Here is a 57671-nt window from a genome sequence, read left to right as displayed (position 1 = left end):
CCAACGCCTCAGGGCCGGCACCTGCGTAAGCGGCCGCCATCTCACGGCGCCGAGCGGCCGGCAGCGTCGCAGACAGCACCACCACCGGCACGCCGTACGCCCCCAGCCACTCCAGAACCCGGTCCAGATAGACGCTCATATACGTGTCGTAAGCGTGCGCCTCATCAATCACCACGACCTTGCCCGCCACCGCGAGATGACGCAGCGCCAGATGACGGCTCTTGAGCCCCGCGAACAGCAACTGGTCCACCGTGCCCGTGACGAACGAGGACAGCAACGCCTTCTTCCGCCCCCGCAGCCACGCGTGCGCCACCAGCACAGCCGGCGCCACCCGACCCGCATCCGCAGGGCGCCACGGGGAAACATCCTCATCGACATCGACCGCGACGATCGGCTGCCGACTGTCCCGCAGCAACTCGGCGAAGTCATCGTTCAGCGCAGCCTTCGAGTGCGCCAGCAACACAGACAGCCGCGCCCCACCCTCGGCCGGCAGCCTCTCCAGCCAGTCCAGCAGCCGCGGAAACATGGCATTGCCCGTCGCCATCGTCGGCAGCGCGAAAAGCATTCCACCCGCCCCGGAACGCGCCGCGAAAACCTCCGCCACCGCCAGCGCCGCCTCGGTCTTCCCCTCCCCCATCGGAGCCTCGATCAGCATCAGCCCCGGCGCCGGCATGGAATGCGCCAACCGGACCGCGGCCTCCTGCACCGGTCGCACCACCGCCCCACCAGGAAGATCGAACCGGGCTGCGAACAACTCCCCCGCATCCACCGGCGGCAGCGACGGCTCCCAGCGCGGCGGCAGACTCAGCCCACGCCACGCTGCCGCCACCCGCTCCTCACCAGAACGCGGCACCTCCTGCGGAAAATACGGAAACAGCTCCGGATTACTCGCGATCCAGTCCGCCACGATCACCACAGCGCTCAACAGCACCTGCACCGGCTGCGGCAACCGCACCGAACGCCACACACCCAGCCGCTCCCCCACGCCGAACTCCTCCGCACACCCGTCGAGAAGCTCCTCCTGGACCCGCCGCCACACCCCCTGGCTCGGCCCCGGCGTACGCAGCAGATGCGGACGGTCATACAACGCCTTGATCTGCCCATGCTCCGGCGGCACACCATGATGACCACCCACCACCACCGCAAACTGACCCGACTGCCTCCCCGACCAGCCGTGCCGCTCCTCCAGCCACTCCCCCAGCAGCAACTGCCCCGCCAGACCGTGCGGAGCGAGCTTCCGATCCGGGCCGAACTGCTTCTGCGTCCGCATCTCCAAGCCCACATCCCGCATGCGGTCAGCCAGCTGATCAACCTGACACGCGAACGCCGGCGTCGCCTTCCCGATGTCATGCACACCAGCCAGCCACACCACCAGCCGCCGCCCGTCCTCCAGCCCACCGGGCAGCGACGCCCCGATCACACCCCGAACCCGCCCCGGCAGCCACTCATCCCACAGCAGCCCCGCCACAGCAGCGCTGTCCTCCAGATGCCGCCACAACGGCAGCCAGCCCTCGGCATCCCGGTCATGCTTCGCCCACACCCGCCGAACAGCACCCCGCAGCCGCCCCCCGAGACCTAACCGGCCCCCACCCTCATCAGCCATGTCAGATAAATACAGGCAAACAACCGAACAACACGCCCTGATCAGAAAATCTGATGCCATTCCGCCGACCACCACGTGTCGGCCGATGTCCGACCGTAAGATGCGCCACCACCATCTGCGACTTGACACAGCAAGCAGCCAGAAAGGCGCAATGGGCGATATGCCGGAATCAATGAAAGTGCTCGAGAATCGCACCCTCCCTCTGTAACGCTGCAGGTCAGGAAGACTGCTCCCCGCGCACGCGGGGATGGTCCCTAGTTCTGCGGTTCGCTGAGACGATTAAGACACTGCTCCCCGCGCACGCGGGGATGGTCCCGGCCGAGACCTCGAACAGCTCCCACCCTTCAGGGGTGCCCTGCTCCCCGCGCACGCGGGGATGGTCCCACCGCGGGGGACCTGAGCCCGCGCGACCCGTCCTGCTCCCCGCGCACGCGGGGATGGTCCCTCGGCGGAGCCCTCAGCCTCATCGGCGGCGGGCTGCTCCCCGCGCACGCGGGGATGGTCCCTCCAACACCGGCGGCGCCGGATGGATCGTCGACTGCTCCCCGCGCACGCGGGGATGGTCCCCCACGCTGGCCGTGGTGGGCGACACTCTGTGCCTGCTCCCCGCGCACGCGGGGATGGTCCCTCGTCCAGGCTCGCGATGTCGGTGTACGTGCTCTGCTCCCCGCGCACGCGGGGATGGTCCCCTCCCGATCCAGGCGACCCTCACCAAGGGCGGCTGCTCCCCGCGCACGCGGGGATGGTCCCAACGCGCCGGGCGGGGGAGGGCGGCCGCCGACCTGCTCCCCGCGCACGCGGGGATGGTCCCATCCTGCTCACGGCCGGTGCACAGGAGTGGGCCTGCTCCCCGCGCACGCGGGGATGGTCCCGCCCTGACCAGCGGACGCCCCCTGTTTCCCCGCTGCTCCCCGCGCACGCGGGGATGGTCCCCGTCCGGCAGCTCGGCGCAGCGCCCGCTTGCGCTGCTCCCCGCGCACGCGGGGATGGTCCCCAGAAACCGGCACGAACATTGCCGATTCCCTACTGCTCCCCGCGCACGCGGGGATGGTCCCGCGCTGGTGTGGCTCATGTCGGGTCCCTTCGTCTGCTCCCCGCGCACGCGGGGATGGTCCCCCCCACGGCGGCGGCGGTCAGTCCGGACAGGACCTGCTCCCCGTGCACGCGGGGATGGTCCCGAAGACGGACCGGTAAGCGCATCAATTTCCTGCTGCTCCCCGTGCACGCGGGGATGGTCCCCGGGCCATCGGCCGGGAGATCGGCCGCAATGACTGCTCCCCGTGCAGGCGGGGATGGTCCCGCGGCTGCGAGCCGTCCTTTTTCCCGGTGACTCTGCTCCCCGTGCACGCGGGGATGGTCCCCTGATCGCCCAGGGCATCCTCACCTCGGCCTCCTGCTCCCCGTGCACGCGGGGATGGTCCCTGGGCCGCCAGTTCCAGATCGAGGTGCAGGCCCTGCTCCCCGTGCACGCGGGGATGGTCCCTTGAAGGGGTTCGTGGGCGCCCCGAACGGGCCCTGCTCCCCGTGCACGCGGGGATGGTCCCACCGGACACGTCCAGGTCCTCGCGCCCGTTCTCTGCTCCCCGTGCACGCGGGGATGGTCCCTCGGAGAGCGATCCCGAAGTCCGCTCCGTGCACTGCTCCCCGTGCACGCGGGGATGGTCCCAAGGCCGAGGTCGACGGCAACGCCCACTTCTACTGCTCCCCGTGCACGCGGGGATGGTCCCACGTCCGACCCGTACACCCGCGTTCGTGAGGTCTGCTCCCCGTGCACGCGGGGATGGTCCCGAGATCGAGGCGATCCCCCCGGGCCTGAACCTCTGCTCCCCGCGCACGCGGGGATGGTCCCCTGGCGGTCAGCGCCCTCGTATTCCTGTGCTCCTGCTCCCCGCGCACGCGGGGATGGTCCCCCCGGGGGTCCGTCGTGTTCGTCCCGTCGCATCTGCTCCCCGCGCACGCGGGGATGGTCCCTATGAGGGTGTGCCACCCATGCTGCTCCCCGCGCACGCGGGGATGATCGCCGGCCCAGGGACGACGTCATCTTGTCGACGTCCTGCTCCCCGCGCGTGCGGGGATGGTCCCGTCTGCTCGCTGCTCGCCGCCACGCTGGCGGCCTGCTCCCCGCGCATGCGGGGATGGTCTCTCCGTAAGCTCCATCGTGGTCGTACTCATCCCTGCTCCCCGCGCGTGCGGGGATGGTCCCCTCGACGTAGCAGTCGTCGACACCGACGACAACTGCTCCCCGCGCGTGCGGGGATGGTCCCACCGGATGGCGGCATTACATCGACCCGGCCGGCTGCTCCCCGCGCGTGCGGGGATGGTCCCTATCCAATCCACAACGTTGGATCTCCCAATCTCTGCTCCCCGCGCGTGCGGGGATGGTCCCGCCGGAGCCTGATCGCGCTGCGCCCCTTGTGGCTGCTCCCCGCGCGTGCGGGGATGGTCCCAGCAGCGACGGGACAAACGTGAGGATCTCCCCCTGCTCCCCGCGCGTGCGGGGATGGTCCCGGGCAGGGCCGAGGGGAGCCGGACAGCCCGTACTGCTCCCCGCGCGTGCGGGGATGGTCCCTACCGCATCGAGACGAAGGGCGAGGACGAGCACTGCTCCCCGCGCTCGCGGGGAGGGTCCTCCCCCAGTCCTTCATCTTCACGTTGAGGATGTCTGCTCCCCGCGCCTGCGGGGATGGTCCCCTGACGGTGATCGTCGAGACGAAGAAGGCAGACTGCTCCCCGCGCCCGCGGGGATGGTCCCTGGTTCTTCGACACTGCACGGGCGGCCGTCCGCTGCTCACTGCCGCGCGCGGGGGTGGTTCTTGACAGCGGCTTACCTCGCGTGGAGAACACCCGGGGTCGGCTGAGCTGGGCGTTCGTATTCGGGTGCTCTCCGGGCGGGTGGAGGCGATCCGGTGATGCCGTGGAGTCAATGACCCCATAGCGGTGTTCTCCGCGCGGGGCGGAGCCGAGCCGACACCTTGCTGGCCCCGGGCGCCGCGTCAGCGACTTGGGCCGGGTTCGTTGTCTACCGGGACGCGGTGCCAACTGCTGCCTCATCATGGGGGCATGCAGCAGCTCGAGGCGCAGGAAGTTTCCCTGCACAAGGTGTTCAGCAGCGACTACGACTTCAGGATTCCGGACTACCAGCGGCCTTACGCGTGGGATGTCGAGCAGGCGGTCCAGTTGCTCACGGATCTGGAGGAGTCGCTTGAACGGGGCACGGGCGAGCCGTACTTCCTTGGCTCGGTCGTCCTGGTCAAGGCGAAAGGCGATGCACCGGCAGAGGTTATTGACGGGCAGCAGCGCCTCACTACGCTGACCATCCTGTTTGCCCTCCTGCGTGACCTGACGGAGGACGTTGATCTACGCAGCGATCTCGACAGGCTTGTCACGGAGCCCGGCAACAAGGTCCGGCGGCTCGCTCCCAAGCCCAGGCTCACCCTGCGTATGCGCGACGCGGGCTTCTTCCAGCAGTACATCCAGACGAGGGAAGGCACCGAGGCACTGCGGAGCCTGAAGGAGGGGTCCCTGCCTACGGACGCGCAGAAGGCCGTGCTGCGCAATGCGGCCGCACTGCACGCGATACTCGTGGAATGGTCCGAGGCTCGCCGCCTGGACCTTGTGCAGATGCTGGGGGAGCGTACCTTCCTGGTCGTGGTTAGCACCCCTGACCTTGACAGCGCCCACCGGATTTTTAGCGTGATGAACTCTCGGGGCATGGACCTGTCACCGACGGACATTTTCAAGTCGCACATCATCGGGGCTCTGGACGAGGTCGCTTCGGAGCAGTGTGCCCGCAAGTGGGAGGACGCCGAGGAGGCTCTGGGCCGGGATGACTTCGCTGATCTTTTCCTCCACCTGCGCATGGTGTTCGCCATGAAGCGGGCGGAGCGGGAACTGCTCAAGGAGTTTCCCGAGCAGGTCCTCAGTCGCTATTTGCCGGGCAAGGCCGAGGCATTCGTCACCGAGGTCGTGGTGCCGTATGCGGATGCCTACGTGCAGATTCGTGATGCCCGCTACACGGCGGCCTCAGGAGCCGAGCAGGTCAACGCCTGGTTCAAACGACTCCAGCAGATCGACAACAACGACTGGCGGCCTGCGGCTCTGTGGGCACTGCGCACCCATGGCCACGATCCCGCCTGGCTCGACAGGTTCTTCGGCGCGCTGGAGCGACTCGCGGCCAGTATGTTCATTCGCCGGGTCTACACCACTCCTCGCGTCACACGCTACGCGGACCTGCTGCGGGAGCTCGACGCCGGCAAGGGCCTGGATGCTCCGTCCTTCGCTTTGACGGATGAGGAGAGGACCGAGACTCTTGCCCGTCTGGAAGGTGACATCTACCTCGTCACCAGGACTCGTAAGTACATTCTGCTTCGCCTGGACGAGATGCTTGCCGGAAAGCCCGGAGTCTCGTACGACCACGCGTTGATCACCGTCGAGCACGTATTGCCGCAGAACCCGAAGGCCGGGGCGCGGTGGCTACGTGATTTCACCGAGAAGCAACGCGGACAGTGGACGCACCGGTTGGGCAACCTCGTTCTGCTGAACCGAACGAAGAACGCCTATGCCCAGAACTACGACTTCACGGAGAAGAAGACCAAGTACTTCACCGGCAGGCACGGCGTCTCAACGTTCGCGCTGACCAGTCAGGTCCTTCAGCATGAGACGTGGGTGCCGGAGCTGCTACAGAAGCGACAATTGCGACTCGTGGGCCTGCTGGCCGATGAATGGGATCTGTAAGAACCGGCGAGACCATGGAAAGCGTTCTTCCTCTGTAGCGAGAGTGTGACTGGCAGCTTGACCGATATGCCGGATTCGGTGAAAGTGCTTGAGAATCGCGCTCTCCCTCTGTAACGCTGCAGGTCAGGAAGTCTGCTCCCCGCGCGTGCGGGGATGGTCCCAACGCCAACAGGGGGGTTGAGAGGGGCGGGGGCTGCTCCCCGCGCGTGCGGGGATGGTCCCTTGTTCCGGGGGAAGTGCCTCAGCGTGTTGGTCTGCTCCCCGCGCGTGCGGGGATGGTCCCGAATCGACCTCGACGACGAAGAGATGCCGGAGCTGCTCCCCGCGCGTGCGGGGATGGTCCCGACCAGCCGACGATCTGGAACCCGGCCGACTACTGCTCCCCGCGCGTGCGGGGATGGTCCCCAGCCGCCCGGCCTCTGCGAAGCGATGGACACCTGCTCCCCGCGCGTGCGGGGATGGTCCCGCCCGGCTGCGCCGACACCTCCCGGCCCGGCCCTGCTCCCCGCGCGTGCGGGGATGGTCCCCGGCGCGCGGAACGGGCCTGCCCCTGGACTGCCTGCTCCCCGCGCGTGCGGGGATGGTCCGGGACCATGGAGTTGCGGCCCCGGCCGCGCTTCTGCTCCCCGCGCGTGCGGGGATGGTCCCGCGCACAGAACCACGTGCGGACCGGGCCTTTTCTGCTCCCCGCGCGTGCGGGGATGGTCCCGGTCTTCCAGGTGAGCGTGATCTCCGTGGCGCCTGCTCCCCGCGCGTGCGGGGATGGTCCCCCGGGACAGGCGGGGGGATCAGCGACGGTGGCCTGCTCCCCGCGCGTGCGGGGATGGTCCCCGGCTAACCAGCGCGGAACACACGAACGTCCACTGCTCCCCGCGCGTGCGGGGATGGTCCCGAACGTGACGACCGTGAACACCGTCCTTGCCTCTGCTCCCCGCGCGTGCGGGGATGGTCCCGATGACCGCACTCCCCGACGGGTACTACGCCCCTGCTCCCCGCGCGTGCGGGGATGGTCCCGAGGAGCTGAAGAAGGTGAAGCCCACGGCTCCCTGCTCCCCGCGCGTGCGGGGATGGCCCTCCGTTCGAGTCATCCGCCGGCTCAAGAAGCTGCTGCTCCCCGCGCGTGCGGGGATGGTCCCGGGATGCCCCAGCCGGTCGAGCTGGTCGGCTTCTGCTCCCCGCCCGTGCGGGGATGGTCCCCAGCCGCTCGCGGTCGGGGACCTCGGCGGCATCTGCTCCCCGCGCGTGCGGGGATGGTCCCGACACCGAGGTCGCGGTCCTGTGCGACCAGGTCTGCTCCCCGCGCGTGCGGGGATGATCCCGCGACCCCGTCCGTCGCGGACATCCGATCCGTCTGCTCCCCCTGCACGCGGGGATGATCCCGAGTACGCGGTACTGGGGGCCATGGCTGACCACTGCTCCCCGTGCACGCGGGGATGATCCCACCACCCGCGCCGCTGGCCTGGCGCTCGTCGGCTGCTCCCCGTGCACGCGGGGATGGTCCCGCGAATGCAGCGTCCACGATGGTGCTGACCGTCTGCTCCCCGCGCGTGCGGGATGCCCGACATCGCCGGCGAGTTCGGCCGCCAAGCCCTCGATTCCTGTGGGCCCATCGTTGGTATTGACGGGACTACAGACGGAACAGCGGAAGGGTGTGACTGACAGCTTGACCGCTATGCCGGATTCGGTGAAAGTGCTTGAGAATCGCACCCTCCCTCCATAACGCTGCAGGTCAGGAAGCTGCTCCCCGCGCGTGCGGGGATGGTCCCTCCTTGAGGCGTGGCTCGGCTCGAAGAAGACCCTGCTCCCCGCGCGTGCGGGGATGGTCCCGTCGGCTCGGGCACGGCCACCTCCCACAGGCCGTGCTTCCCGTGCACGGCACGCGGGCATGGTCCCGAACTCCGACCCGGCGAGCCCGTGGTTGGCGAGTGCTCCCCGCGCGTGCGGGGATAGTCCCTGCATGTTCGGCACACCACTTCTGACCTGCGGACTGCTCCCCGTGCACGCTGGGATGGTCCCAGGCGCAGCTGGCGGCCGCCGACCATGTCCTCCTGCTCTCCGTGCACGCGGGGATAGTCCGGGTGAGCAGTCCGGCAGGCCCGCAGCGTCAACTGCTCCCAACGGACGCGGGCATGGTCCCCGCCTGCTGCCCGCCCCCATCTCACCGATGGACTGCGTCGGGCCCGTGGGGACGGTCTCAGCGACGTCGCGTCCTTCAGTCGGCGACCTCGCTGCCCTGAGGGCCCCCGGGGATAGTCTCGACGGGACGTACAGCTGCGAAGAGCGGAGAACGGTGCTGAAAGTATGGCCGGTATGTCGCATTCGGTGAAAGTGCTCGAGAATCGCGCTTTCCTCTGTAACGCTGCAGGTCAGGAAGTCTGCTCCCCGCACACGCGGGGATGGTCCCAAGGCCTGGTCGTGGGGCAGCTGGACGAGGCTCTGCTCCCCGCACACGCGGGGATGGTCCCACTGGGATGGGTCCGGCCTTGCCGAGCCCCGCCTGCTCCCCGCACACGCGGGGATGGTCCCACCCGAAAGCTGGACCGCGAGATCGCGGCGGCCTGCTCCCCGCACACGCGGGGATGGTCCCTCGGCTGACGAGGCGTCTCCGATGCGCGTCCGCTGCTCCCCGCACACGCGGGGATGGTCCGGCCCTGATCCGGACTCCACTCCGGGTCGGGGCCTGCTCCCCGCACACGCGGGGATGGTCCCTGCCGCCGCGATCACGGCGATCCGCCCCTAGGCTGCTCCCCGCACACGCGGGGATGGTCCCATGACGGCCCCCTGCCCACTCTGTGAGCTGATCTGCTCCCCGCACACGCGGGGATGGTCCCGTGGGCCACTCCTGGGAGAAGGGCGACTGGACCTGCTCCCCGCACACGCGGGGATGGTCCCGTGGGCCACTCCTGGGAGAAGGGCGACTGGACCTGCTCCCCGTGCACGCGGGGATGGTCCGGAAAAGCCCCCATGCTTCACAAACATGGCGAGCTGCTCCCCGTGCACGCGGGGATGGTCCCATCTTCAGGTCCAGGCCGGAGAACGGGCCGATCTGCTCCCCGTGCACGCGGGGATGGTCCCCCGATCCTGACGCAGCCCTACGTCTACCTCGGCTGCTCCCCGTGCACGCGGGGATGGTCCCGAGCGGGACATGGGCGCCATGTACGGGGTGGCCTGCTCCCCGTGCACGCGGGGATGGTCCCGCCGAGTTCGCCCTGGTTCCTGGCCGGCGTCACTGCTCCCCGCGCGTGCGGGGATAGTCCCGGTGCGCCGCAGCTCGCGAAGTCGCTCGCGAACTGCTCCCCGCGCGTGCGGGGATGGTCCCGTCGGCTCGGGCACGGCCACCTCCCACAGGCCGTGCTTCCCGTGCACGCGGGGATGGTCCCCAGCTCGTGCTGGTGCTCACCGGCTGATCGTCCTGCTCCCCGCACACGCGGGGATGGCCCCGGCTCCAGGTCCTCAGCGCGGGTGCGGATGTTCTGCTCCCCGCACACGCGAGGATGGTCCCGACGGCCGGCCCGGCACCCCATCTCGCGGGTGCTGCTCCCCGCGCACGCGGGGATGGTCCCGACTTCGCCCGGCTGTGTGATGCCTTCGACCTCTGCTCCCCGTGCACGGCACGCTCCCGGGCGGCGCGCTCACGGTCCTGCTCGGCGCGCTCTGCGCGTTCGGCGGCCTCTCGGAAAGCGGCTTCCTCATCAAGTTTGACCTCGAGCGTTGCAGCCTCGTGCGCCTTGGCCTCTTCCTGCGGCTTGTACTCCTCGGGCTTCCGCTCCGCGGGCTGCTCCTGCTCGCCCGTGTGCCCCTCATGGTCCGCGATCGCGGCGACGGCGGCGGCGGCGCGGGTCGCGTTGAACTCCTTCTCCGATGCGGTCGCAGTCGGCCTGCGAGGCCATGCGACACCGGGGGTACAGCCCCATCATCACCACGCCCCGGCCGCAGGGCTCGTTGTAGCCGGGGCAGGTGCCGTCCTCGGTCTCGATGACGGGCCTTCCGATCGGTCCAGTCCGGCGTCGTCCTCGTCCGCCTCGCGCCCACCTACTGCAGTGACTGCGGCTGGTGTCCCAAACCGGACTGCGGGCATTGAGCAGTCGAGAGAATCACTCTCGGGAAATCGGCCGATCCAGGAGGATCTGCCACGTGGAAACCGAAATATTGGTCGGCCTGATCGGTCTTGGGGGCGCCCTCGTGGGGGCTGGCGCGACGTTCGCCGGGGTCGTATTCCAGCAGCGTCAGCAGGACCTGAGCGCCAAGAGGCTGCAGCGGCAAGCGCAGACCGCAGGTGCGGCTGACACGATCCTGTTTGACCTGTATGAGCTTCAGCGCGTGGCGCGCCAGGGGAACGACGGCCTCACTGAGTCCGAGCGCGCCGAACGGTATCGGGGTCAGCACGACGCAGTGGCGCGGATCGTGCTGAACGTGCAGCGCATCCCAGACGCTGAACTGCGGTCGCGCCTGCAACAGAACGCCTTCTTCGTGCTCCTGAACCCTCCGGAAGACACGAGGCCCGAGATGGAGCGCCGCGAGGCCACGCTCTGGCTGTGCATGGACTCGATCGAATCGCTAGGTGCCTACCTCCGGAACGAGCCAGCCCCACAACGCAACTCGGCTGTGAAGGACCTGCGCGTTCGATTCGCAGAGTTCTTGGACAGCACCTTCTTCCTTCAAAGCTGAAGCGAAAGACGGGATCAGCCCCACACAGACTGGTCCCCGTCGGCATCATGGCGCCGTGGACGCGAGAGTGGCAGCAGGGTGGTTCGGGTTGATTGGGGCCACCGTCGGCGCCAGCGGAGCCCTAATGGGCGGATGGCTGCAACAGCGGTACCAGGCCAAGCCCGCGAAGGATCAGCGCCGGAACGAACGCCGCCTCGCGGCAGGTCAGGTGGCTCTGGACATGCTCGTACGCCTGCGCCGGCCAGCCAGTCGGAGGCTTCGGTGAAGGCACTGTCCGAGGTGCCCGCATCCCCGTGGCCGCCGTGCTCCTCACCGGGTGCGTGGCCGTATCGGCCGGCCCCCCGGCGCCCCGGCCCACCCAAGCCGCAACGGCCGCTCCGCACGCACTCGCGCCAGACGTCCAGCCCGCAGGCGGTCGGACGTGGTCCGGATCGAATCAGACCACCCCGAGGGTGCCCGTAGCGGCTCGTCGTCCCGGCCGCGCGCCGCTGTCCCCCAGCACCGTGTGGCCGCGCCGGCTTCTGGACCCGGGCCGCCCAGCCGCAGCAGCGCCGCCCGGCACCGGCCCGGCGGCCTGCCGGCCCCGCCCTCCTGGCCCTGTCCCGCAGATGCGGGCGCTGTGCCGGAGTGCCGGAGGAGTCGTATCCGGGGCGGTCTCCCAGCTCTGCTGCCGTCAGACCTACGGCCGCTGAGGCTCCCGCCGGGCCCCTGGGCGATCTTCGTCCGCCCCAACTCTGTAGGGGTCGGGGCGGGACGGGGGCCGCTCAGAACGGCGCCGGGACCGCCTCCCGGGCTTCTTCTGCCTGAGCAGCCGCAACGGCCGCGGCTGCGGCGGCCGCCCACTCCCGCTCGATGCGGTCACGGTCGGCCTGCGAGGACAGGCGGCACTGGCCGCACAGACCCGCGATGACCGCCGGCCTGCCACAGGGCCCGTGGTAGCCGGGGCACATGCCGTCCTCGGCCTCCCGGGCAGGCAGCGTCTCGGCCAGGTGCAGCAGGTACTCCTGCTCCCGGCAGGTAGCGCACTGACCGCCGTCACGGGTCCGGACCGGGCAGGTGTACCCCTCGACCCCCGGTCCCGGGCACAGCGCCCAGCCCAGATGGGCCGCGCACCGGGCCTCGCCCACCACGGCCAGCGTCGGGCACAGACCGTCATCGGCCTCGCAGCCCGGGTGGCGGTCGATACCGCGCCGCAGCTGATCCCGCTCCTCCTGCATGTCCTGCCACCGGGCCGGTGAGGGCGTCGGCCCGTCCTCCCACCGCCGCTCCCCCGGGCCCGAGCCCTCCAGGGCAGGAGCCTGGCGCGGGACAGCAGCGCCCGCTGCGGATCCGGGGACCGGCATCGCGGCCGCGGCCTTGAGGCGGCCGGAGATCACCGCGCCGACCTTACGGCGCAGCGGATCGGGCAGCGGGCGCATGACCAGCTCCCGCAGCAGCGGCACCGGCCACCCCGCCTCCAGCAGGCCCGTCAGCATGACGCCCTGGTCCCGCAGCGTCCGGCCGGTCAGCAGAAGGTCAGGCTGCTCCGCACCGATCGCGAGCAGCAGACCCACCCCGGGCGAGGCATCCACCCGCACCGGACCGGCCGCAGGAACACCCCCCGCCGTTGCTGCCGCCTTTGCCTCCGGCCCACCGGGCTCCAGGGTGGCGTCGTCGGTGACGCCACCCCCCTGCCCGCTACCCCCGGCCGGTACGGGCCCGCCCTCCTGGTCCTCCTCGATGCCGCCGCCCCGTCCGTCCGTCCGCGCCGCAGGCGCTTGCGCCTCGCGCACGCCACTACCCGCAGGGACGGACGGACGGAGGTCCGGAGGGTTCTTGCTGTTCGTCTTCTTCTTGCTGTTCGTCTTCTTAGTGACTCCGGGGTCCCCCGAGTCCCGGGAAACCCCGGACTCGGGGACGACCTGCGGTTTTACCGTGTTTCCCCAGGTCGGCCCCGAGTCCCGGAATTCCCGGAGTCGGGGAACGATCTTGGTCCGGCGCTTCGCGGCCTTCTCGATCGCGGTCTTGGTCGGCGGGATCACCTCGATCCGGCGGGCGTCCGGGTTCTCCTCCTCGATCGCGGCCAGGAGGTCGTCCACCTCGTCATCGGTGGCGGGCACGTCGTAGACGGCCACCTCGGTGGCCCAATGGTTGCCCTCACGCCGCATGTACCGGACCTTGACCACGTAGCGGGCGGCCTGGAGCAGACCCATCGCCCCGGCCATCGCTTCCTCGCCGTACCCGTACCGGTGACCGATCCGGGCCATCGTGATGTCCCAACCGTCCCGATGCCTCAGCAGGATCGTCAGCAGCGCCAACGCCATGAAATCCAGCTGTACCGCATCGTCGATCGTCTCGTTCGGGACCGCCGCGTACCGAGGCGGACGACCACTCCGCTTCCTCACCCGGACACCTCCGCGAGGTGCCCGAACGCCCCTAGGGGGCGGCTGACTGTGAGGCGATGCGCACTGGAAGGGAGGGACCTGGGCATGATCTTCATACCCAGCCCAAGGTCGCGCAGAAAGCCGAATGTGACACGAGAGCCCGAGGACTTTTCCGGCGGGACCGCCGGAGGCCGGCGGAGGGAGTGGTGCGGGCGGTACATGGGTGGATCTCCCCTGAGAGGGGAGCCGTGACCAGCAGATGTGACCTGAAAGAACAGTCCAGTGGTGGCGTTCCGTCAGGCGGGACGCCTATTCTGGGTAGAGGTGACCACAACACCCTTCGCGGGTGTTGCGGGTATCACCCCGGCGAGGTCACCTCACCGGACACGACTCAGAGCTTGGACGCGAGAGTCGATTGCTAGGAAGCGGGTTCCGTTGTGGCGACGGGGCCCGCTTCGCGTTTCTACGGCGGCATCAGGTCGGTCTTCCGGGCAAGCGCCAGGAGCGCAGACGGTCGGCTACGTCGTAGACCGTCAAGCGCAGCGCCTGGATGTCCATGATTAGGTCACGCCAGGACTCATAGGGTGCGTCCAATGACTCGCCGGAGGCCTCGATGTAGGCCGTGGCGACGCCGTACCCGAAGAGCTCGCTGCGGACCGGGAGCGGACGCAGCAGCACAATCTGCTCCAATAGGGCCGCAGCCCGCCAGAAGGCGTCCGGCGCACCCTCGTCCAGGCTGGGGGTGTTGACGCGGTGCCGGGCCACGGCCGCAACCAGTGCGGAGTAGTCCCGCACGGTCAGCTCCTTGCCCAGGAGCTCCTCCTGGCGGTCGAGGAGCCAGCGGATGTCGACGTGAAGATCCACGGGGTCAGGCCACCCGGCGCTGAGGGAGGCCGCCGAAGTCGCGGTCGAAGGCTTCCGCGAACCCCGGACGCGTCACGGCGGCCCGGAAGAGGCCCGTCGCGCGCTTTAGCGTCAGTTGGTTCTCCTCCTCTATCGCCAGCGCGGCGAGATAGCCCTTGACGGTCTGTCCGCGAGCGGCGGCCACGGCGGCGAACCGGTCCCGCGTTTCCGTGTCGATCTTGACGGTTGTGTCACTCATGCCTTCAGCATACTTGGACGGATACTTTTTGGGTGTGCCGTGTTGAGGCACATGTGTCGCCACGGCACCTCCTGCGCGACCCCGCGCTGGCCCGACTTCCGCCCCCGCGCTTTGCAGATACGGAACGTACCGGCATGATCACGGGAATGAGCGACTGGGTCTGGGACCGGAAGACGCGGCAGTTAATCGAGAGCCTGCACAAGGGGGCGGGCCTGGAGACCGGCCTGGCCCGCGGCCCCTACGGCGTCGCAGGCACGATCCGCGGGCGCTACGCATGCCGGGCCTGCGGCCAGGACCTGATCGCACGGGCTCTGAGCCCGACGGCGAAACAGCAGCCCCACTTCCGGCATGAATCCAGCGCCGGATGCCCGGCTCCCGCTGAGCGGCGCCGGAAGGCCGGCCTGGACGACGAGGTGGTCCTCGAACTCCGGGACACTCTCGTGCGGGCGTGGCCGGGCGTGCCCGTCGACCTTGTCCTTGTTCGCGACCCGGAGATCGAGGACGAGGGCGACCCGCCGGCCACCGGGCACCCGCCCGCCATCGTGGTGCGCGGTGCTGAGCAGACCGTGGTCATCGAGCATGTCCGTACGCTGCCCGGCGCGGACCGGATCCTCGCCCGGCAGCGGGCGGTGCGCGCCCAGTTCGGCCCCGGGGCGGCGCATGTGTGGTTCCTGGCCAAGGACCCGATGCAGTTCGCCCGTTGCGGAAAGCTCTCCGTCGCCCCACGCGGCCGGGACAGGACCGTCCACGCCACGATCGCGCCGACCGCGGAGCAGCTTGCCGTGATCACTGCGGGCGGCGGGGTCTACTGGCTCGACGGCAAGCAGGTCCTGATCCCCTACGGAGTCCACGACTTCGTCCACGCCCCTGAGAAGGGCGAAGCGTGGGACTTCCCCGACTGGCGGCGGAAGGTCTGGCCGAACGACTGGCGGATCAGCCACCCGCTGCCCGAGCCGGACGCCACCCGCTGGGGCCTGGTACCCCTGGCTCTGCACCAGATGACCGGGACGAAGGCAACCTTCAGCCTGCGTGAGGCGCGGGAGGTCATGCAGGCGCTGGAAGATGTCCAACGCGCCCGCTGGCGCAGGCGCCGCGCCGATGCACGAGAACTCCACGCCTCCCGCCAGGCTCCCCCGGCTCCCGCGCCGACGTCCGGTCCTTCACCGGCGGCCCCTGTGTCGCCGCACGCACCGGAACTTGCCCAGCCCCGGCAGAAGAAGCCTCCGCCCCCGCAGCCCCAGACGCAGGCCGAAGCCGGGATCGGCGCTCCGGGAGCGGGCACGCAGTCCCCCACGGCGCAGAGTGCCACCTGTCCCCTCCCTGACCGTGACGGCCGACCAACCGGCCCAGTGATTCCGCCGCTCCCCCTTCACCCGCCCCTCAGCCCGCCGCCGCTTCCCTCCAAGGCGCCGGACGTGACAGTGCAGCGCAGGCAGAAGGGGCTGCGCGGCGCACTCCGGCAGCTGCTACGCAAGAAGCACGAGTAGAAGCGGGCCGGCAGCGCCGCCCCCAGCGGGCTGCCCGTGCCGGATGACCCAGGAGGCAGGGTTCGCCTTCTTCCCGGCGCCTTCATCCAGCACTACGACGCTGGCACCAAGGAGAATCCTCTCGCGTCACAGCACCAGACATCCCCCGGCACCAGGCGTCCCATGTACCTCTGCACCAGGCCGGCGGCCGCGACAGGGCCAGTGACGTGCCCGATGGTGGACAGCAACATCAGGGTCAAGCCCGACCGTCAACTGCCGACAAGCGACTACTCCTTCCCAGGTGGCCTTGCCCGCAAAGGTCACGCGGCCGGTGCGACTCTGCGACGTGCTTCGGTGTGGGAGGCTGCCGGTCCGGGGTGGGTGGCTGGCGTCTGGTGCCGGTGACGGAACGCCCGCCCCGCACCATTCCCGCACCGCCAGGATGAACAGCGTGCGGCGCGCGTCGGGTTGGCGCCCATCACCGAGGTAGGGAGCGTTTTCGTGGAACCGTTGGTGCTGTGCGCAGCGCTCTGGGCCGGGGCGGTCCTGGCGGTAACGGGATGTGCAAGGCGGTGGCGAGCCGGTGCTGATCAGATGTGGTCGGCGAAGTGGAAGGCGCTGGCGGGGGCTTTGGCCGTGACAGCGTTACCGGCTGTCATGACGGCCCGGTTCGTACCGCACGGCGCGCAGGTCCTGCTGGAGGGGGCCGTTTGGATGCTGCTGATGGCCTCGGCCTGCTCGGTGCTTGCCGGATGGGTTGCCTCGCACCGCAGCCAGGCCCAGGCGCGGGCGGTCCGCCAAGGCCTTGGACTGCCCATCGAGCGGAAACTGTGGGACCCGCTGACCATCGTGCTCCTCTGGCTTGCGGCCGCGACCCTCTCCGTCGCAGCCGTGGCCGTTGTCGCCGCCCGGTTCGTGGAGGCGCACTACGCACCCGGGACCGCCGGTGCCAGGGCGGGAACGGAAGCGATCACCTCGCTCCTGGCCCTGACGACCGGCGGTTTCATCGCTGCCGGCCTGCTGCACGCCCTCATCCAGCACCAGCGGCGGGCACGGGAGCAGCGCCGCGTCCGCACAGTCGACCAGCAGTACCTCAACGAGGCCAACGGATAGGGCCAGCGCGTAGAACGCCGGTCGAGAAGTGGGGCCGGTATGGGTCCGCCGTGACACAACAGAAGGCCCTCACCGGCGGCTGGTCGGTGAGGGCCGTTGGGTGTTCAGAGTGCGAGGGTGAATCCCCAGCCGGGATCCGAATCCTGACGGTCTGCGGACGTTGCGGTAGGTGTCATGGCCGGAGCGTACGCCCGGCAAAGCGTTGGGAACAGGCCCGCATTTCTTGCTGCCTGCCAGGGGCGTCAGCACATGGACAGCTGCTCATGTTCGGGGAAGTCGAAGTGCGTGATCCGCCCTTCGTGCCCTGCCTCCTCCAGCTCCTTGGCTTCCTGGGGGCTGCGGACCAGAGCGGGCTCCTCCCGGGCCCTGGGCGAGGCTGTCACCAGGCTCGGGCATGGGCGTACGACTCCGTACAAGAAACGGCGGCGGTTTCGCTGGCAGTACAGCGGCACTCCGTAAGCGAACGTCGGATCCATCTTCGGTTCATCGGGGATCGTCAGCCACAGCTTCTCCTCGCGCCAGGCCCGCTCGGCCACCGCGGCGAACAGCTCGTCGATCTGCTGCTTCGACAACCGGCGCCACCACAACGTCGCCTCTGCCACGGTCTGACGCTCGCGTTCCTCCCGCTCGGCCTGCTCCACCGCGAGACGTCTGGCCTCCTCGGCCTCCTCCTGGGCGCGCTGAGCCTTCTCCTCGGCCCACCGCTTGTCCCGCTCCGCCCTGCGGATGCGGGCCTCCTCCTCCCATTGTTTGCGCAGGCGTTCGGCCTCTTCCGCCTTCCGGATCCGCTCCTTCTCCTCCAGCTCCTTACGCCGCTGCTCCGCCTCCTTCTCCTGCTGCTGGCGTCGGGCCTCGCGCTGCTCCTTCGCCGCTTCCTGGCGCCGGCGCGTCAGCTCATGCCGGGTCTGGTCCTCGGACGACTTCAGCGACGTCCACCACCGTCCTCGCCTAAACCGCAGCTGCTCGCCGTCGACCACACGCCGCACCCGCCGGTAGCGGGGGTAACTCTCGACCGACACGAGCTGTCCGTTGAGCACCCACCGGACGAACTGCGGCAGCCGCTCCTCGCGGAAGGCCCAGCCGCCGGCGCGGTAGTCGAACCCTGCGACTCCGTCGTCCACCATCCATGCCTGCTCCCGGTCCGCCGGGGCCCGCACCCGGACCGCGGGCACGGCGCTGATCCACTGCGGGGGCTTCTTGTTCGGGGACACCCAGCACACCCGGATGTCCTCGGCCCGGTAGCGCTCGGTCCGCTCGTGGATGTCGTCGACGGTGATCGGGGACAACTGGGCTTCCCAGGCCATGCGCTGGGTGCCGTCGGTCGAGGTGGCCATGACGTCCGCGCGCCACGAGCCGTCCGCGGCAGGGACTTCCAGCTCGGCGAACCACCCGGCTTCCCGGATCGCGGCCGCCATCTCCAGCTTCAGCATGTGGTGCTCCCACGACTCGTTGGCCAGCTCGCACGACGGCGGCCGCCCGGGGTCATGGGCGAAGAAGGGCATTCCCTGCCCGGAGACCTTGGCGTGCAGGCTCCATTCGCACTCGGGGCAGACGAGCGGAGGCCGGGGACGAACCTTGTGGACCTGGGACCACTTCAGCTTCTGGCCGAGGTCGGGGAGCGTGGCGTCGAGGCGGCCGAGGCCGGTGTGCAGCGCGGTGAAAGGCATGAATCGCATCTCCTGGCGATCCGGCGAAACGCGGCGTAGCTGACAGGTAAGGAGATAGCAGCCGGCACTGACAATTGAGTCGGATCACTGTCGTTGGTGGGCCTGGGCGGCAGGGCAGGGATGCTCTGGCTACTCAAGGTCGGCGAGGCTCAAGTGCGTGATGTGCGCGGCCCGCAGGCCACTCGCCTGCAGTTCCTGGGCCTCCCTGGCGTTGAGGGCGAAGACCCGCTGGAAGACAAGTTGCGGAGAGAGAGGGACCAGCTCCGGGCAAGGCCGCACAATCCCGTAAAGGCCGTTGGAGGCGTGGACCGGCACTCCGTAGGCGAAACTCGCCGCTACTCCACCCCCCTGAGGGATTCGAACCTCAAGCCCCTCGCGTCTCCGAGCGGCGTCGAAAACAGCTCTGAACAGGCTTTCCACCCCCGTGCGGGAAAGCAGAGCCCACCAAGCCTCCGCCGTCGAATGCGCCCGCGACTCCAGTTCCTGGAGGGCAGCCCGGCGCTGAGCTTCGAGCTCCTGCTGCCGCGCGAACTCCCGGGCCCGACGTTCCCGGACCTCCGCCCGGTGCCGAGCCACTTCCTCGTCGCGCAGCGCCCGCTGCCGGGCCGCCTCCGCGTCGCGTTGTACAGACGGCCGCCGGGAAGCCATCTTCCTCTCCCGCTTCTGCGCCTCCCTCTGCGCCAGGATCTCCTGGCGCCTCTTCTGGGCTTTCAGGCCCGCCGGGGACGCCAGCCACACCCTCCGGCGCTCCCGTGAGGCGTTCTCCAGTTCCTGTCTGCGGGCCTCTCGCTGACGCGCGGCCTCTTCCCGCCGCTCACGCTCCCATTCGTACGAACTCTGCGCTTCCGCGGACTGGCGCGAGGTCCACCACAGATCGCGGACGAACCAGTGGTGCTCCCCGCCGACCAGGCGCAGCACCTCGCGGTGTTTCGGCAGGCTTCGACAGGGACGTAACTGGCCGCGCACCACCCATTGCACGAACCGGGTGAGCTCGGCCTCCTGGAAGGACCAGGTGCCCTCGGCGAAGCCTCCGAGCCCGTCGTCCACGACCCATGGTTCGTCGGCCTCCTCCGGCACTCGGACACGCACGGACGGTACCGATCCCAGCCACACAGACGGCTGTTTGTGGGGCGAAACCCAGCACACAGCGATGTCCTCAGCCATGTACCGGTCGGTGCGGGCCTGAATGTCCTCCACCGTGATCGGTGAAAGCTGGGCCTCCCACGCCATTCGCCGCTCACCATCGGGCGAGGAAGCCATCACGTCGGCCCGCCACGAGCCGTCGTCAGCAGCGACCTCAAGTTGCGCGAACCACCCCGCCGCACGGATGGCACCGGCCATCTCCAGCTTCAGCATGTGGTGCTCCCAGGACTCGTTCGCCAGGGAGCACTCCGGCGGCCGCCCGCGGTCATGGCAGAAGAACCGCACGCGGCTCGGCGAATGCTTGGCGTGGACACCCCACCCGCACTCAGGACAGCTGAGGAAGACGCGCGGCGAGACCTTATAGACGTGGCCCCATTCCAGCCCGGCCCCGAGCTCCGGCTGAGTGGCGTCGATCCGGCCCGACTCCGGATGAAAAGCAACGAAAGGCATATGGATGCATCTCCTGAACGATCACCCGCATACAGCGGAAATCTGACAGGACAGCAAATAGCAGACGACACTGACAGTCACTTCTGGACCGCAGGCCTGAGAGCTCCAGTGCACCCCCGGAGGCCCGCCCGGTGCCACGGACAGATGCCAGCTCAGCGTTCCCGGCAGATGTCCCATTCCCGGTCGGCGTTGGCGCGAACGGCGTCACGGTCGCTGTCGGTGCAGCCGTCCTCCAGCCCGGGTCGTGCTGGCCCCGTGCTGCGGTCCTGGCGTACGAGGTGGTCGGCGACGAGGTCCTAGCTGGCGGGCCACCGAAGCTGGAATTGTCTGGCACGTTCCGGGTGCGGGTGGCTGCTGCGAGGCTTGCAGTGCCACCCAGGCGTCGCGGCGCAATCGGGACAGACGATGTCCTTCACCGTCCATGACGGGGCTGTTGTCGAGTCCCGACTGGTCCGTGGTTCCCGCTTGACCGGCTTCGCTTCCGGAGCGGGCCCTCGTCCTCTCCGTGCGTTCTGGCCGACCTCTTGCGGTGTGTCCCGGGTCTGCGCCGCCTTCGGGGGCAGTCTGACTCGTTCGTCATGAGGGGACAGCCGCCAGGTCCACTTCCCCCGGCCGTCGTTGTCGAGGCATTCCTTGCCCGCCGCGGACAGGCAGATCGGGCACTCTCGGTGAATCCAGTAGCGTCGTAGAACAGGTTTCGTAGCTGGGGGCGGCGTGGTCTTCCCCAGCCGAGTGCTGTCTCGCGGCTGCCTGTCCTGTGCGTAAGAAGCACTGTGGTGCCTCTGCTTCCACTGCGCGATCTGACGCTTGTGGTGGATCGTCAGCCGTCCGCCGGCGATGCTCGCGCAGCGGTCGAGTTCCTCGATCTCTCTCCCCAGGTCCTCATACTTCCCGCGACGCAGATTGTTGAGGATCTTTCCGACACTGCTTGCAGCGTCCGCGGACTCAGTCTTGGCGGCCACCTGCGCCTGGATTCTCCTCTGCGTCACAAGGGCCGCAGCAGCGAGGTGCTCAGCCGCCCGGTCGACAACAGCTTGCTCACTGCTGGTACGCCCGTCGGCAGCCGACGATTTGATCTTCCCCAGCAGGGAACGGACATGCTGAGAGTCTTGTGCCTCAAGGGCTTGCTCTAGGCTGGAGACCAGCTCGCGGCGTGACTCGGCCAGTTCCTCTCTCCAGACCTGAGCCTCTGCCACTGCGACATCCAGTGCCGCCCGCACCGACTCGCTCACCCCTTCCAGCTGGGCGATCTGCCAGCAGACGTGATCGGCGGAACTTTCGTTCCTGAATACGCGTGCGTCGACCAACCGGCTCAGAAGAGCGCGCGCCCGGGCGTCCGGAGACGTCTCCTTACGGGCTCTGGGCGGGGACCACCGCGGTGATGGTGCGGTGCGGGACTCCACGATGCGCCGCACCGCCGGCGTGGAGAGTCCGCGCTGTGTCATCGCGCATTCGTTCAGCCCGAACCACTCCGTGGGCCGGGCGAAGGCCTCGGTGCCGATCTGGACCTGGCGGGTGGTGCCCTGACTGTCCAGCCGGATGCGGTGGACGTACCACCGGCGGATTAGTGTGCCCGGGTCCACGGGCACAGAAACTCCGAGCACCGGTTCATGGCCCTCTTGATCCCAGTCAGGTGTGACCTCGCTGTCCAAGTGCACGCGCAGCGCGTTGTGCTGAAGCTGGATATCGACTACGGATCCGATCCGGGCCCCGTCCGGCCGCGCGAAGTCGAAATCGGCCCTCTCGCCCCGGGAACGCAGCCAGGCAGTTGTCGCGGACTTCACGTACAGGTGATCCGCGCTGTTCACGCCTCGGGAAGAGCGACCGCACAGAGGCCGATGCCCTTCGCCCCCGGGATTGTGTGCGAAGTGGCAGACCCGGTCGGTGTAGAGCTTCGTCGTCAGTTGGCCCCCGCAGCCCCCGAGGAGGAGCCCGCACCAGAAGGAGTGGTGCTCGTGACGGAGGCGAAAAGCGTCCAGCTCGATGGCCTCCAGCGGCAAGACGAGTGGATCCTCCGAATCCGCACTGCCGAGAACCGCTGTCTGGATCTGCCGTCTATCACGCCGCACGCGCCCTCCTGTTCCTCTCAACTCAACAAAGCGTGACAGCCGGCCCCTTCCCCTCGCAGCCGATCACCCTTGTTTACCCACCCGGTGCCTACCGCGAATCACGCCGTAAGGTCCAGCCGCTCGGGCGCGGCCGCCGCAGGCGTGATGGTGGCCAGCCCGGCGCGTTCTGCGGCGAGGCGTTGCAGGGCCCGAGCGCGCGAGACGTCGCTGGGCCGGACCCGCTGCTGAGGCAGCCTCAGTCGAGGTCCCACATCCTCCGGTCGTTGAGGAAGAGGTGTCCTACCTCGAAGGCGGTGCGTAAGACATCGACGCCTTCGGATGCGTAGTCGACCGGGGGCGCTGCTAGGAATTGCGCCACCTCGCGTGCCAGCTCCGGGGGTACCGAGCCTTGCTTCTCAGCGATCGAGAAGAAGACGTGGTGGGCTGTGTCGATGAGTCTGCTGAGACGTTCAGCCGTAGTGACCTCTGGCCCCGTGGAGGGGTCGTCGAGGAGGAACGAGTCTGTACGGATGCTCTGTTCCAGCGCAAAGTCAGCAAGTGTCAGCGGTCGTCCGTAAGCATCGTGGAGCCAGTCGGCCCCCACTTCTCCGAACTCGTCGATCAATGTCTCATCGGGACATGTCTGCTCGTAGCAGGGGTGTTTGGGTCTGGGTGGAGGTACCGGGGTGGCGAGCCGGAGGCGGAGCTCCTTGCGTTGGGCTGCGGACGGCTTTGGGCGGCGCTTTCGAGATTTTGGCATGTCCTCTTCCGTTCCAGTCGGCCAGCCGCTGACACGGGCCCGCCCATCGTCACTCGCATCTGCATCGAGCCGCACTGACTCAACGCGTCACTGGCACGACAATCACGCTGTACGGTCCAGCCGCTGCGGCGCGGCCGCAGCCGGGGCGATGGTGGTCAGCCCGGCGCGTTCGGCGGCGAGGCGTTGCAGGGCCCGTGCCCGGGATGCGTCGCTGGGTCGCACCTGCTGCTGGGCGGCTGCTTTGGCTTGGAGTTCTTCGAGGGCCTGGCGGCCGTCGGCGAAGTTGTCCTCCGGTTCCCGGAGCCGTTCACGGAGCTGCCGTTCGGCCGCCTTCTGAATCTTCGGGTTGGTGTGCTGCTGCCTGGTCCAGGTAGCGCGGTGGGCGGCGATGGCCTCGCGGTAGCCCTCCGGCGGATCCGGCCGCTGCAGCGGCGCGGTGGGTGCGGTCGGCTGCGGGGCCACTTCGGCGGCCGCCGTGGCGGGGCCGGCCCTTACGGGGGCGGGCGGTAGGACGTGCAGGGCGCGGACGTTCACGCCAGGCACCCGCTCGTTGGCCGCCGCGATCAGCTTCGGTGCGCTCCAGCGCAGTTGCGTCCCGGCTGCCGGAAGGTCGGGGACAACGTCCAGGCGGCCGATCTTTGCGTCGAATGCCACGGCCTGGACCCGCCCGGCGAGCTCGGGCACGACCGCCACGAGGATGGTGTCGAAGTCGGCGAGGACGCTGCCGCCGGCGGCCGGGGCGGCCATGCCGCGCTCGGTCATCATCATGCCGATCGCGCCGCCCAGCCCGAGTGGCTCACGGCCCTCGCGCCGTACGACGCTGGTGGTGCGCCGCTTCGGCTTCTTAGCGGTGGCACCGTTCTTCCTCGCCGCCTCCCGGGCCGCGAGCAGGGCCTGGCGCGCCAGGTCGACGCCGCTCGGCTCGGTGGTCATGCGATCACCGCCCCGGACATGTCGGCGTCCAGCTGGCGGGCGGCGAGCTCGGGCAGCCGGTCCGTCCACGGCACGGCCACGGCCTGCTCGGTCCGGTCGGCGCCCTGCTCGCGCAGCTGCTTCAGCCGCGTCGCGAGCAGGTACTCGGCAGCGCGCTCCCGGGCGGTGTCGGCGGCCTTCGTCGCCGCCGCGACGGCGTCCGCACCGTTCGGGTTGTGCCGGAACCAGCGCCGCCCCTGCTCGGTCTTGAAGGCCCGCCGGGCCTCCGCGTCAGCTTCCTCGGTCCGGGCCAGCCGCCCCAGCGCGCTGCTGCGGAATTCCGGCAGCGCCGCCTCCACCGCCCGCAGCGCGCCGAAAGCGAGCACGGCCGCCGCGCCGATCGGGTCGGCGTCCAGCTCGCCGGACGGTGCCGAGTCCAGGAACGCCCGCCGGGCACGCTCGATATCGGCAGCCAGCGAGGCCCGGACGTCGGCGGTGACGGCGTCGACGTCGGCCTGGTCGGCGAGGTCGGCCGCCCAGGTGGCCGCGACCATCCCGGCCTCCACGACCAGGGTCTCGGTCCGGCGCCGGTAGCCGCACGCCTCGCACAGTCCCCCGGCCTGCTGCTGCCCGCAGTCCTCACACGCCAGCGCCTGACGAACCGCCTCAGCGGCAGCCGCGGCCGCACGCTCGTCCTCCGCCCGCTCCTGGTCAGCCGCACGAACCGCAGCACGCCGGGCCTTCTCCGCACGGGCCTGCTCCTGCCGCCGCATGAGGTCCCCCGCCTCGCCAGCAGCATGCTCGCGCAGCCGCTCCTCGAGGACGCGGCGGCGCTCTTCGCCGCCCAGGTGAGGCAGTTCCCGGTCGATCTCCGCAGCGGTCCGAGCACGGTGAGCGCGCCTGATGTGGATTACGTTGCCGCAGTTCCCGCACTCGCCGCCGGTGTCCAGGCGGGTGCCGTCGTCGCACCGCCGGTCCGAGCACGAGGGCCGCCGCACCAGGCCCCGGCCGATCAGCCACCCGAACGGCTCTCTGATCAAGGCCTCGCCGCCGGTCTCCTCCAGGCGGTCGGTGAGCCGGTCGGCCAGCAGCCGCGGCGCTCGCTCCGCTGCCACGCCCAAGCCCGTCAGCTGCGAGAGCTCCGCCTTCGCTGCCGCCGCCACCTGGTCCTGCTGCCAGCCGGACAGCCGCTCCCACAGCCACGACACCGGCCCCAGTGCCACCCGCAGACCAAGATCAGCAGGCAGGCCCACCCGCTGCTGCTGCGTCTTTCCACCACCCACAGCCTTCGGCCAACCACCGGCCCCAGCCCCGGCAGCGCGCTGTCCTGCCTGTTCATCGACCGAGGACTCCTTCGGCTTTTCCCCGCGGAGCGGGCCGCCCTCCGCCACCGGCAACCCGGTCCCGACAGCGCTGGTCTCGCCCCCGACGGCTTGGTCCTCGCCCGCGCCCGCGCGCTCCGGCCGACGGCCCTTCGTCCCACGGCCTTCGCCGGAAAAGCCACCAGAGAGCTGCGGAGGAACGACGGGAGTAACCAGGTGAGGGTGATCAGTGTGAAGGGTTGCCGTAGCGTCGGGCTCTGCGGATGCAGCCCTCCCGACCTCCTCAACCTCGCTGACCTGCACTGTTTCCCCGGCCCTTGGAGCCTCACTAGGCCCTGCCGTATCGTCGGGGTCTGAAAAATCGGGATCCGGAGCCTCCACACGCTCCTCCTGCACGTCGGCGACCGCCCTATTGCCGTGCGCGGCGGCGACAGCCGGCACCACCAGCCGACTGCGCTGGTTCAGCTTGGACACCGTCTTCATCCGAGGCCGCCGCACCAGCTGCATGTCCTCCAGCCGCTCCAACACCTGCTCTGCCGTCGACAGGGTGCAGCCCAACAGCCGGGCCAGAGTCGCCACTGGGCGGCCGCGCCGGGTATCCACGCTGCCGCCGCGCTGCCGTACCCACCCGTTCTCCCGCGCCTCCAGCACCAGCAGCAGCAGCGCCAACCGGTCCGTCGCCGCACCCCGGCCTGTACGCGGACCGAGCAGCCCGGCCGGAGTGGCCGAGCCGTCCCTGTGCGCCCAGCCCGGGGCCATCACGGCCTCCATCAGCGCCAGGAACGTCGCGAGCTCCTTCTTCACCAGGTTCAGCGGGTGCCCCGCCACGCCCTGAGCCGCCCACATGGGCTGCACACGGCACAGCAGCCCGTCGTGCTGCTTGAATTCGCCTTCCGCCGTCTCCACCGTGACCAGACCGGACTCCTGCAGGGCCGGGACGACCGCCGTAGCGGTGCGGGACTTGGACAGACCGATCCACCGGCCCAGCTCCGCCGTACGGATCTCCACCTCACCCGACTCCGACGGTGTCCGCGACGCCAGCACCACCACCGCCAGACGTACCGGATCCGGCATACCAGCCAGACCATCGGCGTCCAGCAGCGCACGGACCGCACCCTTCAGCCGCGCACAGGTGCCCCTGCCCAGGGCCAGCGGGTGTCCGGCCTTGCGCTTCGGTGCGGGCCCGGCCTGGGCGGGAAGAGGCCCGAAGCGCGTGCGCACACCGCGCTGCGCCGGCCGAAGCCGGGCTCGCGAACGCCCGAACGAAGCCTCGTCGACCGAGTTGTCGACGACCTCCCAGACGTCGTGGTCCAGCAGGGCGGCCGACGCCGCGCCCGCGCTCACAGGGCCCCACCGCTATACCGGGTGACTGACCCGTACAAGTACGTTCCTACAACAGACGAGAAGCGTGTCGTAAAAGGCGTAAAAGCGGATGAAGCGACCGGCGATCCCGTCACACGGGACGATCCGGCCAACCAAACCAGCTCGAAACGGGCAGGGGTCGGCTTTTCATAAACCGGGAAGTCGGGCACTATGACGAGGACCAACCTTCATATGGACGCCCGACCGCGACCAGGCCCCTGCCAAGGGACCAAACCGTGAGCGAGCGCTCGTATGGACGGAGCCCCGAGCACCGACGGCCTGCCAAAGCCGCTGGAATTCGGGGTGAAGCTGAGACCGACCTTCAGGAGCCCCCTGCCAAAGGGGCTCCCGGACTGACGATCAGGGTGGCCCGCTTGCCAAAGCGGACCGGGTGCCCGCCTGCCAAGGCGGGGTTTTGCTGGGTATAGATCAGCTCAAGGAGCTGTAGCTCAGGACCGGGGCCAACCGGGACTGAGCGGCCGACCAGATGGTCGGCGAGACGGGTCGCGCGGGGCCGCAGTGGATTGCAGTCCACCTCATTGGCACGCGCGGCCGATGGCCGCTAGGTCATCCCGACCCCCCTTCGGAGGCCGGCGTCGTGCTGCCCGCATCCAGCTCGGCGACATCAGGGAAGCGCTCCGCGAGTCCCTTGAGCAAGTGAATGTAGACCGCGCGATGGGGCCGCCGAGGGTGGGTCTGACCTAGCTCCCAGCGGGCTACAGCCAGGCGCTTCACGCCAACGGCGTCCGCGACTTCCTGCTGAGTGAGCCCCGCGGCGAGGCGCAACTGCTGCCGCACGTGCGCTGGCGGCAGGACATCGCCGAGAAGAGCGTTCACCCGCTGCATGGGATCCGCATTGGACATGACCCAACCTCTCGTGATCACCGAATCCCTGAAAGATACACCACGGGATCGATTTCTGTGGCGTGCGTCGATACGCCGATAGGGCGGTGGGCGTCGAGCTTCAGCAGGGCTTCAGGGTGGAGGCGTAGTAGTAGGCGAGCACAGCTTCCGCCCCAGATCCCTGCGCAGTTGTGACGCGTTGGAACTGCGGCGACCTCAAGTCGCCAGCGACCCGGATCCGGGGGTGCTGTTTGCCCGGAGGGCAGTAGCCGTCCTCGGACGAGGCGAGGCCGACCAAAGCTGTTGGCCTGTTGCCGAGGTTGTTCAACACCGTCTTGGCGACGTAGGACTTGTGCTCACCCTGCCGGTACTTGACCTGCAAGTTCCACTCGCCTCCGTGGGCCATCGGCGACAGGGCGACGTGAGAGACGGGCATTATGCGCACTCGCTCGTCCCCCGCGACTTCGGTGATCTTGTAGTCATCTGTTGAGGGACAGAGAACGTGCAGCGTTCTTGAGGAATGTGGGTGGGTGCGGAGCCATGTTCCGAGAGGGCGGTCCCCTCCCAGGACGTAGGTCCGGCCCGTTAGGTCTGCAGGCCCGGTGCGCCACAGCGGAGGAACGGGCAAATGTGCGGGAGCGCTGATCCAGTCGGCATCGGCAGGCGTCAAGGCGCTCACGCCGGTGGCGACCACGATCAGTGGTGCACGCAGTACACGTCCGTCCTCAAGTACCAGCTCCGCTCGGTCGTCGTAGCCGCTGACGCTGGCCGCACGGCCCCGTATGACGGAGCATCGGCCAGTCTCCTGTAGGCGGTCCAGGTCGGCAGTAAGAGCTTCAGCAAGTTGAGGGCCGGTCGACCAGTTGCCGGGGACGTTCTCCAGCGCCCCGATGACATGCAGCTTGCCGCCTACTGCGCCAGCTTCCACGATGACCGTTCGAAGGTTCAGGCTGCCCGCCATCACCGCGGCCGCCATGCCTGACGGGCCAGCGCCGACTACCAGCACATCTGTCTCGGTGCGTGCGTTCATGCGTGGCCCCCCTGCGTTCCGCTGATTCGAGACAAGACAACTTCGCTCGTGACCAGTTGCTCAGCACCGATGTTCCGGCCAGCGAGCAGTAGTGCGGCGTCGTGGTACCGGGCACCACCGGTGGAGGCACAAGCGTCGGTGACGATCCAAGGCCGGTACCCGGCCTGATACGCGGCGACAGCTGAGTCGTATACGCACGCATCTGTGTCGATGCCGCACAACACCAGATCGGTCCAGCCCGCATCGCGGATGGTCCGGGCGCCTTCGGGGGTGAACACTGACGCCTGGGGCTTATCGATGATCGCGGCGGCGGCAGCAGCGAAGGGGACCAGGTCCGCCACGAGGGCTTGTTCCTCTGGAGTACGCAATCGCGTCCATCCCGTGATCGTCTCGTATGGCGATCCGGGCTCATTGTGGAACCGTGACAGCACCAGGGGAGCGCCGACCGCTTGCCAGCCCTCCACCAGCCGGACAACCGCAGGGACGACCTCCTGACTGTGCTGGTTCACAAAGCCCTGCTGCACATCAATGACCAGCAGCGCTGTCGATTGAGGGTCCACTAACTCCGCCTTCCACGTGGCCGTCACGGATTGCTGTCTCGGAGAGCGTCCTGGGCGGCCCGTAGCCGATCAGGAAGTTCGCTGGTGGCCAGGATGGCCTCGCGCATCACCCGGTGCTGGGCGGTCTCGGTGGGGCGCGCGGTAGTCAGCCGGAAATACGCACTGCGAAGGAAGCGCCAGCCGTAAGGAGTTGGCATCACCGGGTCCTGGCCGTCTTCGATCATGTGAAGGATGTGCGACGAGAGGGCCCAGAGTGCTTGTACGTCGACCTCAAGAGCCACGATCTGGCTCATGGTCAGAGCTTTCTCGTCGCGCTGCGGGTGATATGCGACTCCCGACCAGCCGACGACGCCGCGGGAGACTCCCCCGTCGAATGTCACAGCCTCGGGGTGAGCCCAGCCGTCACGGAACTTGGCTTCCTCTACCCCTGGCCCGAGCGGCACCACATTTGCTGGGTTCTGCCGGTTGACAAGCACCGATGGCGTAGCGAGTAGCTGGAGAGCCGTGTCCAGGCCGGTGTTTGACCAGGTATGTGTGCGGAGCTCGTAGGCCGACAGGACGTATTGCGGAACGAGCGACTGGGCAGACTGCTTTTTGTCGTGGCCGTGGCGGGCCAACAGGCTGGCCATGCGCTCCCCTACCCAGCGCGGCTCCTTGAGGTACGTGTGATACCGCCACAACGCCAGGTCGGTCAACGTCTCGAGACGGTGGTGCTCTTCGAGATGCACCACCGCGACACCGCAGTCGTATATGTGCACCGTCGACGACTGCGCGGAGTGATGGTCAGCCGGCAGGACTCGCTGCGCCAATCCGCCTGGCCCTGGCTCGCTTGGCGAACCCGCAGCGTGGAGGGGCGTACTGCGCTCACCGAGGTACACGGGTAAGAACTTGTGAGAGACGACCGTGCACGGTGCCGGACGCGCTGCCAACTCCGCGTTGAGGGAACCTGACGTTCCACGTAGCGCTGCCAGACGAAGACTGAATGCCTCCTGCTCAGCGGGGGTGCACTGGAAGAGCGCCGTATCCAGGATCTGCGCCATCTGGGGACGACAGACGCTCGCCTTGTTCCGCTGCCAGTTCGAGACGGTTCGAGGGCTGATGCCGAGGCGACCGGCGAACTCGCGCACAGACGCTCGCATCACCGACCGCAACAGCAGCGCCTCCTCACCCGTCCATCTGTCCACAGCGATCACTACACACCCCCTTGGCGGTCACCTTCCAGGTATCAACGGCGCTATTGCCACGCTGTTGCTACACCACTTCCACGGCCGGACATCTCGCTCAAGGTCCCTGGTGCGGATGCTGGTTCTTGTTGATCCACGCCCGCAATTCCGGCGGAGGAACCATGTCGATCCCGAGCACACCGCGGTGCCGTGTCCGCATCGAGTCCTGGCTGCTGTCAGGCATCGAACTCGTAGTCCAGAACATACGAGGCAGAGTCGAGGGTCATCTCGTTGACCTCGACAACTTGACGCTGGGCGTCGAAGGCTGTCCGGCACATGTTCAGGACAGGGCGCTCAGGGGACATGCCCAACGCGGCCGCTTCCTCAGCACTAGGCAGCCGTCCGCGGATCTCTTCTCGGAAGCGAACCGGGCCGTGCCCGAGGTCAGCGAGGCGAGCGTAAGTTCCCCCCGGCCCTGTGTCGGCCTGGGTGATCGCCGACCCTTTCACCAGGGCGTAGGGCAGGTACGAGGTGGCAAGCATGACTGGTCGGCCATCCAGTACGTAGCGCCGGGACCTGGCACAGGCGCTCTCGTCGGCGTTCAGGTCGAGCATCTCGGCAATGTGCGCTGGCGGAACGGTCTCCTGCACGGAGACCTGGTCGACTGTCAGGGATCTGTCTTCGTCAGCCGACCAGATCGACTTACCGGCACCCCACTGGTCCTGTGCCAGACGCTGAATGCCGCGCCGTCGAATGGGGTGGAAGGCCTGAACGAACACGCCTGCGCCCTTCCGAGACTCTGCGAGTCCTTCGTTGGTGAGCGCGCGCAGTGCTCGCCGAGCCGTCATCACGGCGACGCCGTACTGCGGCGCAAGGGCATTCTCCCCCGGCAACCGATCACCGGGTCGGTACTCCCCACGCTCGATCGCAGCCTTCAGCTCGTCAGCGATCTGAAGGTATCTGGGCCGCGTAGAGCCCTTTCCGCCTGCCATGTGTCTCCTAACTTCGCTAGCGATCCTACGGGCTTCGATGCTCAGCGTCAGCTCCGGCTCACGACACACATTGCGTAGACACGTCTCTATCGAAGAACTTGACATCGATAGGGAGATCGCACACCATCGTACTGCAACTTCGATATCGAAGTCGCAAGGCGGTCGCTTGGTTCAGGACGGACTGCCTTGCCACACCGCACGACCAGTCGCCACTTCGGTGGCCGCGCGAAGAGTTTGAGGCAACTAACTCCTCGGAGCGTGTCCGTGACTGCTGTTTGCACTGTCGCAGCGCGTATGTGCTGTCGGTCCGTCAGGACGCCCGGGTTTCCGGCGGGTCCTGACGTGGCCGAGAGGGCACCCGCGACGCCCGGCCCCGACCCGCCCTTCGTGAGGAGTTGTCCCATGACCGCACCCGCACCGGCTCACGAGCGTGAGGTGCAGACCGTCAGCCAGGAGCGCAAGCGCCGGACGCGGTCCCGCACCACCAGCCACCTCGACCCGATCGTCATTTCCAGGCTTCCGGCGCACGAGTACGACCTCGACCCGGCCTGCATCTCCCTGGTGTGCCCGTCCTGCCGCACGTGGGTCCCGATCCGCGTCGCCGACACTGAGCGGGCCACGGCCAAGCTGTTACCCCACCACACCGAGCCCGCCGGCACCGAAGACCCGGCCCGCTGCCGCCTCGGCAGCCACCGCCTGGTCACGATCGACGTCAACGTCGCCACGTGGTCCCGCCGCCTGGAGCAGGGCGTCGCGGAGACCAACGGCCGCCGCGCCGACCGCGTCATCCGCAAGCCCCAGGCCCGTCCCACCCCGGCTGTTATGCAGCTCGTCGGCGGCCTCGTCGACGACAAGACGGCCCGCAAGTTGAACGAGATCCACGTCCACAACTGCACGACCTGCTCCGCCACCAAACCCCGCTGCGCGGACGGCCGCCGTCTCGCCGCAGCCGCACCGAAGCTGGTCAGCGCGCACCTCGCCGCCTGCTCCACCTGCGCCCCTGCGAAGGCACGGTGCGCCGATGCCCGCAGCCTTGCCGAGACCGCGCCGAAACTCCTCGGCCCGCACCTCGCTACCTGCACGACCTGCGCCCCGGCGACGTCTCGCTGCGTGGCTGGCCACCGCCTCACCGAATCCGCCCCAAAGCTCGTCCACTCGCACGTTGCGATCTGCACCACCTGCTCGCTCGCAGAGTCCCGGTGCGCCGACGGCCGCCGTCTCGCCCACCTCGCCGCCCACACCCAGCGGACCGCACCCCTCCGCCGCCAGCGGCAGACGGAGCAGGAGGAGCAGGCCGACCAGCGCGCCTGGGCGCTGCGCCTGCTGCGCGACCAGCAGTGGGACCGGGTGGCCGGTCGGGTCCACCAGGCCGACCAGCAGCGCGTCCGCGACGTCCTGACCGCTCTGCGCAAGATGCTCCTCGCCCCGGCCAAGGCCGGTGACACACCGCTCACCACGTGGGAGCGAGCCGACCTGGAGACCACCATCGCGGTCCTGGAACGGCAAGAGAAGGACCTCACCCACCGCTGGTAGCACCGCGGACGAACGACCGAGGCCCCGGCCGACCCTCGCGAGGGTCGGCCGGGGCCTCGGCTGCTCGTACAGCAGTCGACTCCCCAACTGGAGAGTGAACGGCGACAGCCCCAGGGATTAGGCCCCCGGGGCTGTCCAGGACCTGAACTGGAGGACCTGATGCAGGCAAGCATGACACGCACCCGCCCGATGAACGGCCGTGGGTACGGCGGTATGGAGGACGACGACAACCGGCGCGGCCCGGAGCGGGACGAGACAGACACCGATCTCTTCCGTCAGCTAGTCGGCCATCTGGTAGCGGACGGCGACGGCCGGGCTGCGGCTGCGGGCCGCCAGGCGCGCCGGACCTTCGCCGAGATGGTCCCGGGCACGACCCGGCAGCCGGTGCTCCTCCTCACCCGCCCGCTGACCTTCACCCCGACCGCTCCGGCGGGCCCTGTGGCGGGCAGGCCGTGCACGAGCTGCCAGGGGGCAGGCGGCCGGACGGTTGATACGAGCAGTGACGGTGTGACCCGGCAGCACTGGCAGTCCTGCACCCCCTGCGGCGGTACGGGGGAGGCCCGATGAGTAGCTGCGGGCACCCCGCGCGCCTGATCACGGTCAACAAGACGGGCGCTGACGGCAAGCCGTTCCAGAGCGTGCGGCGCGAGCCGTGCCAGTGCGGCGGCAAGCGGTAGCCACTTCGATGCCCCACCGGATACGTGCTGCTCAGGCAGCACAGCAATACGCGGTCCGGGCCATCACCGCTTACGGCCTGGCCCACCCGCTCACTCTCACGCTCCTGGCGGTCGCCTCGACGGCGGCCGCCAGGGCGTGGGACCGGGGACACCGCGTCGCCGAGACCCACCCCTCCCCCGCACAGGAAGCCCCCAGTGGCTGCTGACCTCCACACCCGCTACATGGCCGCGTCCGACGCCTGGAGCGCCCACCTCAAGGGCCGCCAGTGCTGCACCGCCGAGGAGCCCTGCACGGAAGGGGCCCCGCTCTGGAAGCGGTTCACCGACCTCCAGGACGCCTACCTCACCCACCTCCGCGAAAAGAAGGGCACACCATGACCGCCACGATCCTCACGCTCGCACCCGCCCCGGCCGGACCCGCCACCAAGCCGGTCGCCGAGTACACGGCCCCGCATGCCCCCACTCTCATGGACAGCCTGCGCACCCGCGGTGGGGCCGACGTGCACATCCACCGGGACAGCGACGGCTCCCTGAGCAGCGAGTGCACCGGCTGCGGTGAGTACGCCTGGACCCTGCGCCTGAACAGCGAGTTCGCCCAGGAGCACGCTGCCTTCTGCCACCGCCCGCCCCGCCTGCTCGCGGCCTGACGGTCTGCAGGCTGCCTGATCCGCCGAGCCCCGCCCACTCCGCCGCGCCGTGTGCGCGCTGCCGGGGCGAGCGGGGCTCGGCGGTGAAGGGGAGCCGGACAGCCCGCTCCACCTCGCCCCCCTTCCCGGAGGAGAGCCCATGCGCAACACCGCCCACCCCCAGCCGACGACGACCACCAGGCTCCCGGACTGGCTGTGCAAGCACACCCCCCGATGCCCGAGCGCCGACAGCCCCGACCGGGAGGCCGCTCACGTCGTGGCCGCCTACCCGGAGCAGGGCTGGAGCCTTTTGTGTAACGCCGTTCTGTTGTTCGAGGACACCGGCGAGCTGCTCCCCGACGGCCAGGTCATCGACCCGCACCGGCCCACCGACACCCTGGGCTCCCTGGCCCTCCGGCTCGCGGAGAGCCACACGCTGACCGGGGGCACGTCCCGCAGCGGCAAGACCGACACGACCGCGCTCCACGCGGCCTTGTCGGCCCGGTCCGCCGGTACGTCGTGGCCGGTCTGACAGCTGCCCGATCCGCCCGTCCCGACCGCCCACAACCAGGGCGGCCGGGACGGGCGGTGACAGGGAGCCGGACAGCCCGGATCCGCCGGCCCCGTGCCGGTGCACGCGATACGAGGAGAGCCCATGACACAGCAGCCGCAGACGCAGCCCGCCGTACGACCGCAGATCCACTACCGCAAGGGGGACATGGTCCTGTTCCGCGACGTCGAGCGGTTCTGGCTCGGTCAGCCTGGCCACACGTTCGTCGCCCGGGTGGAGCGGTCCTGGACGAATACCCACAACGGCAGGCTCCTCTACGACCTGACGGAGCTGAGCGGTAACCGCGCCCGCGCCGGGATCGACCCCGACTACATGCGCCCGCTTCCGGCGACGGACGCGATGCACGACATCGACACCGCGCCGCTGAGCGAGCCGGACACCGGGGCAATGACCCCGGCCGCCGTCGCCTGGCTGCGCCAGCACCTCGCGCAGGGCGCCGCCACGCTGCCCGCCCAGCGCTGACCGCCCCAGCACAACGGCCCTCCGGTTCCTCGGCATTGAAGCTGCCGGGGACCCGGAGGGCCTGCTCACGACCCTATCCATTGCCGTAGTTCCACGGTGCCCCTTTTGCACGGAGGCGCCAGGAAGAGAGAGGACACCCCGTGGCCACCAAGCCCGCCACCCGCCGCAGGCGCCCCCCGGCGAACACGAAACCCCGTAGCGGACGCGCCAAGGCACTGGCGGCGCCGGGCTCCATCCCTGCCCAGGCCGCTGCCCCCGAGACCACCGTTCCGCTGGTGTGCCCGGAGGCCGATCCGGTTCTGGCTGACGCCGCTGACCGTGCCGCCGATCTCCGGGATCAGGCTGCCGACGACGTCGCGCAGATCCTCGCCGACGGCCAGGTGCGTGTCACGGAGCTGCTGGACGGCGCCCGAACCGAGGCGGCCTCGATCACCGAGGCCGCCAACGCGGAGCAGTCCCGCCTCCTGGCCGCCGCCGTGACGGACGCCGACCGGGTCCGCACGGAGGCCGCCACGACGGCGGCCGCCGACGCCGACCAGGTCCGTGTCGCCGCCGAGACGGAGGCGGGGCAGCTGCTCGCCGACGCGCGCCGCCAGGCCGACACCGTCACGGCCACGGCGGCCGATGAGGCGGAGAAGGTCCTCGCCGAGGCCAAGGTGACGGTGGAGCAACTGCTCGCCGACGCGCGCCGTCAGGCGCAGGAGGTCACCACCACGGCTGCCGCCCGGGCGGAGCAGGCCAGGACCGAGGCTGCGCAGGCCGCTGCGAAGGTCCTTGCCGAGGTGGAGACGCGGCGTACCGAGTTGCTGGCTGGTGCGGAGCGCACCGCGGTTCAGACCCGGACCCGGGCAACCACCGACGCTGAACAGGCGCTGGAGCAGGCGCGGGGCGAGGCCGACCGGATGCGCGAGAGCGCGGATGGCCAGGCCGCGCGGGTGCGGGCCGGAGCCGAGAAGGCGGCCGCCGGGCTTCGTGCCGATGCCGACCGTGCCCTGGCCGACGCCCGTACCTCTGCTGAGGAGCTGCGGGCGGCGGCCGATAAGGACGCCGCCCGGCTGCGCGGGCAAGCTGAGACGGACGCGGCGACGGCCCGGGAAGCAGCGGCGAAGGCCACGGCTGACCAGGCTGCCGCCGCGCAGGCCCGCGCCGAAGCGGACCGGATCTTGGAGGCGGCGACGCAGCGCACTGTGCAGCGGGCGCGGCGCCGGGAGATCAGGGCCGAGTCGCACGCTGCGCGGCGCAAGGCCCGCGACGAGGCCCGGCCCGCCGGCGGGGTGCCGCCGCTGTCCGGCCAGGAACTGGTGCTGGTCGTCGGGATCGTCCTGGCGGCCGCGGTCGTCTCCACCCTCGGGCTGCTCTCCTCCTACACCGCGCTGGAGACCAAGGCCGCCAGCTGGGGCTGGGACTGGCCGTGGCTGCTCCCCGTCGGCATCGACGTCGCGATCCCCGCGTTCACCGGCGCCAACCTCATCCTCATCCGGATGGGCATGGAGCTCCGCTGGATCCGGTGGGTGCCCCGCGCGCTGACGGCGGTGACCGTCTACCTGAACTGGCAGGCGTCCAGCACCCCCGGCGGCCGGATCGGGCACGCCGCCCTCACCCTGCTGTGGGTGATCTTCTCCGAGATCGCCTCGCACGTGTACGGCACCCGGATCGGCGCGGTCACCGGCAAGAAGCGCATGGAGACGGTGCGCCGCTCCCGCTGGATCCTCGCCCCGATCCCCACCGCCCGCCTTCGCCGCCGGATGATCCTGTGGGAGATCACCTCCTATCAGCAGGCGCTCACCCGCCTCCAGGAGGAGACCTACACACGAGCGCAGCTCAGGGAAGAGTTCGGGTGGCTGTGGCGCTGGAAGGCTCCGCTGGAGAAGCGGATGGCGCTCAAGCTCGGGGAGGCGCCCGCCGCGCTCGCCGACACGCTCACCCCCGAGGACACGCTCACCCCCGAGGACGCTCGCACCCCCGAGGACGCTCACGGTCCCGAGGACGCGCTCACTCCTGAGGACACGCTCACCGCCGAACTAGTGGAGGAAGGTGAGCGCGCTCGCACCGGCACGAGCGCGCTCACCCAGAAAGAGACGCCCGGTGAGCGTGAGCGCCCTGCGCTCGCCTCCGACGCTCACAGGGATGAGCGCACCACGGAGAACGACAACGCTCGCCGAGCGGAGAGCACGCGTACACGCAGGGAGAGTGACGCGCTCACCGAGCGCCGCCACGCTCGCATCCGCCTCCTCTACACCGAGCTCGGGCGCCGCCCCGAATGGACCGACATCCGCGACGCGCTCACCGGCGCCGACCTGAACGGCACGCCCGCCACCCCGGTCTCCCGCCCGACCGCTCAGCGCCTGCGCGCTCAGGTCGAAGAGGCCGCCCCGCGCTCATAGATGAGCGCCCGGTGAGCGCGCCACGCTCACCGGGCGCTCACCGGGCGCGCTCACCGTCTGGCAGAACTTCTGCCGCTCATGGTCGCCCCCGGTCGGCGCTCACGCTCACGAGCGTGAGCGCGGACCGGTGACGGCCACGGCCGGCAGGCCGCTCACCCGCACCGCGCCCCGGGCGCGGACACAGCGGGCGAGGCACGATCCGCCCCGCGTCTGAACCGCATCCGCTCCCCTCACCGAGCTCGGGCGCCGCCCCGAGCGGCTGGAGATCCGGGATGCGGTTCAGACGCACGAAGGCCCCCTGCTGAAGCGTGATCAGCGGGGGGCCTCGGTCTTCTGCTCACGCAAGAAAGGAGCACAGCATGGCACCCACGACGACCGGGCCAGCCCCGAAGCCTGGGAGCTTCACCCGCACGACGACCCCACCGGCGCCCGCGCTGGCACCCCCCACGGTGATCCCGCCGGCCCTGGAGATCTGGGCGCCCGATCCCCCGACCTGGAGCCAGCGCATGATCCCCAAGGGGATCCGGTCCGCGATGGCCGACCTGGGGCTTTGGCAGGAGCCGCGCCCCTTGAAGCCCTCGTTCCACCTGGTCCAGGTGATCGAAGTCCTCACCCGCTACGGCTGGTGCCAGTCCTTCGATTTCTCCCCCACCGGACGTATGTGCATCAGGGGTGCCCAGACCTTTCTGGAATCCACCGGGCACGTCACCACGATCGACCGGGGCAAGGCCGTCAATTACCTCCAGTCCCAGCTTGCCCGCCAGGGCGTGAACATGCGGTTCTGGGAGTGGAACGACCTTTCCAGCAACACCTTCCGGGGTGTGGAGGCCACCATTTCGGCGGCCTCTGACATGGCACGTAAGAACGGAGACTAAAGAGAATGACACCGGACGAAGAGAGAGCATTCGAAGTCATTGAGGCCGGAATGGCGGTAGGAATGAACTTCGGAAACAGTGATCCGGATCCCTCTCCGTATGCCGACGAAGGGCCTTACGGCTCCCCGGTCGAATACCACAAGAAGGCTGGTCTGACCCGTCGGGGAAAGGTCGCTGTCGCGGTAGCCGGAGTGGCAATCGTCGGTGGCGGAACCGTGTGGTTCCAGACCTATTCCGCTGCCGTCGCAAAGGAAGAGAAGGAGGCTGCTGCTCTTCAGCTCCAGGTGAAGCAGCTGGAACTGGAAGAAATGAAGATCCGGAACGACAGGGCGGCAGCCGACATGAAGGCCGCGACCGCTTCCGCCGCCAAGATCCAGGCGGCCCTGGACCAGTGCGTGAAGGAGACCTTCGACCAGGTCAGCAAGGAGTACGGGACAGTCTCGAAGACTGCGGTGGTGGCGGACTGCAAGCGGCAGTACGCGCCTGTCGTCGACGGGTCCGGCATGGCGGCCGCCAGCGTCGCCCGCGACGCCGGCGGCACCGGGGGCGGCGGGGGCGGTGGGGTCAACTCCTCCGCCCTGCTGGGGCTCATCGCCGGCGGCGGCCTGGCTCTCGCGGTGTTCGCACGCAAGGGCAAGAGGGCCGAAGCGTAGTCACGCAAGGTGACTAATTACTCCTTCCCTCCTCGGCGGAGAGCGCCGCAATCGGACCTTCATGGACCGCTGAGCGGCTGCTCTCCGCCGGGAGGTAAGGAGTAAGGAACCATCGCGACCACGGAGAGTGAGGAAATCATGGCGACCGATACGGCGCCCCCGGTCCCCGCGGGACCCCCCGATCCGCACGCTGCGCCGGGCGCCAGCACCGCGCCGACGCCTACCGGAGACACCGGCATCATGGCCGCCCTGATGGCCGCGGTGGAGCCCGCCCGGCCGGTCACCGCGACCGCCGGGGCCAGGCCCGAGGATGACGACCCGGCCGCGAAGGCGGACCTCGACGGAGTGGTGGACCGCTCCTCCCCGGGCGTCACCAGCGGGCAGTTCAAGGCCCCGGAGGATCTGGCTGGGGCCGGATCCGACGCGGCCGGTGCCCGGCACAAGGAAGGTGTGCTCAAAACACTGATCCGGGCGGGCGCGACCCGCTGGGCAAAAGGCGGCGGGACAGCGAACAAGCGGCTGGACCTGGAGAAAGCCAGAGCCGGGGCGCACCAGGTGAAAGAGGCCCGGACCACCACGGTCATGAAGTCACCCGGACTTCCCACCCGAAACGGCTCCGGAGGGGCCGGTGGAGGGGGGAATAATGCCAGCGGAAACAGCGGAAGAAATTCGGGCCGTAATTCCAACGGGAACGGCTCCACGGGTACCGGACGCGGCGGAACTGGAGGCGCCACCGGAAGCGGGGGGCGCGGCTCTTCCGGCTCGAATGGGAGCGGCGGATCTGGCAACGGGCGCAGCACCAGCGGAAACGGTGGCGGAGGCTCGCCGAAGGACACCGGCCCCAAAGCGCCGAAGGATTCAGCAGGCAAAGGGAAGGACGGCTCCTCGGGGAATGCGGGATCCGGTGGAAAGGCTGGCACGGACGGAAAGGCCGGTGCTTCCGGAAACAGAGGCGGATCGACATCGGGTGGCTCGTCCGGCAGTAATTCCGGGACGTCGAAGGAAAAGCCCGACCAGGGAAAGGGTGCGAAGGCCGACCTGACGAAGGGCGGCGGCCGGGGCTCGGGCGGCTCCTCCGGGAGCAGCGGAGGTTCCGGGAAGGACAGCGGCTCCTCCGGAAGCGGAGGCGGATCCGGTTCGAGCGGCTCCTCCGGCAAGAGCGGCGGGTCCGGCAGGAACGGCGCGGCCGGTCACAGCTCGAACGGTACCGACAACCGGACTCCGCTCCAGCGTTCGCGGGAGACGGGTCACGGCGATGGCTCCGCGGTCCGTGACGTGGTCGACCACGTGAAGGCGTACGCGCAGGGCACGAAGGACGGCTACCAGGACAAGAAGGTGGAGAACGGCAAGGAGCACGCCCGGCTGGACAAGGCGCACTCCGACCACAAGGCGAAGAAGCAGGACCCGAAGCAGGACGAACCCAAGCAGAGTGACCCGAAGCAGGGCGACCCCAAGCAGCAGGGGACGACGGTGACCGGGCCCAGCGGCCAGACGATCGTCATCGCCCCGCCGGAGAGAGGAGACGACGGAGTGAGCACGGACGTGAAGCCCCTCCTGGTCAAGGAGATCGACGCGAACACGCTGAACCTGGGCACGGACGGTGCCCGTGGGACGGTCAGCCGCAAGGAGCTCCGCAACTTCAAGCAGTACGAACGCAAGCTGGAAGCCAAGGAGAACCACCTGATCAAGGTGGCCGACGCGTGCAAGCAGCTTGAGGCTGCGGCGGAGGACGAGGCGAAGGACTGCCAGGAGCTGGCCGACCAGGCGAGGGCCGTCGAAGGCGGGGAGAAGCTGGCCGCGAAGCTGACGCGGCTGGCCGACGCGGCGAAGGCCCAGGCGACGGAGGCCGGTGAACTCCACAAGCGGGCGCAGCGGGCGGCGGAGATGTGCAAGGTCGTCCTGACCAACATCGGGACCAGGTACGCGCCGCTGTACAAGGCCGTCGTCGACAGCGACGAGACGAAGCTGGCCGAGCTGCGCTTCTACAACGACAAGGGCTCCTACGCGGCCGCCGCGTAGCACCAGGAGGGACGGAAGATCATGGCGGAACTGACGTACAAGGTCCTCGTGCGTAAAACCCAGGACAAGGAGAGGGCCCTGGCGCGCAACGCGGAGGGCGTGAAGAAGGCCGCGGAGAGCATCAAGGAACTGGCCGACGACACCGCCTCCGACGCGGACGCGCTGGGCGCCAAGAGCGTGGACCGCGACTCCCTGGCGGAGTGCCAGGAGCTGTCGAAGGTCATCCGGGGAGTGTCGGACGGCGCGATCACCTACGCGTCGAAGACGGCCGACACCGCGAAGGCCGCGAAGGCGGCAGGCGACCAGGCCCGTACCACCCACGCCGGTTTCCAGGAGGCCTTCGACCGCTCCGACGTGACGGACCTGGAGAAGGTCTCGCGCGACTGGTTCGAGCAGGAATAGCAGCACCCAGCACCACCCACCATCGGCGCGGCCGGCCCGGGGATTCCCTCCCTCCGGGCCGGCCGCGCCTTTGCGGACCCCGAGTACCCCAGACAGGAGCAGCCCCCGATGTCCACCATCACCAAGACCGTGCCGAACGCGGAGCCTGCGGAGCGAGCCACCGCGGCGCTCCAGATCGCCCTCCCCGTCGGGGTGGGCATCCTGGCCCCCTACCTGGACCCGAACGCAGCGGCCTACGCCGGAGCCGGGTTCCTGGCGGGCGCGACGTTCGCCGGTGCCAACTACATGAACCGCCTGGGCCGCTGGGCGGACCAGCTCCCCGGGATCGATATCGCGCGGGCGCACCGCGACACCATGGGGATCTCCACGATCACCACCGGCATGGGCCTGGCCCTGGGCCAGCTGGGCGGAGCCGAGGCGTCCGAAGCGCTGATGGCCGGCTTCTTCGAGCCGACCACCGTGCCGGGGATTCTGTCGCTGGGCTGGTGGGCCGCGGTCGTCTTCACCGGGTGGCGCCTGCGCCGCGTCTTCGGCAGGCAGAAGATCGAGGTGGAGCAGGCGCAGCCGACCGGGCAGGCCGCCCCCGCCAACACCGGCACCCCGGGCCCGGTGTCCCTGGCCGACAAGATGATCGCGGCCTGGGGGCGTGTGATCAGCGACCCGAAGAACGGCCGCCACCGCAACCAGGTCCTCTCCGACGTCGTGATCTACGCGGACCGCTGGGAGGGACGGGTCACCGCCGCCCTGGGCGACTCCGTGAACGTGACGAAGGAGTCCGTCTCCAGCCTCTTCCGCCGCCCGCCCGAGCAGATCGACATGAAGTACGGGGCGCACTCCGGGGAGGCGTTCATCACCGTCTGGTACATCCAGCGCCCGGAGCTGGACCCCTCCACCCTCCAGGGCGCCTGGAAGCGCGTCCGGGCGCGGATTCTCCCGAAGACCCACCTGGAGGAGGTCCGTGAGGACGTGAACACCGGCGGCCAGGTGGCGCGCGTCGTGGCCGACGACGACCTGGACGCACTCCCCCGCGTCGTCAACCTCGGGGAGCTGGCCGGAGCGCTGCGCCGCTCCATCGACCTCGTCTCCTACGAGCCGGGACGCCGCGACCCCAGGCGCGCGATCATCCGGATCATGGACCACAACCCGCTTGAGGCGGGCCACGAATTCCAAGGCCTGGATTCTCTGAGGGCCACTCCGGGCGGCTGGGTCAACATCGGGAAGATCGTGAGCGGCTTCCCCGCGAAGCTCCAGCTGTTCGACCCGAAGCTGGGCGCCCTGCACGTCGTGATCGCCGGTACCACCGGCTCCGGCAAAGGCGGCACGGGCCAGATGATCAGCCTGGCCTACCACGCCAACAAGATGGCCCAGATCTACGGCGACCCCAAGGGCGCGTCCAACCCCGCGATCCCGAAGATGGCCGCCTACAGCGGCCTGACCAAGTACGGCGCCCTGGGCGCCATGCGGCTGTCCTGGTGGGTCCTCCAGCACCGGATCGAAGAAGCCGCCCGCCTCGACCTGAAGAACTTCGAGCCGTCCGCGATGCGGCCCTACTGCGCCACGATCCTGGATGAGGCCGCCCAGATGCTCGCCCCGGGAGCGGAGAACCGCAAGGAGGCCATCAAGATCGTCAAGGACGGTGCCTCCCTGACCCGCTCCATGGGCATGCCCTGGGTCCTGATCAACCAGACCGTCAACCTGGACCAGCTGGGCGGCGAACAGGCCATCCGCGCCAACCTCATCGCCGGCGGGACCTGGATCATCCTGCGCACCGACAGCGACCAGGTGAACCTCGGGGACCTTCCCCCCGGCTTCGACGGCCTGGACCCCTCCCTCATCCCGCCCGTCTGGGTGGAGGAGGACGACGCGCTGGTCTACGACCCGACCATCGCGGAGTCCGACCCCCGCCGCACCTTCGGCCTCGGCTACGTCGCAGCCCCGGGCGGCCGCGCGGGCATGATGCGCATCGACACCCTGGAAGACGCCACCGAGCACATCAGGCCGGAAAACATCATGGCCCCGGTCGACGTGCCCTGGTGGGGCGACCAGGGCCGCATGGAGGAGCTGGCCATGACGCCCATCCCCGGCTTCGAGGAGAAGGACGCCGAAGGCGGCACCGGCGAAGCCGGGATGTCGTTCCCCGGTGTCGACCTCCCGAAAGCCAAGGAGCTCACCTCGGAGGAGAAGGTCCTGGCCGCCCTCCGCGACGAGTCCGACCCCATGTACATCGACATGATCGACCAGGGCGACGAGATCGACCACGAGGACATCGACTACGTGGAGCGGGGCCAGCTGCAGACCGCCAGCGGAGTCGCGGAGTCGACCTTCGCGAACGTCCTGAACAAGCTGGAGAAGAAGGGCCAGATCCACCGGATCAAGGAAGGAAAAACCTCGAAGGTGGCCCTGGGCCCCCGGCCGGACGAGACCAGCGAAGAGCCCGCCTGACCGCTGCCCCACCACGGCGCGCCCCCCACCCGGGGGCGCGCCGTTCCCGTCCGCACTGCCCCACCCCACACCCCCGCAGCACAACCCACCGCCGCTGACCTGACGCACTGCCTGGCCCTCGCCCACCCCGCCTTCGGGACCGGCGAGGACCGGACTGGCCGCCCGGCCGCACGCCTCACCCCTTCGCCGTCCCGTCGACGGTCCCTCTGCCGACGGGGCGCAGCACTGCCCGCGCACCCTCGCCCGCCCGAACACGAAGGAGCCCAGCCCGTGGCACTCATCGACCTGTTCACCCGCAGGCCCGCCGCACCCGCAGTACCGGAGGAAGACCCCGTGCCGAGGGCGTGGCCGGAGATCGGCGAGACGTGGACGCCCGAGGGTCTCCCCGTCGTCGAGCGGTACTACAACCAGGCCCACGCCGTCGTCCTCGTCGCCCGCACCAGTCAGGACCCCTACGGCACGGCCTACTACCTGGTTGCCTGCCTGGGCTGTCACTTCCTGAGCACCCGCACCAAGTGCCACGACTTGCACATCCGCTACTCGCTGGTAAAGGCTGCGGAGACCGCCAACTCCCATGCAGGCACCTGCCGGGCGCTGCCCCGCGAGCTCCCGGCCCGCCCGGACGAGGAATCCGCCCGCCGCCTCCTGCACTCCTGGGTCCTCTCCACGTCCCGCCCACGCCGGGACCTGCACCAGTACGTCGACCTCGACCTCAGCGACTTCGACTCCGGCCGCCTGGAGCTCCAGCGCACCAACGAGTGGATCCAGACCGAGCTGGAAGCGCTCGCGATCGAGCAGAGCGACCTCCTGTCCGCCCGGCCCGACGAGCGCACCGGCACCGTCCGCTTCCGCGTCCTGCCCCAGCCGCACTGACCGGCTCCCTCGCCCTACGACCCGCAGACGCACCTCACCGCTTCACCGCGCCCCGTCGACGTCCGTCGACGGGGCGCTCCTCTGTCCGCTTCCCGGAGGTCCCGTGTCCGTCCGACGCACCTTCAAGCAGGCCCTGGCCGCCCTCACCTCTCCCGGCTGGTCCTACGCACACACCGACCCCGAGCAGCTGCACCAGGTGCTCGCCGAGCAGACCGTCGCCGCCAACCGTGAGGCCGCCGACCACGCCGATGGGGCCGCCGCCTGGAACAACGCCGGGCTGCACGTGCAGCCCGGCGTCCTGGAGGTCCGGCGCGACGTCCTGGCCGACGTCCACTACCTGGAGGGCCTGCTGATCGGCGCCCGCCGCCGGGGCCTGGACGCCGAACTCATCGAGCGCCTGGCGGCCGCCGTCGACACCGGCCACGAGCTGACCGTGCTCCTCGCCGACGCCGCCCGCGCCACCATCACCGCCCCCGCGGCGGGCCACTGAACGCCCGGGGCGGCCGCCGGCACAGGCCCGGCCGCCCCGGAGCACCCACAACCCAGCCCAGCTCAAAGCCCAGCCATCCCACGGCTTTTGCCCACCGTCACGTTCCCTGGAGGTCCATCGTGCTCACGCCCCGCCCGCGCCGCCGCATCGGCCGCCCCCGCCCGCAACGCCCCGGCCCCCGCCACCCGCTGCCCCAGCGCAGCCTCCCCCGTACCTGGAGCCGGTGATGCCACGCACCCGCCGCAAGCGCCCTCGCAAGGCGACGCGGGTGCCGCGCAGCGACGCGACCCTGCCCGAGTTCGATCGTGGCGCCCTCCCCGAAGGCCTCGCTACACGGCGTGCTCTGCGGGAGATGGGGCTGAGCCCCGGCGACAACACTGGCCCCGTCGCGATCCTGCGGTGCCGACTGTGCGCCACCCGCCCGCAGTGGTCGTGCCGCCACCCCACCCGCGGGTTCCTGCTCCGGGTCGACCTGGCCCGCCCCAAGCGCGTCCCGACGCTGGCTCAGGAGCTCGCGCTGGACCGCGCGATGGCCGCCAGGAGCACCTGCTCCCGGTGCTCACGCCGGTACTACTACTGCCTCCCCTTACGCACCGTGGGCTCCTGCGACCCGTGCGCCCGCGGATACGAGCCCACCCCCGGCACCTACGTCACCACCACCGTCACGCCGGTCACGCACCGGCTGGCCGCCTGAACACCCGCCTGAGAAGGGGCGATCACACGATGACCGAGACCCTCACCCCGCCCGCCACCGGCTCCCCGCTGGCGCTGCTGTTCGACATCGCCGCCACCACCGCGCAGCGCACCAACGGTCTCGTCCAGGACGAGGAGCGCAAGGTGGCGGAGACCGCGGCCGCCGACCACATCCACACCGCCTACCCGGAGACCCTGAGCCAGGTGGTGGACCACGACGCCTGGATCGGATTCCCCGCCCTGCGCGAGAACGGGGTACAGCCCAGCGCGGCGGCCTACCTCGGCGACGGTCTGTGGCTGCACCACACCATCACCGCCGACGCCGACCACCAGGACGCCCTCACTCTGATCGTGCCCTGCACCTGCGGGAACGGCTACGTCCCCTCGCTCCTCCTGGACGAGGCCGACCTCCTGGAGCTCCTCCAGGAACTGCGCCCCACCAGTGGCCGCGCCGTGCACAGCTGCGACGCCGTCGGCCCGGACTGCGCCAGCATCCCGGCCGCCTGAGCCGCCGGGGCCCTGACGGCCTTCCCCGTGACGCAGCCCTCGCACCGGCCACACGGGCCGGGGCGAGGGCTGCCGGGTGGCCGCGCATCGGCAAAGGGCCGACCACCCGCTCCCTCATTCGCACGCGAGATCAGGAGACCTACCAGCATGCCAAACCCCTTCCGCCTCTACGGCGCACTGTCCGCCGACGCGACGATTCCCGCCCCGGCCCTTATCTGCCTGATCGGCCCGGCCGGCTCGGGCAAGTCGACCCTGGCCCGAAGGTGGGCCGAGACGCAGGTCCTGGAGCTCGACCGGTTCCGGGCCATGGTCAGCGACGACTTCTCTGTCAAGTTGAGCGTGTTGAACTTCGGACACGCGCTACAGGTGCTCCCGCAGCGGCCGTATCAGTCCCGCAGTGCTTGCAGGGTGGTGTGGAGGTCGGTGGTGCGGGGCTGGTTGTGGGGGAGTTTGGCGAGGGCGGCGGCCATGCCGCAGGTGTTGGTGGCGGCGGAGAAGATCAGGCCGCTGCCGATGGCTGCGGAGAGCCAGCGGGCGGGCCGGTAGCGGGTGCCCAGGGCGAGGCCGGCGACGACGAGGGTGCCGGCGGCGAGGCGGACCTGGCGTTCCATGGGCCAGACAGCCGAGGCGTTGTCGGGGCGGTGGAGGGGGTGGCCTTCGCCTGCCCAGGCGCTGGTGCCGCCGGTGAGGGTGGTGGCGGGGATGTCGGCTGCGGCGAGGGTGGTGCAGGCGGTGGTGGAGCGGTTGCCGGAGGCGCAGACCATGAGGAGGGTGCCGCGTGCGGCTGCTGCCTTGAGGGCGGGCAGGGCGGTGTGGAGGTGGTCGAGGGGGATGTTGTGGGCGCCGGGAAGGTGCCCGGAGGCGTATTCACCGGGGGTGCGCACGTCAATGACGGTGTAGTCGTCGAGGCGGGGGGCGGCCTGGGCGGGGATGAGGGTGGTGGGGGTGGTCATGTGCGGGGTGGTCCTTCCGTGCTGTTCCGGGGGCGGGTTTCCGGACCCGGTATGATACCCCTAGGGGTATTTGATTTGTGGAGGTGGACGGTGGAGCTTGAGATGGCGGCCGACGAGCTGAAGTCGGTTCTGAACCGGCTGCGGCGGGCTCAGGGCCAGATCGCGGGGATCATCAAGATGATCGAGGAGGGCCGGGACTGCGAGGACGTGATCACACAGCTCGCGGCGGTCTCCCGTGCGCTGGACCGGGCCGGGTTCGCGATCATCGCGACCGGGTTGCAGCACTGCATGGCCGAGGGCGGACAGGCGGCCGGTGACCGGGATCAGATGCGGGCGAGGCTGGAGAAGCTGTTCCTGTCCCTGGCCTGAGCCGGACCGCGGTGGCCGTGTTGTTCATGCGATCACGTCGATCAGCATGAACACGGCCACCGCCAGCAGCACCCCGGCGAAGACCTTTTGCAGGCTGTTGCCGGAGACCTTGCTGCTGAGGCGTTTGCCGTCCCAGGCGCCGAGGATCGCCGCCCCGGTGAACGGCCCGATCAGCGCCCAGTCCAGGCCGCCGCCGGTTCCGGTGCGGGCGGTCAGGGCGGCGAGTGAGTTGACGGTGATGACGAGCAGGCTGGTGCCGACCGCCCGCCGCATGGTCAGGCCGAGGACGCTCACCAGGGCCGGGACTGCGAGGAACCCTCCGCCGACGCCGAGGAAGCCGGTCACCGCGCCGAGCCCGGCGCCTGCCCCGGCCGCCTTGCCGGGCCGTATCCGCTCCGGCGGCCTCGATGCAGACGGACGGAACATCCGCACAGCCGCCAGCGCCGCGATCACCGAGAACGCGACGGTCAGCACCGCTTCCGGCACCCGTCCGGCGGCCGCGCCGGCGAGGTAGGCGGGGATGATGCCCGCGGCCGCGAAGAGCGATCCGGCTTTCCAGGCGACGTGGCCGTCGCGTGCGTGGGCGTACAGGGCGGTGGCGGAGGTGGCGGCCACGATGATCAGGCTGGCGGTGGTGGCCGCGGACGGGGAGAAGCCGAGCAGGTAGATCAGGGCGGGCACGGCCAGGACGCTGCCGCCACCGCCCAGGGCTCCGAGGGCGAGGCCGACGACGGCCCCGGCGATGAGGGCGAGTACGAGTGCGGTCACGCTATCTGGCCTTGGTTCCCGCGTTCGTCGAGCACCGGGTGTCCGGCGGCGGCCCACGCGTTCATACCGCCCTTGACGTCGACCGCCTGCGCTCCGTGCTGGTTGAGGAGTTTCGCGGCCTGCTGGGAGCGGTGCCCGCTGCGGCAGATCACCACCAGCGGCCGGCCCGTGGCTTCGGCCGGCAGGCCGGCGCCGGTCACTAGCTTCGACAGGGGTACGTGGACGGCGCCGGGGGCGTGGCCCGCGTTCCACTCGGGCCTCTCGCGGACGTCGAGCAGGATCGCGTCCGGCATGTCGCCGCTGGTGCGGCTGCGGGCCTGGTGCACGCTGACGCGGGGCCGGCTGCGGTGGAAGAGGAACATCAGTGTTCTCCCCTCTCCTTACTGGTGCGGTGGGCGGGTGTCAGCCGGTGGTCAGGGGCAGGCCGGCGTCGCTGGCGGCGTCGAAGCCGTCGTCGACGGCGACGACGTCGCGGCCGGAGGCGTCCAGCAGGGACGCGGCGATCGCGGCGCGCATGCCGCCGGCGCAGTGCACCCACACCGTCCCCGGCGGCACCTCCGCCAGGCGGCCGTGGAGCTCGTGGATGGGGATGTGCACCGAGCCGGTGATCCACCCCTTGGCCCGCTCGGAGTTCCGGCGCACGTCCAGCACCACCAGGTCAGCGGTGCCCTGTGCGGCGAGCCCGGCGAAGGTGGAGCGGGGGAAGGAGGCCGGGGCCTGTCCGGCGGGCAGCCAATTGTCGGGGGTGCCGGTGGCGGCGGCGGCTGGGCGGTCGATGCCCACCCGGATCAGTTCGCGCTGGGCGTCGGCGAGCTGCTCGGCCGTCTCCGCGAGCAGGGTGACGGGCTTGCCCCACGGGATCATCCAGGCGAGGTAGGTGGCGAGCTTCCCGTCGGCCTCGAAGTTGAACGACCCGGCCACGTGTCCCTCGGCGAACGCGACACGGTTGCGCAGATCGACGACCCACTCGCCGGCCGCGAGGCGGGCAGCGATCTCCTCGGCGTCCGCGAGGGCGGGCGGAGTCAGATCGAGCGGAGCGGGGCCCTCGGCGTTCGCAGGTCCCATGTGCGTGTAGTAGGCGGGCACGACCTCCAGCCCGGCCAGCAGGTCCGCGACGAAGGTGTCCACATCGACGGTGAGCGCGGTGTTCGCGCTCTTCTCCTTGCCGATGGTGGTCTCCTCGCCCTCGGACTGGGCCGAGGAGCAGAAGCTGCCGAAGCCGTGCGTGGGCAGCACCGCCGTCTCGTCGGGCAGATCGGCGGCCAGCCGGTGGGCGGAGGCGTGCTGGGCGCGGGCCAGCTGTTCGGTCAGCCGCGGCTCGACCAGGTCCGGGCGTCCCACGGTGCCGATCAGCAGCGACCCGCCGGTGAAGACGACCACCGCCCGCCCCGCCTCGCGCAGCGCGTAGGAGGTGTGGTGCGGGGTGTGGCCCGGCGTCGCGATCGCGGTCAGGCTCACCCCGCTGCCGGGGTCGATGTCCACACGGTCGCCGTCGGCGACGGGGACGCGGGCGAAGGTGACGTTCGCGCCGGCCGGCACGAGGTAGTGGGCTCCGGTGATCCGGGCGAGTTCGAGTCCGCCGGTGACGTAGTCGTTGTGGATGTGGGTCTCCACCACGTGGGAGATCCGCACTCCGCGCCTGGCGGCTGCCGCCAGGACCTGGTCGATGTCGCGCGGCGGGTCCACCGCCACCGCGGCGCTCTCGCCGCCGGCCAGGTAGCTGCGGTTGCCGAGACCTTCCAGCTCGATGGTGTCAACGAAGAACACGCGGTACTCCTAACGGATGGAAATTACCCGGGGGGGTATCTGTATCCACCGTAACACCAGTACCCCCGGGGGTATATTTCAGGTCGGAGGCTGTCCCGATCGGGTACCCGCCGGGCACCAGGCGCATCAGCGCACCGGACGACAAGAAGGAGAACAACGGCCATGACCTACAGCCGCACCGTGCACGTGGACGGCGACTTCGCACAGACCGTGACCGCCGTACGCGAAGCACTGGCCGAACAGGGCTTCGGGATCCTCACCGAGATCGACGTGCAGGCCACATTGAAGGAGAAGCTGGGCCACGAGATGGAGGACTACCTGATCCTTGGCGCCTGCAACCCGCCCCTGGCCCACCAGGCAATCGAGGCGGACCGCTCCATCGGCCTGCTGCTGCCCTGCAACGTAGTCGTCCGCACCGACGGCGACCGCATCGCCGTCCAGGCCCTCGACCCCACCACCATGGTCACCCTGACCGGCCAGGACGCCCTCAAGCCCGTCGCCCAGGAAGCCACCCGCCGACTGGACGCCGCCCTGTCCGCACTCACCGACGGCAACGAATAGCACAAGGCGAGTGGAGCCGCCGCTCAGGGCCAGCGGCCTACAGCACCGCGGGCCGCGCCTCCGGCTGGCGCGTCGTACGCGAGGCCCGGCGGGAGCCGGGCTGCGGGCGCCAGGTCGCCACCAGGGCGCCGGCCAGGAGCAGCTCGGCGATGTCGCCGCCGTAGTACATGATCTGCGCGCCGCCCTGGACCTGGTCAACGGGGGCGTGGATGTTGATGCCGAAGCCGCCGTACATGAGCTGGGAGATCACCGCGTGCGCGGCGATCGCCACGCCCAGCACCCCCAGCCGCACCGGAACGCTGGGCCGGGCGGGGGCCGGGTCGGGGCCGGCGATGACGTAGGCGAACAGGCACCCCGCGAGCAGGAAGTGGACGTGCAGCAGCCAGTGCAGCCCCGTGTTCCCCGACATGGTGTTGTACAGCGGCGTGAAGTACAGCAGCCCCAGGGTGCCGACGCTGAGCATCAGCGCGGTGACCGGGTTAGCCAGCGCGTGCACCGGCTTGCTCTGCACCAGGCCGGTCAGATGCCGCCCCTGTTCGGTGGGAAGGTTGCGCAGCAGCAGCGTGACGGGCGCACCCAGCACCAGGCCCAGCGGCGCGTACATGCCGATCAGCAGGTGCTGGAGCATGTGGCCGCGGAAGTCGCCGTGCGCCCACGGCGCGACCGGGGGCAGCAGGCCGGCCACCAGCAGCGCGGACCCGGCCAGGAACCATCCGGTGCGCCACCGGCTCCACCCGGCCTGCGCATTGCGCCGCCGCGCGCGGCCCGCCAGCAGCACATAGCCCGCGGCCAGGAGCACGACGAACACCCCCGGTAGCAGAACCTCCAGCGGCACGCCGCCGGCCTCCTGATGATGATGTGCCGGATGCCCGGTCATGCCCGCCGCGCCTCCCGCACCGGCCCGTCACCCTCGGGGTTGAAGGGCTTGGCCCGGCGCTGGATCAGCCAGCCCCCCGCGACCAGCAGGGCGCCCAGCAGCAGGAAGCCCAGGTCCCACCAGATCTGCTGGTCGCCGGCGTAGACGTGGTGGATCCCCAGGATGTGGTGGTCGAGGACGCCCTCGACGAGGTTGAACAGGCCCCAGCCGACCAGGATCCAGCCCCACAGGGCCGCAGACGTCCACACCCGGCGCCGGTGGTGCGTCACCCGCGCGTACAAGATCGCCAGACCGGCGAGGACCGCCACCCAGCAGATCGCGTGGAAGATCCCGTCCCACACCGTGTTCATCTCCAGCCCGGAGACAGTGTTCGCCGGGTAGTACTTCACCCCGATCCGGTCGTGATTGGTGCTGGTCAGCATGTGATGCCACTGCAACAGCTGATGCAGCAGAATCCCGTCCACGAAGCCACCCAGACCCACACCGAGGATGATCCCCGGCAGCTGCAGACTCCGAGGCCGCTCACCCGCCATCGCGCCCTGACGCTCCGCACTCACACTGCTCGACATCCCGCTACCTTCTGATGGGCCGGCGACTGGGTACCCGGGCGGGTACCCGGTTGACAGCTCTTCACCACATCACTTGTCCTCCACCCGCGCACGCTGGGTAGGTCGAACGGCGGCACGGGACACCTCCCGCCGGAGCGCACTGGCCATGAAGGCGATAGGTTCCGATCGCCTGCATCACCGCCGCGGCGGCATGTGCTGCCGCGGCGATGCCCTGAATGCTGTCCGCCCTCTGTAATGGCCGCAATCTTCGACGTGCCGTACAGAGACTCGGGGCCCTACGCCCCACCCAGGCGCGGCACACTCCTCCCACTCGGCCAGATCCTCCAAGCCCCGCAGTACCGGCAAGCGCCCCGCCTCCACAATCCGGTCCCGCGGCACCCAGCACGTACGCCACTCAGGCGCGACCCCACCGTTGCTCGATCCGCTTCAACACGCTGATCCAACAGGGAAGACGACGCCGGTTGCCAGGAGGCCAGCGCCGACGCCGTGCTCGCACTCCGGACCGTGCTGAAAGCCCGCCTCGCACGCGGACTCACCAGCGTGATCGACGCGACCAGCACGCACGCCGCACACCGGCGCGCACTGCTGGACCTCGCCCGCGACCACAGCATGCCCACGGTCGCTCTGGTGCTGCCCACCCCGCTCCCGCTCTGCCTGGAACGCAACGCCCGCCGGCCCGGCAACCGAAAAGTCCCCGACGCTGTCGTCCTGCGGCAGCACGCCGACGTGTCCGCAGCCCTCTCCGGCCTTTCCGGCGAAGGCTTCGACCGCGTCCTGTTCGCCGACAGCCAGGACCACACAGACCATGCCGACGGCGGCACGCAGGGCCGGGTGACCGGCGGATGACGGCCACGCCCAGCCCTGCCAGCCCGTGCGGCCGGTGCGGCACCCAGGTCGCTCCTGCCACCGAGGGCGCGCTCCCCGCGGCTGTTGGCGCTCACGCGGACGCTCACGCCGTGTGGGACCAGCTCGACGCGGTCCAGCGCGACGGGCTCGCCTCGATCCTCCGCACGGTCCTGCCCGCACGCGAACTCGCCGAGGAGATCCTGGCCCTCGCCGACCGGCACGTGGCGGGCAGTCGGTGAGGTGCGACGGGAACTCCTCTGGCGCAAGGCGGGAGTCGAGCGCGCCTCGGGCAGCGTCCACCTGAACCAAAAATGCATCTTCTAAGGATGCCGAATGCTTGAAAAGCATCCTCCGGAGATGCATTATGGGTGTGGGGGTCGTGAGGCCCCCACACCCTCCGACCAAGGATCAGCCTTGACCACTTCGCGCACCTTCATCAGCACCGGTGCCGGTGCCGTCCGTGCTGAGATCGTCAGCCCCGTCGGCACCGTCACCGTTACCACCGACCCGACCATCACCAACGCGGTCATCACGGTCAGCACGCCCGATGACAACGGCCCCTACGCCACAGCCATCGAGCACGCCACCCACGACGAGCGCCCCACCCAGGGCATGGAGGGCATCCGTGTCGAGGTCCCCGAACCCCACGGCACCGAGACGCCCCAGGGCCACAGTGCGGACAACGTCACGGTCGACGTGCGGCTGCCCGACGACGGGTCCTCGATCGTCCTGACGTCCAACAGCGCCGACCTGACCGTTTACGGGGACCTGCAGACCCTGAGCCTTTTTTCCCACTCCGGCGGTGTCCGAGCCGAAGGAGTGCACACGCTCCGGGCCGTCACCTCCACCGGAGACATCGAGGCGCAGCGGGTCGACCACCAGGTCGATATCGCCACGAACTCCGGGAACGTCACCATCGGCGCGTACAGCGGCAGCGAGTTCCGGGCCCACACCGCGACCGGCAAGGTCCGAGTCAGTGCCACCCCGGCCGCCGCCGGCGGGATGGACATCCGCACCCGTACCGGAGAGGTCACCACGCGCGGCACCGACGATCTGGACGAACGCATCATCACCGGCTCCGGCGCCCACTACCGCCACTGACGCCGCCCCGGGGCGGCCGCCAGGTCGCCAAACTCAACCGGCCGCCCCGGGCCTCCCGACCCGCTCCATGTGGAGCAGGGGGCAGACACATCGTCCCTCACCTCCCCCTGGAGCCACCATGAGCCCCCGCCCCAACGACCAGGACCGCACCGAACTGCGCGACCTCGTCGCCGAAGCAGCCCAGCACCGAGCCACCGAACGCGAGCGCCTGGAGGCCGAGTTCTGGCAGCAGATCGACCTCCTGCAGAACCGGTACCACGGCGCCCAGCAGGACATCGCCGACGAGCTCGGCATCAAGCGCAACCAGATCCTGCGGCAGACCAAGCGCTACCGGCCCGCCGCCCAGGACCCCGCCACCGACTGACGGAGAAAGGCAGGCATGAGCATCACGATCACGAACACCTTCGGCACCCCGCACCACGTCAGCGACACCAACCCGGCCCACGTCACGAGCTGCGACGCCTACCGGCTGCCCCTCGTCGGCACCATCACCCCTGGAATCACCCCCGGCTACGACGACATGGTCCAGATGCTGAAGGACAACGGCCACGACACCCGCCCCGAGGGGTATGGGCTGGTCTTCCTGGAGTCCGAGGAGTTCTCCGCGACGTACTTCGGGTCGATCGCCCAGATCGAGACCTACCGGCGTGAGAACGCCGATGGCACGGCGACCTTCGACGCGTCCCAGGGCGTCGTGTACGCGAAGTGGCCCCAGGGCAAGGGCTGGGACGACTTCATCCCTCGCACGTTCTGGAACGTGGCGGCGCGGGGCGGCATCGCCGACGGCGTCGGCCTGATCACCGCCTTCGCGCACACCGAGACCCCCGGCGCCGAAGTCATCGTCTACGAGTTCGAAGGCAAGTGGTCTCCCAGCAGCGAACCGCAGCAGCTGGTCACCTACCACTGCACCGCCTGCCACCTGGACACGTTCCACGACAGCGGGCACCTCCACGAGAACACCGGTCCCACCAGCCGCCGCTGGGCCGCCCGCCAGGCCCGCCAGCACATCCTCAGCGCCCACCGCGACGGTGTCGGCGGCACCAACAGTGCCTGCCGCCCCAACAACGGCGAGATGCTGCGCGTCGTGAACGAGATTGCCCGCGACATGCTCGGCACCACGGGCAACACCTTCCCCGACACCGACGACGCGTACTGCGCCACCAAGGGCCCGTGCTCGGTCATCCGTGAACTGCGGGCCGGAGTCCGGCCGCCCGTCTACCGCGCCTGACCGCCGCCGCACCGGAAAGGACCCGATGAACCGCCCGACCCTCGCCGCCGGCACGCGGGACAACCCCCTGCCCACCACGCCCGACACGGTTCCGGCCGGGTGCTCCTGGTTCACCGACCCGGACGGGGCCCTGTGCCTCTCCCCCGGCTGCATGGCCAGGATCCAGGACCCCGAGGCGCAGTGCCTGTGCGACACCCTCACCGCCCGCTTCGACCTGCTCACCGAAAAGCTCCGGGAGCTGGAGGAGCGGCAGAGGTACGCGGACATCTGGTGGCACACGCTGACCGCCGTTGTCCTGGAACACCCCGACGGGCGGGCCATCCGCAACGAGACCCGTACCCGCACAGGCCGCTGACGGCCCGAAAGGGCTGTCGCGCGCCACGCTCACCAGCACCACAAACGCTCGGGACCGCCGACGCAACGGCGGTCCCGAGCTACCCCCACCCGTGGAAGAGACGAGAGAGGGACACCTCAGTATGAACTCCGCCATGCGCTTACCGGGCATCATCGGCCCGAACGCCCTCCTGATCACCGCTGCAGCCGTGCCCCTGACCGGCTGGGCCCTCCACGCCGTCAGCCTGTACAAGCAGATCGCCGACGGCCGCAAGGACCCGCTCACCGAACTGCCGTGCCGACCGGAGTTCGTCGCCTACGGAGAGCGGCTCCTGCGCACCCGCCGCCGAAACGCCGTGCACGTCCTGATGCTGGACGGGGTCGACTTCAAGGCCGTCAACGACACCTACGGCCACACCGCGGGCGACACCGTCATCCAGACCCTGGGCCGACGCCTCGCCCGGTGGAGGTCGGGCCGTAAGGCGCTCGCGGCCCGGTTGGGCGGCGACGAATTCGCCGTCTGCGCCGTCATCCCATCTTCGGCCGCCCTCGCGGAGATCACCGTGCTGCGCGAGCAGCTACGACAGCCCATCCAGCACGACGGGCTCACCCTGCGCCTGGACGTCTCGATCGGCATCGCCCGCGCAGCGGACCTCCCCGGCGAGGACATGAGCCAGATCCTGCGTGGCGCGGACACCGCCATGTACAGGGTCAAGAAGGGCGAGGTTCCGTTCCCGTACTGCGCGACGCGGGCCGACGCCTACGCGGAGACGGTCAACGGCCGCCGCGCCGGCCGCCGTGGGACACACCTCCTGGCCGGTGCCGCGTGAGCGCCGCCGAACTCGAAGGCGGCGACTGGATCCGGGGCATCACCATCCGCCAGCCCTGGGCGACCTGCATCCTCGCGGGCAAGTCCCCTGAGAACAGGCCCACGCCCTGGAGCTGGCGAGGCTGGGTCCTTCTCCACGCCGGGAAGGCAAAGCCGCCACCTGCTCTGCTGCGCGACCCGCTGGTCGCTACCGCGATCCGTGGCCGCGACCTCCCCCTCGGTGCGGTCATCGGCCTCGCCCGGCTCACCGACTGCCACCAGGACCAAGGGCCCGCCCGCTGCCCCAGCCCCTGGGCGGAGCGCGACGCGCACCACCTGGTCCTCACCGACGTCCACGAGCTGCCGCTGCCCGTGCCCGCCACAGGCGCGCTCCCGGCCTGGAAACCGGCACAGGACCTCGTGGACCAGGTCCTCCAGCAGCTGCCCGACTTCCGGCCGTGACCCGCACCCGAGGCAAGAAACCGTCGGTCGAGCCGGGACTGATCCCGGCCCCCGGCGGCCTCCTCGACTGGCGCGACGCCCGCCACTTCGACCGCTGGCAGGACCGCCCCTGCACCCTGTGCGACCACCCCACACCCATGCGCTCCCACGCAGGCGAGCCCGTTCACAAGAGCTGCGCCGAAACGTGGATCGCAGCCCTTCCCACCGAGGCCCGCCTCGGCCGGTTCGCCTCCGACGTCCAGGCCGGACGCCGCCGCGGCGACGACCACGCCTGACCGCACCGCCCACACCACACCCCGTCTTGCTCCTCCGAGGAGGCTTCTCATGCCCGGCTCCCGTACCGGCACGGCGACGCTCGTCCCGGCCGACACCCGGATCCCCTTCCCCGTCTCCGACCAGCCCCTGGCCTGCCGCACCACCCCCGCCCAGTTCGCGATCGAGGACGTCAGCACCACGGACGACCCGCGCGCCCGGGAGAAGGCCACCGCCCAGGCCAAACAGGCCTGCTCCACCTGCCCGGT

General features: G+C 69.9%; 51 protein-coding genes, 3 pseudogenes and 2 CRISPR repeat arrays (2 of these 56 cut by a window edge). Of the genes and pseudogenes, 33 read left to right on the top strand and 21 right to left on the bottom strand.

The features are described 5' to 3' along the window. On the bottom strand, positions 1–1540 hold the 5' portion of the coding sequence (gene cas3 / locus IE264_RS34485; RefSeq protein WP_319647354.1) for a CRISPR-associated helicase Cas3'. It extends 1319 nt beyond the left edge of the window; only the first 1540 of its 2859 coding nucleotides appear in the window; it begins with the start codon at positions 1538–1540; its stop codon lies off the left edge, out of view. Positions 1541–1829: 289 nt separating this feature from the next. Next, a CRISPR array of direct repeats spans positions 1830–4355; the repeat unit is 29 nt; unit sequence CTGCTCCCCGCGCGTGCGGGGATGGTCCC. Between the two features lie 308 nt (positions 4356–4663). On the opposite strand from cas3, the gene IE264_RS34480 reads away from it, so the two are divergent. Together IE264_RS34480 and IE264_RS34475 are read left to right on the top strand one after the other, a co-directional pair. Continuing rightward, positions 4664–6337, top strand: a complete 1674-nt coding sequence (locus IE264_RS34480; RefSeq protein WP_190167832.1) for a DUF262 domain-containing protein — start codon at positions 4664–4666, stop codon at positions 6335–6337. 132 nt (positions 6338–6469) lie between these two features. Further along, positions 6470–7839: a CRISPR direct-repeat array (repeat unit 29 nt; unit sequence CTGCTCCCCGCGCGTGCGGGGATGGTCCC). 2632 nt (positions 7840–10471) lie between these two features. Beyond that, positions 10472–11005 (top strand): hypothetical protein, encoded by a 534-nt coding sequence (locus IE264_RS34475; protein ID WP_190167831.1) that lies wholly within the window; start codon positions 10472–10474, stop codon positions 11003–11005. 764 nt (positions 11006–11769) lie between these two features. On the opposite strand, the gene IE264_RS34470 is transcribed toward IE264_RS34475, so the two are convergent. The 3 genes from IE264_RS34470 to IE264_RS34460 form a co-directional block, all read right to left on the bottom strand. Then, positions 11770–13389 carry a hypothetical protein gene (locus tag IE264_RS34470; RefSeq protein WP_190167830.1) on the bottom strand — a complete coding sequence of 540 codons (1620 nt, stop codon included), beginning with the start codon at positions 13387–13389 and terminating at the stop codon, positions 11770–11772. Positions 13390–13842: 453 nt separating this feature from the next. Then, positions 13843–14232 (bottom strand): toxin Doc, encoded by a 390-nt coding sequence (locus IE264_RS34465; RefSeq protein WP_190167829.1) that lies wholly within the window; start codon positions 14230–14232, stop codon positions 13843–13845. A 4-nt stretch (positions 14233–14236) separates the two neighbouring features. Then, positions 14237–14470, bottom strand: a complete 234-nt coding sequence (locus IE264_RS34460) for an antitoxin MazE7 (protein ID WP_190167828.1) — start codon at positions 14468–14470, stop codon at positions 14237–14239. A 146-nt stretch (positions 14471–14616) separates the two neighbouring features. Between IE264_RS34460 and IE264_RS34455 the strand changes: the two genes are divergently transcribed. Together IE264_RS34455 and IE264_RS34450 are read left to right on the top strand one after the other, a co-directional pair. Next, positions 14617–15957 carry a hypothetical protein gene (locus IE264_RS34455; protein ID WP_190167827.1) on the top strand — a complete coding sequence of 447 codons (1341 nt, stop codon included), beginning with the start codon at positions 14617–14619 and terminating at the stop codon, positions 15955–15957. Between the two features lie 615 nt (positions 15958–16572). Beyond that, positions 16573–17049 (top strand): hypothetical protein, encoded by a 477-nt coding sequence (locus IE264_RS34450; protein WP_190167826.1) that lies wholly within the window; start codon positions 16573–16575, stop codon positions 17047–17049. A gap of 242 nt (positions 17050–17291) precedes the next feature. Here the strand turns inward: IE264_RS34450 and IE264_RS34445 are convergent, their stop codons facing one another. From IE264_RS34445 to IE264_RS34395, 11 genes are all read right to left on the bottom strand, one after another. Then, positions 17292–18716, bottom strand: coding sequence for a competence protein CoiA family protein (locus IE264_RS34445; protein WP_190167825.1), 1425 nt, complete (start codon positions 18714–18716; stop codon positions 17292–17294). Positions 18717–18845: 129 nt separating this feature from the next. Beyond that, a complete protein-coding gene (locus tag IE264_RS34440; protein ID WP_190167824.1) occupies positions 18846–20309 on the bottom strand; it encodes a competence protein CoiA family protein in 1464 nt (487 codons plus the stop codon). Positions 20310–20605: 296 nt separating this feature from the next. Then, on the bottom strand, positions 20606–22309 hold the full coding sequence (locus IE264_RS34435) for a zinc finger domain-containing protein (protein WP_190167823.1): 1704 nt from the start codon (positions 22307–22309) through the stop codon (positions 20606–20608). Positions 22310–22613: 304 nt separating this feature from the next. Beyond that, positions 22614–22982, bottom strand: a complete 369-nt coding sequence (locus IE264_RS34430) for a hypothetical protein (protein ID WP_190167822.1) — start codon at positions 22980–22982, stop codon at positions 22614–22616. A 237-nt stretch (positions 22983–23219) separates the two neighbouring features. Beyond that, the gene (locus IE264_RS34425; protein WP_190167821.1) at positions 23220–24050 is read right to left on the bottom strand and encodes a DciA family protein; all 831 of its coding nucleotides are present in this window, start codon (positions 24048–24050) and stop codon (positions 23220–23222) included. Beyond that, the gene (locus tag IE264_RS38510) at positions 24047–26695 is read right to left on the bottom strand and encodes a hypothetical protein (RefSeq protein WP_268247733.1); all 2649 of its coding nucleotides are present in this window, start codon (positions 26693–26695) and stop codon (positions 24047–24049) included. Before IE264_RS38510 ends, IE264_RS34425 begins: the two co-directional genes overlap by 4 nt. A 585-nt stretch (positions 26696–27280) precedes the next feature. Continuing rightward, positions 27281–27577 carry a helix-turn-helix domain-containing protein gene (locus IE264_RS34415; protein ID WP_190167820.1) on the bottom strand — a complete coding sequence of 99 codons (297 nt, stop codon included), beginning with the start codon at positions 27575–27577 and terminating at the stop codon, positions 27281–27283. Between the two features lie 100 nt (positions 27578–27677). Beyond that, positions 27678–28586, bottom strand: coding sequence for an NAD(P)/FAD-dependent oxidoreductase (locus IE264_RS34410; protein WP_190167819.1), 909 nt, complete (start codon positions 28584–28586; stop codon positions 27678–27680). Then, on the bottom strand, positions 28583–29173 hold the full coding sequence (locus tag IE264_RS34405) for a cysteine hydrolase family protein (protein WP_190167818.1): 591 nt from the start codon (positions 29171–29173) through the stop codon (positions 28583–28585). Before IE264_RS34405 ends, IE264_RS34410 begins: the two co-directional genes overlap by 4 nt. Continuing rightward, entirely contained in the window at positions 29170–30339 is a 1170-nt protein-coding gene (locus IE264_RS34400) for a helix-turn-helix domain-containing protein (RefSeq protein WP_190167817.1), read from the bottom strand. Before IE264_RS34400 ends, IE264_RS34405 begins: the two co-directional genes overlap by 4 nt. A 206-nt stretch (positions 30340–30545) precedes the next feature. Next, a complete protein-coding gene (locus IE264_RS34395) occupies positions 30546–31301 on the bottom strand; it encodes a GntR family transcriptional regulator (RefSeq protein ID WP_190167816.1) in 756 nt (251 codons plus the stop codon). Between the two features lie 402 nt (positions 31302–31703). On the opposite strand from IE264_RS34395, the gene IE264_RS34390 reads away from it, so the two are divergent. From IE264_RS34390 to IE264_RS38785, 17 genes and pseudogenes are all read left to right on the top strand, one after another. Beyond that, the gene (locus tag IE264_RS34390) at positions 31704–32834 is read left to right on the top strand and encodes a hypothetical protein (RefSeq protein ID WP_190167815.1); all 1131 of its coding nucleotides are present in this window, start codon (positions 31704–31706) and stop codon (positions 32832–32834) included. Between the two features lie 171 nt (positions 32835–33005). Next, the gene (locus IE264_RS34385) at positions 33006–33401 is read left to right on the top strand and encodes a hypothetical protein (RefSeq protein WP_190167814.1); all 396 of its coding nucleotides are present in this window, start codon (positions 33006–33008) and stop codon (positions 33399–33401) included. A 305-nt stretch (positions 33402–33706) separates the two neighbouring features. Next, positions 33707–33889, top strand: a complete 183-nt coding sequence (locus tag IE264_RS34380) for a hypothetical protein (protein ID WP_190167813.1) — start codon at positions 33707–33709, stop codon at positions 33887–33889. After that, complete coding sequence (locus tag IE264_RS34375) at positions 33886–34158, top strand: hypothetical protein (RefSeq protein WP_229887921.1); 273 nt, start codon at positions 33886–33888, stop codon at positions 34156–34158. The genes IE264_RS34380 and IE264_RS34375 overlap by 4 nt, the downstream gene beginning before the upstream one ends. A 193-nt stretch (positions 34159–34351) precedes the next feature. After that, positions 34352–34525 (top strand): annotated as a pseudogene (locus IE264_RS38615) (DUF5999 family protein); the annotation flags it as partial. 267 nt (positions 34526–34792) lie between these two features. Then, complete coding sequence (locus tag IE264_RS34365; protein WP_190167811.1) at positions 34793–35170, top strand: hypothetical protein; 378 nt, start codon at positions 34793–34795, stop codon at positions 35168–35170. Between the two features lie 140 nt (positions 35171–35310). Next, a complete protein-coding gene (locus IE264_RS34360) occupies positions 35311–37554 on the top strand; it encodes a DUF2637 domain-containing protein (RefSeq protein WP_190167810.1) in 2244 nt (747 codons plus the stop codon). Between the two features lie 359 nt (positions 37555–37913). After that, on the top strand, positions 37914–38429 hold the full coding sequence (locus IE264_RS34355) for a DUF6197 family protein (protein ID WP_190167809.1): 516 nt from the start codon (positions 37914–37916) through the stop codon (positions 38427–38429). Between the two features lie 5 nt (positions 38430–38434). Then, positions 38435–39082: a hypothetical protein gene (locus IE264_RS34350; RefSeq protein ID WP_229887919.1), complete on the top strand. Its 648-nt coding sequence runs from the start codon at positions 38435–38437 to the stop codon at positions 39080–39082. Positions 39083–40357: 1275 nt separating this feature from the next. Next, positions 40358–41101, top strand: a complete 744-nt coding sequence (locus IE264_RS34345) for a hypothetical protein (RefSeq protein WP_229887917.1) — start codon at positions 40358–40360, stop codon at positions 41099–41101. Positions 41102–41122: 21 nt separating this feature from the next. Beyond that, the gene (locus IE264_RS34340; protein WP_190167808.1) at positions 41123–41503 is read left to right on the top strand and encodes a hypothetical protein; all 381 of its coding nucleotides are present in this window, start codon (positions 41123–41125) and stop codon (positions 41501–41503) included. Positions 41504–41611: 108 nt separating this feature from the next. Continuing rightward, positions 41612–43945, top strand: a complete 2334-nt coding sequence (locus tag IE264_RS34335) for a hypothetical protein (RefSeq protein WP_190167807.1) — start codon at positions 41612–41614, stop codon at positions 43943–43945. 270 nt (positions 43946–44215) lie between these two features. After that, a complete protein-coding gene (locus tag IE264_RS34330; protein ID WP_190167806.1) occupies positions 44216–44818 on the top strand; it encodes a hypothetical protein in 603 nt (200 codons plus the stop codon). 103 nt (positions 44819–44921) lie between these two features. Then, positions 44922–45308, top strand: a complete 387-nt coding sequence (locus IE264_RS34325) for a hypothetical protein (RefSeq protein WP_190167805.1) — start codon at positions 44922–44924, stop codon at positions 45306–45308. A 226-nt stretch (positions 45309–45534) separates the two neighbouring features. Further along, on the top strand, positions 45535–46002 hold the full coding sequence (locus IE264_RS34320; RefSeq protein WP_229887915.1) for an RRQRL motif-containing zinc-binding protein: 468 nt from the start codon (positions 45535–45537) through the stop codon (positions 46000–46002). A gap of 29 nt (positions 46003–46031) precedes the next feature. Further along, positions 46032–46508, top strand: a complete 477-nt coding sequence (locus IE264_RS34315) for a hypothetical protein (RefSeq protein ID WP_190167804.1) — start codon at positions 46032–46034, stop codon at positions 46506–46508. Between the two features lie 147 nt (positions 46509–46655). After that, positions 46656–46814 (top strand): annotated as a pseudogene (locus tag IE264_RS38785) (AAA family ATPase); the annotation flags it as partial. 80 nt (positions 46815–46894) lie between these two features. Here IE264_RS38785 and IE264_RS34310 read toward each other — a convergent pair. After that, positions 46895–47461, bottom strand: a complete 567-nt coding sequence (locus IE264_RS34310) for a rhodanese-like domain-containing protein (protein ID WP_190167803.1) — start codon at positions 47459–47461, stop codon at positions 46895–46897. A gap of 90 nt (positions 47462–47551) precedes the next feature. Between IE264_RS34310 and IE264_RS34305 the strand changes: the two genes are divergently transcribed. Continuing rightward, complete coding sequence (locus tag IE264_RS34305) at positions 47552–47830, top strand: metal-sensitive transcriptional regulator (RefSeq protein ID WP_190167802.1); 279 nt, start codon at positions 47552–47554, stop codon at positions 47828–47830. A 24-nt stretch (positions 47831–47854) separates the two neighbouring features. On the opposite strand, the gene IE264_RS34300 is transcribed toward IE264_RS34305, so the two are convergent. From IE264_RS34300 to IE264_RS34290, 3 genes are read right to left on the bottom strand one after another with little or no spacing between them, the layout of a single operon-like run. Then, positions 47855–48598 (bottom strand): sulfite exporter TauE/SafE family protein, encoded by a 744-nt coding sequence (locus tag IE264_RS34300; protein WP_190167801.1) that lies wholly within the window; start codon positions 48596–48598, stop codon positions 47855–47857. Next, complete coding sequence (locus IE264_RS34295; protein ID WP_190167800.1) at positions 48595–48960, bottom strand: rhodanese-like domain-containing protein; 366 nt, start codon at positions 48958–48960, stop codon at positions 48595–48597. Before IE264_RS34295 ends, IE264_RS34300 begins: the two co-directional genes overlap by 4 nt. Positions 48961–49000: 40 nt before the next feature. Then, complete coding sequence (locus IE264_RS34290) at positions 49001–50365, bottom strand: rhodanese-like domain-containing protein (RefSeq protein WP_190167799.1); 1365 nt, start codon at positions 50363–50365, stop codon at positions 49001–49003. A 162-nt stretch (positions 50366–50527) separates the two neighbouring features. Between IE264_RS34290 and IE264_RS34285 the strand changes: the two genes are divergently transcribed. After that, positions 50528–50926: a DUF302 domain-containing protein gene (locus IE264_RS34285; protein WP_190167798.1), complete on the top strand. Its 399-nt coding sequence runs from the start codon at positions 50528–50530 to the stop codon at positions 50924–50926. A gap of 37 nt (positions 50927–50963) precedes the next feature. Here the strand turns inward: IE264_RS34285 and IE264_RS34280 are convergent, their stop codons facing one another. Both IE264_RS34280 and IE264_RS34275 read right to left on the bottom strand, forming a co-directional pair. After that, positions 50964–51803: a cytochrome c oxidase assembly protein gene (locus IE264_RS34280; protein ID WP_190167797.1), complete on the bottom strand. Its 840-nt coding sequence runs from the start codon at positions 51801–51803 to the stop codon at positions 50964–50966. Then, positions 51800–52372: a DUF2243 domain-containing protein gene (locus IE264_RS34275; protein WP_229887913.1), complete on the bottom strand. Its 573-nt coding sequence runs from the start codon at positions 52370–52372 to the stop codon at positions 51800–51802. Before IE264_RS34275 ends, IE264_RS34280 begins: the two co-directional genes overlap by 4 nt. Before the next feature lie 471 nt (positions 52373–52843). On the opposite strand from IE264_RS34275, the pseudogene IE264_RS34270 reads away from it, so the two are divergent. From IE264_RS34270 to IE264_RS34230, 10 genes and pseudogenes are all read left to right on the top strand, one after another. Next, positions 52844–53218, top strand: a pseudogene (locus tag IE264_RS34270) (AAA family ATPase); the annotation flags it as partial. Further along, positions 53215–53457, top strand: a complete 243-nt coding sequence (locus IE264_RS38270; protein WP_229887912.1) for a hypothetical protein — start codon at positions 53215–53217, stop codon at positions 53455–53457. The pseudogene IE264_RS34270 and the gene IE264_RS38270, both read left to right, overlap by 4 nt. Before the next feature lie 175 nt (positions 53458–53632). Then, positions 53633–54319 carry a DUF4097 family beta strand repeat-containing protein gene (locus IE264_RS34265; protein WP_190167795.1) on the top strand — a complete coding sequence of 229 codons (687 nt, stop codon included), beginning with the start codon at positions 53633–53635 and terminating at the stop codon, positions 54317–54319. 118 nt (positions 54320–54437) lie between these two features. Further along, positions 54438–54683, top strand: coding sequence for a hypothetical protein (locus IE264_RS34260; RefSeq protein ID WP_190167794.1), 246 nt, complete (start codon positions 54438–54440; stop codon positions 54681–54683). Positions 54684–54698: 15 nt separating this feature from the next. Beyond that, complete coding sequence (locus IE264_RS34255; protein ID WP_190167793.1) at positions 54699–55547, top strand: hypothetical protein; 849 nt, start codon at positions 54699–54701, stop codon at positions 55545–55547. Positions 55548–55572: 25 nt separating this feature from the next. Further along, on the top strand, positions 55573–55902 hold the full coding sequence (locus IE264_RS34250) for a hypothetical protein (protein ID WP_190167792.1): 330 nt from the start codon (positions 55573–55575) through the stop codon (positions 55900–55902). A gap of 133 nt (positions 55903–56035) precedes the next feature. Beyond that, a complete protein-coding gene (locus IE264_RS34245) occupies positions 56036–56710 on the top strand; it encodes a GGDEF domain-containing protein (RefSeq protein ID WP_190167791.1) in 675 nt (224 codons plus the stop codon). Continuing rightward, on the top strand, positions 56707–57150 hold the full coding sequence (locus tag IE264_RS34240; RefSeq protein ID WP_190167790.1) for an ASCH domain-containing protein: 444 nt from the start codon (positions 56707–56709) through the stop codon (positions 57148–57150). Before IE264_RS34245 ends, IE264_RS34240 begins: the two co-directional genes overlap by 4 nt. Next, the gene (locus tag IE264_RS34235; protein WP_190167789.1) at positions 57147–57425 is read left to right on the top strand and encodes a hypothetical protein; all 279 of its coding nucleotides are present in this window, start codon (positions 57147–57149) and stop codon (positions 57423–57425) included. Before IE264_RS34240 ends, IE264_RS34235 begins: the two co-directional genes overlap by 4 nt. Positions 57426–57474: 49 nt before the next feature. Then, on the top strand, positions 57475–57671 hold the 5' portion of the coding sequence (locus IE264_RS34230; protein ID WP_190167788.1) for a WhiB family transcriptional regulator. The gene runs 352 nt beyond the window's last position; 197 of the gene's 549 nt are visible here — the first part of the coding sequence; it begins with the start codon at positions 57475–57477; its stop codon lies beyond the right edge, outside the window.

This window comes from Streptomyces microflavus (assembly GCF_014650075.1).
Classification (GTDB): Bacteria; Actinomycetota; Actinomycetes; order Streptomycetales; family Streptomycetaceae; genus Streptomyces; species Streptomyces microflavus.
The sequence above is the reverse complement of the archived record's forward strand: the minus strand, read 5'-3'. Positions and strand labels throughout refer to the sequence as shown.

Excerpts from the sequence above, each read along its gene's own strand:
- IE264_RS34480 (WP_190167832.1), top strand. The coding sequence starts at position 4,664 with ATGCAGCAGCTCGAGGCGCAGGAAGTTTCCCTGCACAAGGTGTTCAGC.
- IE264_RS34460 (WP_190167828.1), bottom strand. The coding sequence starts at position 14,470 with ATGAGTGACACAACCGTCAAGATCGACACGGAAACGCGGGACCGGTTC.
- IE264_RS34455 (WP_190167827.1), top strand. The coding sequence starts at position 14,617 with ATGAGCGACTGGGTCTGGGACCGGAAGACGCGGCAGTTAATCGAGAGC.
- IE264_RS34445 (WP_190167825.1), bottom strand. The coding sequence starts at position 18,716 with ATGCCTTTCACCGCGCTGCACACCGGCCTCGGCCGCCTCGACGCCACG.
- IE264_RS34440 (WP_190167824.1), bottom strand. The coding sequence starts at position 20,309 with ATGCCTTTCGTTGCTTTTCATCCGGAGTCGGGCCGGATCGACGCCACT.
- IE264_RS34425 (WP_190167821.1), bottom strand. The coding sequence starts at position 24,050 with ATGACCACCGAGCCGAGCGGCGTCGACCTGGCGCGCCAGGCCCTGCTC.
- IE264_RS34415 (WP_190167820.1), bottom strand. The coding sequence starts at position 27,577 with ATGTCCAATGCGGATCCCATGCAGCGGGTGAACGCTCTTCTCGGCGAT.
- IE264_RS34410 (WP_190167819.1), bottom strand. The coding sequence starts at position 28,586 with ATGAACGCACGCACCGAGACAGATGTGCTGGTAGTCGGCGCTGGCCCG.
- IE264_RS34395 (WP_190167816.1), bottom strand. The coding sequence starts at position 31,301 with ATGGCAGGCGGAAAGGGCTCTACGCGGCCCAGATACCTTCAGATCGCT.
- IE264_RS34390 (WP_190167815.1), top strand. The coding sequence starts at position 31,704 with ATGACCGCACCCGCACCGGCTCACGAGCGTGAGGTGCAGACCGTCAGC.
- IE264_RS34385 (WP_190167814.1), top strand. The coding sequence starts at position 33,006 with ATGACACGCACCCGCCCGATGAACGGCCGTGGGTACGGCGGTATGGAG.
- IE264_RS34375 (WP_229887921.1), top strand. The coding sequence starts at position 33,886 with ATGACCGCCACGATCCTCACGCTCGCACCCGCCCCGGCCGGACCCGCC.
- IE264_RS34365 (WP_190167811.1), top strand. The coding sequence starts at position 34,793 with ATGACACAGCAGCCGCAGACGCAGCCCGCCGTACGACCGCAGATCCAC.
- IE264_RS34355 (WP_190167809.1), top strand. The coding sequence starts at position 37,914 with ATGGCACCCACGACGACCGGGCCAGCCCCGAAGCCTGGGAGCTTCACC.
- IE264_RS34350 (WP_229887919.1), top strand. The coding sequence starts at position 38,435 with ATGACACCGGACGAAGAGAGAGCATTCGAAGTCATTGAGGCCGGAATG.
- IE264_RS34340 (WP_190167808.1), top strand. The coding sequence starts at position 41,123 with ATGGCGGAACTGACGTACAAGGTCCTCGTGCGTAAAACCCAGGACAAG.
- IE264_RS34335 (WP_190167807.1), top strand. The coding sequence starts at position 41,612 with ATGTCCACCATCACCAAGACCGTGCCGAACGCGGAGCCTGCGGAGCGA.
- IE264_RS34320 (WP_229887915.1), top strand. The coding sequence starts at position 45,535 with ATGCCACGCACCCGCCGCAAGCGCCCTCGCAAGGCGACGCGGGTGCCG.
- IE264_RS34315 (WP_190167804.1), top strand. The coding sequence starts at position 46,032 with ATGACCGAGACCCTCACCCCGCCCGCCACCGGCTCCCCGCTGGCGCTG.
- IE264_RS34310 (WP_190167803.1), bottom strand. The coding sequence starts at position 47,461 with ATGACCACCCCCACCACCCTCATCCCCGCCCAGGCCGCCCCCCGCCTC.
- IE264_RS34295 (WP_190167800.1), bottom strand. The coding sequence starts at position 48,960 with ATGTTCCTCTTCCACCGCAGCCGGCCCCGCGTCAGCGTGCACCAGGCC.
- IE264_RS34285 (WP_190167798.1), top strand. The coding sequence starts at position 50,528 with ATGACCTACAGCCGCACCGTGCACGTGGACGGCGACTTCGCACAGACC.
- IE264_RS34280 (WP_190167797.1), bottom strand. The coding sequence starts at position 51,803 with ATGACCGGGCATCCGGCACATCATCATCAGGAGGCCGGCGGCGTGCCG.
- IE264_RS34275 (WP_229887913.1), bottom strand. The coding sequence starts at position 52,372 with ATGTCGAGCAGTGTGAGTGCGGAGCGTCAGGGCGCGATGGCGGGTGAG.
- IE264_RS38270 (WP_229887912.1), top strand. The coding sequence starts at position 53,215 with ATGACGGCCACGCCCAGCCCTGCCAGCCCGTGCGGCCGGTGCGGCACC.
- IE264_RS34260 (WP_190167794.1), top strand. The coding sequence starts at position 54,438 with ATGAGCCCCCGCCCCAACGACCAGGACCGCACCGAACTGCGCGACCTC.
- IE264_RS34255 (WP_190167793.1), top strand. The coding sequence starts at position 54,699 with ATGAGCATCACGATCACGAACACCTTCGGCACCCCGCACCACGTCAGC.
- IE264_RS34250 (WP_190167792.1), top strand. The coding sequence starts at position 55,573 with ATGAACCGCCCGACCCTCGCCGCCGGCACGCGGGACAACCCCCTGCCC.
- IE264_RS34245 (WP_190167791.1), top strand. The coding sequence starts at position 56,036 with ATGCGCTTACCGGGCATCATCGGCCCGAACGCCCTCCTGATCACCGCT.